This is a genomic window from Rickettsia koreansis (assembly GCF_046532895.1).
Classification (GTDB): Bacteria; Pseudomonadota; Alphaproteobacteria; order Rickettsiales; family Rickettsiaceae; genus Rickettsia; species Rickettsia rickettsii.
Genome location: NZ_WHLZ01000002.1, coordinates 114,905 through 172,575 on the forward strand (window position 1 = coordinate 114,905; position 57,671 = coordinate 172,575).

A 57,671-nucleotide genomic window follows, 5' to 3' on the forward strand; every position below is an offset into this window, starting at 1 on the left:
ATTAAACAAAATACAAAACATTAAGGTACTCATCGGAATAAACTTTCCGAGTTCGTAATTATGCACAGGCCAAAATGCCGCTCTGAATTTGTTTTTAAACGATCGTGATGAGGTACTTAACATTATAAATCCCTAAGGACAAAAAAAAAACTTAAGCACTTCAAGATTTTATGTATTTCCCCTAAAACTTTAGAGCCTATATACTTGTTATTACATTCTGAAGGTGCTGAACTTATACAATATATTTAGCCTTTTGTCAAGAATTACTAATATAAGATTAGATACTCTCAATGCCTAGATAGTAATAAACTACAGGAATATTTTGACCTTTATAATAATTATACAAAGACACCTAATTTAGGTAATAAATATTTAGAATCAGGTAAAATAGTAATGCAAACAGAGCATTATAGGGTGTTGTATTATTCGGTGTTATCCCGTGGTTTGTCTATAGGTTCCAGTAAAAATAAATTAAAAATGGATTCCCGCTTTCGTGAGAATGACAAAGGGGAATTCGGGAATGACATAGAAAGAAGTCAGGATGAAATCAAAACTTTCCTAATCATCCTCTCTATCTTCAACTCACTGGAAATATTTTTTTTAGCTCGTGACAAAAGTTTTATTGAAAATTTGAGAAGCTACGGTGAAGTTTATTTAATAGATTGGCTAGAGATTGAGGAACCTAAATATTTACTAGACGACTATGTGCATAAAATAATCGAAGTAATAGATAATTTGAAAATTAAAGACATTAATTTAATAGGTCATTGTATCGGCGGTAACCTTGCGATAGCTACAAACGTACTTATGCCTAAATTTATCAAAACTCTGACTTTACTTACCTGCCCGTGGGATTTTTCTCATTTTTTCTATATAAGAATGTTGCATCGATATTTAAAACTAGATAGTGGCATAGACAATTTACCGATAATTCCTAAAATTCATATTCAAATTTTATTTTTTCTTTTATTCCCTGATTATTTCAATGCTAAATTAAAAAATTTTTTCTCTATAACTTCCGATAAGGAGCAAGAATTAGCATTGAGAATAGAGAATTGGCTTATGTCAGGTAAAATAGTATATCTAAGGAGGTTTATAATCAAATTACACAAAATATATTAGATGAAAATATGTTTATAAATCTTAAATGGAAAATCGATAATTTTATTATTGATCCGAGTTTAATTCATTGTCTTGTATATATAGTAGCAGCAGAAGATGATCAAATAGTACATAAATCTTCTATTTTACCTTTGCAAAAATTATTAAAAAACTCTAAGCTTATAGATGTAGCAGGCGGACATATTAGTTATTTAATAAATGATAAACTAGATAAATTGTTTCAGGAGTACACATTATGACAAAACCGGTTTATATAACTTATGCGAAAAGGACTGCTTTCGGCTCGTTTATAGGTAGCCTTAGTACAACAGCTGCACCTATGCTTGCTGCTCATTTAATAAAGGATATACTGCAAAACAGCAAAATCGATCCAGCTTTAGTAGGTGAGGTAATCCTTGGACAGGTAATAAACGGCGGTAGCGGGCAGAATCCGGCGAGGCAAACTCTGATTTATGCGGGAATACCGAAAGAAGTGCCGGGCTATACGATTAATAAAGTATGCGGCTCAGGTCTTAAAAGCGTAGCACTTGCAGCAAATTCAATTATGACGGGTGATAATGAAATAGTTATAGCAGGTGGGCAGGAGAATATGTCGCTCGGTATGCACGGTAGCTATATCAGAGCAGGAGCTAAATTCGGCGATATTAAAATGGTTGATCTAATGCAGTATGACGGATTAACCGATGTATTTTCAGGAGTATTTATGGGTATTACAGCCGAAAATATCTCGAAACAGTTTAATATTAGCAGACAACAGCAGGACGAGTTTGCCTTAAGCTCTCACAAGAAAGCAGCTAAAGCACAGCTAGCAGGAGTTTTTAAAGATGAAATCTTACCTATCGAAGTAACGATTAAAAAAACTACTAGTTTGTTTGATCATGATGAAACAGTAAGACCTGATACCAGCCTTGAAATTCTGAGTAAATTACGTCCTGCTTTTGATAAAAACGGTGTAGTTACAGCGGGTAATGCTTCCCCTATTAATGACGGTGCGGCATGTCTTATGGTAGTTTCCGAAGAAGCTTTGAAAAAGCATAATTTAACGCCGCTAGCTCGTATTGTTTCTTATGCTTCAGCCGGTGTTGATCCAAGTATTATGGGTACTGCCCCTGTTCCTGCATCCAAAAAAGCTTTAAGTAAAGCAGGTTGGAGCGTTAATGATTTGGAAGTTATCGAGGTTAATGAGGCGTTTGCCGCTCAAAGTATTTATGTAAACCGTGAAATGAAATGGGATATGGAGAAGGTTAATGTTAACGGTGGAGCAATAGCAATCGGTCATCCGATCGGGGCAAGCGGCGGACGTGTACTGATCACTCTGATACACGGCTTACGAAGAGCTAAAGCTAAAAAAGGCTTAGTTACTTTATGTATCGGTGGCGGTATGGGTATGGCTATGTGCGTTGAAGCGGTTTAAATGTGCATTTGACTATATAGGCATTAATTGCTTTATTTGCTAAAGAAGAAAGTTGTATTCATCTGAATTAACTATAGTTCATTGTAATATATATCTGATCTAATATCTCTACAACCTAATAATGCATAATTACAATGTGTTATTGTATTTATAAACTCATGAAAGGTAGAAAAATGAGAGAATGCCTCCGGTTCATAACTCTCCCAATAATTTTCTGCTTCTTCTATATTATTACAAACACGCTTTAGTTTTTGACCAAGATATTTAGGAATATTCCCTAAATTTTTTGCCCAACTCCATACCATAAAATAGTTAGGATTAAAATCAGTAGAATCTATAAGAGGAGTTAGTTTAAAATGCTTCAATAAATTAGAAAAGTTATTTATGAGCTTATGAGAGGCTAACGCTTCATTGGGTATATAATTCTCATCATCAAATTGATGAAATATTTTTAATCTTTTTAGGCATATAGGTATCTCTTTTGCAAGTTCCATATAACGGAGAAGATTAGAAATTGGGTATTATAAAAGGTATAAGTTTGATTGCTTTTAAGCCATTCTTGGTCATTATTTATTATTTGTGCATCTTCAATTGGATATGCATCATTCCCATAAATTAAACAAGACAATATATAACTTAAGGTAGCTAATTGCATGCTTGGTGACCAGTTTATAGGATTCCAAGAAGACCAAATGCTAGACACTATATATTTAATAATTTCCTTATTATTTTGCATTTATTATATACTATTTGGGTTAAGGAAATAATATATTAAATGAATTTATAAAAATACTAAATTTTATTAAAATCATTAATAATTTGGTGATAATTGTGTTAATTATACACCTCTTTATATGCTATAAACAGTAACATTAAAAAGTTGTTTACTTCTTCTAGTTTCATACTTAGGATATTTCTATTTTAAGTGTAAACTTCTTTTGATGTACAATCAATCTGATGAACAAAGCAAATCTATCCTTGGTGTATGGAAGATTATTGAAGTACTAACTCCTAATAAAAACGAAAATTTAAATAGATATTTTGCAATTATTAGAGAACATACCGATAAAAAAGGCAGTTTTAGTTGCAAACTGGATAAGAAAGAAACACTTTTTTCTTAAAAGATGCTTAGTTTGAAAAACTGGATAAAACAAAACTCGGTATTGATCTTGAGAAAAATGAAGTAGCAGTTTATTGGCATATTTATCTCGGTTATTTAAAATGGTCGGAAGCTGCACTTGATATTTTAAAGAAAATCCAAAATATAACTAAATTAGATCAAGAGTTCTTAAATGATTATAATAACCATCAGGATAAGCAAGAGCAACCGAAAAACACCTATTGCTGGTTTAACTATAGATGAAAACGGTAAATATATTGAATGATTTATGGTTATCTCTACTGTTGCTTATGTTCTCGGTAGAATCATGAGAGAAGAGTTCCAAGAAAAAGAATTAAAAGATTTACCAAATTTTGTAGATAATAATAACAGCCTAATAGAGGAAGTATTTTCAGAAAGTGAGAGAATATATTTTAAGGATAAAAAGCAAGATTCTTGAGTTAAAACTCTAAATTTAAAAATGATTAATCTTATGATTGATCTTGTAGTACAGAAGTTAGAAATTGACAAAAAATATTTATTTAGCCGCTCTGAAATATGTGTAAGAAGAGTTACCTCGCATAAAAAGAAAAAAGATAAACCGGTAATTTATAATTTTGCCACTCCTTCCTTAGAAATCCTTAGAAATGTTTAATAGTTTTTTCTAAGACCATTAGATTTTGTACGAAGTAATATAGAAAAATTTGACTCGGAATCAGCAATTGCCAAATATCGTGGTAAAGAAGATAAGCCGGATTCCATAGATGTTTTAAAGCATCAAGAAAGTCTACAAGAACTGTTATCTCCATTTATGATGCAACCGACGCGTTGGTGTTCATCGCCGAGTCACTCTCTTGCGGCACTGCAAACTGCTGCGATTAATTTGGTATTACCCTCTTTTTCAGGAAAGCTTTTTGCTGTTAATGGTCCGTCTGGTACAGGTAAAACCACTATACTTTTTGATCTTATAGCAAATATCTATGTAGATCGTGCTTCATATTTAGCAACTTTAGAAGATCCTAAGGACGGGTTTCAAAATAAAAAATCTTCCTTACATACACCAAATTTTGATTATCATGTTAATTCTTTAAAAACGGAATTACAAACTTACGGTATGGTTGTTGCATCATCTAATAACAATGCCGTTGAAAATATATCTAAAGAAATATCGTTATATAGTAAAATAGATAAGCTATATCATAAAGATTTAAGTTATTTTAAATAACTTTTATTGAAAGAGGAAAAAGAGAAAGATAGGGGTATATTTGCTGCGGTGCTCGGTAATCATGGAAATAAAAAGAGATTTTCAAATAAGTTTTGGAAATATAAAGATGAAGAAGAAAACGATGATAAGAATGATGAAAAACATACAATGCTGCAATATCTTAATCTGCTAGTTAATAATAAATGTAAAGATAAAGCCCCTGCACATTTTAAACCTGAATATTGTAATTCTATAGATGAAATTAATAATGAATGGAAAGAAGCGTGTGCTGATTTTAACAATTTATACAGTGAAATTCATGAAGTTTATGAAAATATTGTATCAATTATTGAATTTAATAAAAAGAAAAGAGAGTTAATTAAGGAAGAGGATTTAGGAGTGATATATGCAGAAAAAAAGAAGAGCAAAATGAGTTAGAATTATAGCTTGATTATAAAAGCTCTAAAATACTTGAAATTGATTGTGAAATAAAATTATTAAATTTGTTTTTTTTGAAAAAATTCATGCATTTTTGAAAACCGCAAAATACAATTCTTGCTATGAGCAAAAACGGGATTTAATTAAGCTAAAAAATAAATCTTCAGAAGAAATTGACCAGATAAAAACTGATATTAAGAATATTAAAGCTGCAATTAAGAAAATTGAAGCTTCTGTAGAAGAAATAAAACAGCTTAACGACTATATAAGCTTGGCTATCGTAAGTTTAAAAGATAAATATTTCAATATTAAGGATTTTGAAGAAGATTTATTTTGGAAAAATTGGCAAGAAAATTTTGAAGATTTAAATAAAGTCACTCCTTACTTTGATAAAGAGTTTGAAAAATTAAGATCAAAATTATTCATAAGTGCTGTAAGATTACATGAGATATTTATAAATGCTAATGCTGATAATTTGGGGCATAGCCTGAAATATTTCTTTGATATGGCAGTGCATTCATCGGGTGACCCTAAGATAAACAAAATTGCTTGGCAAAATTTCTTTATGGTCATACCTGTTGTGTCTACAACTTTTCACTCATGCGATAAAATGTTGGCAACATCCGAACATAATGAAATTCCTTGGTTATTTATTGATGAAGCAGAGCAGATACCGCCACAATACGCAGCTAGTGCTATTTAAAAATCAAAAAAAGTCGTAGTAGTCGGTGGTCCGCTACAAACAGATCCTATTTCTATATTAAAGCAAGATTTAATGAACAAATTATGTGAACATTTTAAGGTTTCATATCCTGAGTGGTCACCTTCGGAAGTTTCATTGCAAAACCTAGCTGACCGTAATTCTTTATATCAAACAAAAATAGATGATGTTACGGTTGGTTTCCCTTTATTAGTGCATAGAAGATGCCAAAATCTGATGTTTAAAATATGTAAAAAATAGCTTACGGTGACAAAATGATTTTTGCTACCTCTGACTGTCACTCTGATATTAGAACGATTTTAGGTACTTCAAAATGGATAGATATAAAAGATAATAAGGTTCAACGTTATAAATATGAATCGGAAGCCGAATTTCAAAAATTACTAGAGTTATTAAAACCAAGTATTAAAAGAGAAAAAAGGGGATGATTCGCTCAAACAAATTTACATTATTACAATGTATAAAGATTACAGCGAATCTATTCGTAGAAAATTGAATGAAATAATATGACGATTCAAGATATGAGAAAACAATTCAAGCATTTGGATATAAAAATATCGGCACTATTCATGCATTTCAAGGCACAGAAAACGATACGGTAATAATACTACTAGGAGCTCAGCATCCTCTGGATAAAGGTGTAAGAAATATAATGACGCACAAGCCAAACGTCTTAAACTTCGGTATTAGCAGAGCTAAAAATAACCTTTATATTATCGGTAGCCTTGAGATTTGGCTGAAACATAAATATATGCCGGAAATCTATAATATGCTTGGTGATAAAGATTATACTTAGAGAGCACTACAAGAATTGGCTAACTGTACAGACTGGCGGAGAGAGAGGGATTCGAACCCTCGATACGGTATGACCCGTATAACGGTTTAGCAAACCGCCGCCTTCGGCCACTCGGCCATCTCTCCGGTTATATGGCTTTACTTTATATCATCTAATAAGCAAAATTTCTAGAATTATTTTATAATTTTTCTAACTCAATATAATCATTTTCCGGCTTTACGGAATTGCTCATAATCAAAGCTTCCTTATCACACCTGGGTAGCCCTTTAAAGTCCATATACCAATAACTAGGTAAATCATCCCAACTACGGAAATATTCAATATATTTGTAAAACTGTTTAGCCTTGGCTTCGATAGTTTTAATATCCGTGTTATCATCACAAATATCAAAAAGTTGTTGGGTTATGTAATAAATAGATTTAGTATCATTTTTATATTTATCTATTAAGTACTCTATAATTTCGATTCGCTTGTTTAAGCTAAGATGATAAGATAAGATGATAAGAGTCTGAAATTAACAATTTTACAAAATTCTCACTATCACTACAGATGCTAAATAATATGTTCTGAATGTTCTCAAATAATTTCTGATATTTAACTAAAAATCTATTCCAAGTTATTGCTTTAAGCTTGACAAAACTCTTATAGTCTCTTGGTTGGCATTCGGGAATATATTTTTGTAACGGTACTAAAAAATTGAGGTTATCTAAATTTTGATGAAAATTGTGTAATTCTTCAAAATATGCAGCCATAAAAATGATTGTACACTGAGTAATAAGAAAATCTACAAAATAAAATTGATAAATAAATTTGATGATATTTGAATATCTGCTACTAACTCGCTGTCTAGTTTTCTAATATCATTTACTATATCACCAATATATTGTAACTCTTCATCCGTGTGATCTACATATTTAATATTTAAATCTTCAAAGGTAATAACTTTACCTTTGGCTATTTTATCTATTATTGTATAGTTTTTAATTATAGGTGCTTCATAATTAGCAATAATATAAATTTCCGGATTATATATATCTTTGAAGTTATTTCGCAGCATATTGTTTACTGCTTTTACCGTATTTTGATTTAGATAATCAAGCTCTAATATATGAATATTGGTAAGTAATAAACTTGCATGATCTATTTTATTAAAAGGAGCAACATACCATGGATATTCACCTTCTTTAATGTCTTTTTGGATAAGAGCAATTTTTTTATAACATTCTTCTTTTAAAAATGTATCATTAGTATCTGTGAAGGCTAAATTGTAAAATCCTCTATTACCTTGTCTAAATAGCTCTGCCAATCACTAGTGAATAATTCTAGCAATTGCTTAAAAAAACTAAAACTAATTTGCATATAATAATATTAAGTTAATTTAAAAACTTTATGAATCAGAAGTTATTAGAGACAGTTATTGACTAACGTTATCTAAACAATGCTGTAGTTCTTCTAAATTACTTATATTACTTAACTTATATGGATAATTAATTTTCCGGAGCATATTTGTTAGTACGCTTCCTGCCCCTATTTCTACTATATGAGTGATTTCTAATTGGTGAAATAATTCTAGAGTTTCACGCCATCTAACTCGCCCGCATATCTGAAGCATTAAATTTTGTTTGATTTCTGTAGGATCTAGAGTAGGTTTTGCGGTATAATTTTGGATTATCGGTATCAGAGGTTTATTAATTACAGCTTTATCAAGAGCTACTCGCATTTTTTCTTCTGCTGGTTTCATTAAGCTACAATGAAATGGAGCACTGACTTTCAGCTTTATCGCTTTATAACCTAAATCTTTAATTATACTAATAGCATGATCTATAGCTGTGGTCTTGCCACTAATAACTATTTGTCCTTCGATGTTATCGTTGGCAATTTGGCATAAATTTATTTTGTTGATCTCTTCTAATATTGCTTCAAGTTTTTGAAGCGGAATATTGATACAAGCCGCCATGCTTCCCTCACCTTCAGGACATGCTTCCTGCATAGATGTACTACGTGTATGAAGTAGTTTTGCTGCTGTCTCAAGGTTAATACTTTCGGTGCTACATAAAGCACTATATTCACCTAGCGAATGACCGGCAGCATAATCACAAAGACTATCCAAACTTTTATCGGTTTCAGCTTTGATAATATTTATTATTGCCATAGATACTGCCATTAATGCCGGTTGTGCGTTAGTGGTTAAGGTAAGTTCTTCAGAAGGTCCATTAAAAATTATATCGGTGAGTTTGCGGTTTAGTACTTCATCAACGATTTGAAAAGTTTCTTTGGCGGGTTTAAAATTATCATAAAAATCTTTTCCCATACCGATCAATTGCAACCCTTGACCGGGGAAGATAAAAGCTGTTTTCATATTTTGTATTATCGATTGAGTTTATTAATAGATTTTATTAAAATTTTCTAAAATAGTCAAATTATTTTAAGCATTTTAAAACTGTTTTTCAATTGTTACGCTATATATAATTTTTACAAAAGTATTAATTTTTCTTAGCTCTATAACTTGATTACTGCCAACTAGTACTATAAATTAAACTAAGAAAATATAAACAAGGAAATTAGTTATGAAGTTAAAAGAATATTTTAAAAAGTTAGAAAGTACAGCTTTTGGTCCGTGGTTTGCTGCATTTAAAAAATTATTGAGTAAAGAGGCATTAGAAGAGGAAATACTGAATATAAAACTAAAGGAATCTGAAAAGCAAGAGGTTAATAAAAAAGGTTTAGTTATTTTATCTAATAATGTTATTGAAATTGAACAAAAAGATACAATAGAGCATGCAATTTCAAGAGTTAACCAATATAAAGAAAATATAGGTTTGGTATTTACTCTAATTACCAATATTCAATTAGAAAAATTTGCAGAATTTATCTATAATTTACCGAAAAAAACATAGTGAATTTAAGGATTACTTTCGTAGTGAAGAACAAAAAGATGGGTTTTTTAAAGAAGATGCTTATAAAAAAGTTGTTAATAAAGGTAAATTAGTTGAAAAATTCCAAAACTCATATAAATATAATTATGAAAAAATAGAACAAAATGTTCATGAATGACAAGCTTATTTAGATTTATATGAATATAATTGTGGTATTCTTAAATCTGATTTATTAGGGCATGATCATTATCATAATGCATAAATTATTATGCTATCTATTTTATAAGTAGCGGTTTCAATAAAAATCTTATTAATTTTCTTATGACAATATCTATAAATGATTTAAATTTAAGATATAGGAGTTAAATTGAAATAAAAAATATTTAAGTTGAAATTTAAATAAATGTTACTACTATTATGTAGTATCTAACTAAATTCTGTGAAATTAATGATGTTTGATCAGTTAAATATCTTATATCCTATGTTAATAAGTATTTTTCTTGTTGTAGTTGTTATTTCTAAAATAACAAAGTATAAACAAGTCTTAAAAGAAAAAAATTTAAGTATTATTCCTTATTACCTTTTTCATAAGCATAATGCAGGGATGGTAATTGTTTAACCTTTCTATTTTAATTCTTGCTTTATTTTCAAAGAAACTTTCTAAAATTTTTAACATAAGACGCTATTTAAATATATGTGCGTCTTAATAGTATATTGTATTTAATATAGCAGCTACTAATTGAGAAATTTATCGCAAGTTTGTTTGGCTATTTCATACCAGCAATTTTCAGGAGTGGTAGATTTATTACTAAAACCGCATATAATCAGCCTGTCTTTAGCTCTTGTCATTGCAACGTAGAGTAGTCTTATATATTCTTGCAAATCTTTTAATTTTTCAGCTGCTTTCAGCTCTTGCAAAAACTCAGGAGTATCGGCAGCATTAGCAGAGAAAAACATTTCTCCTTTATCATCCCAAATAAATTTATTGCTGCTTATCGGTAAAGTAGTAGAATCGCATAATATAACAATAGGAGTTTCAAGCCCTTTAGAGCCGTGGACGGTCATTACTCTTATTTTGTCTGAATGCTCCATATCACGTTTAATATAGATATCGTTATTCTCAAACCAAGCAACGAATCCTTGCAGTGAATTATCTATATCATTTGCATAGTTTTTGCTTAATGTTAATAGCTCATTTATCATATCATCACTATCATCATCGTAAATCTCTCGTAAATTTAGATTATGCACCACTAAATCAAAGAAGTTCTCAACAATCGATATTTTATAAATTTCAATTAGAGAATCTAACTTATTATATATCTCCTCATGTGAAGAGAGTATATCCCATAAGCTATTCTCACTTTTATTTACAAGAAGTGTGTATAATTGCTGTTCGCTTATTCCAATAATCGGTGATTTTAGTAAACAGGCAAGATTTAAATCATCATCAGGTAGTAACACAAATTTAGCTAATGAAATTAAATCCATTATAGTTAGATTTTCCTTAAGGTTCATTCTATCGCTTACCTCAACTTTAAGCTTAGCTTTGCTAAGTTCTTTGATCAGATTATTACTAAATGCATCCCTCTTTCTAACTAATATCATGAAATCTTTTTCAGATATTCTGTTTGCAGTAGACGGTAAAATTTCTTCGCTTTCTATTTGTTCTTTTATAAAATTTACGATTTTTTCTATGAGTAAATCGGCAGCAGATTTAGAATTTTCATAATCTGCAGGTAGTGCCCAAAAAAGCTCTTCTTGTTTTTCACTCGTCACTAATGGCCAAACCGTTACAGAGCCTTGATGTGTACGAAATGAGGATATTAAAGGATTATTCGAAAGGAATAAACTCGGGTAATTGGATTTTATATTTTTTAAAACATTATAAGTAAATTGTAGAATCTCTGTACATGATCTATAAGAATATTCAAGGGTGATATTTTTGAATTTCTTATTAGCATTTGTAAGATTTGTTTTTAGTCGCTCATTTAATAAGTTGAAATTATGAAGATCAGCCCCTTGAAAACTGAAGATCGATTGTTTATCATCGCCGACTATGAAAACACTATTATTTGGCCTCTCTACAGCATTAAACTCTGTTATTAAAGTAGTAATGATATTCCACTGCGGGGGGCTTGTGTCTTGTGCTTCATCGACAAGAATATGATTTATCTCGCTTTCAAGCTTATGCAGCAACCACTTATGAGTAGTTTTATTATTTAGTAATTTCTCGGTGTAGTAAATTAAATCGTCGTAATCGAGTAAATTATTTTCTTCCTTATATGAATCGTATTTTTTTAAAATAATATGCGCAAGTTTAGTAAGTAAGTTCGTATGATATTCTAGCTCTTCTATGCGACGCAGCTCATCTAATCGGTAAATTTCAGAGGTAATTTTTTCTAGCTCTAGTAATAATTTAGGATATTTCCTTATTAATGCTTTCGATAAAAGGCTTTGTCGTTTTTTCCCATCTTTGGTAAAAAAAATTTCTTTCGGTGCTATCTCCACATCATACTCGGCAAATAAGTTTTTTACCTTATCGTAAATATTATTTAATTCCCCTAACGCTAATCTTTTATTAGATATTTCTTTGGGAATTTGCTTATTTATCAATAACTTTCTGAATTTAATTTTCTGCTCGATTATCTCGGTAAAAATATCTTGCAGAGTTATTTCATGAAATCGGTTAAGTAAAATTTTCATTAAGTCATTATGTTCATCGCTTAAGTAAATTTCGTTTCTGATATTTAGGAAGATATCTTGTAATTTAGTTTCTTCAAGGATTTTAAATTCTGGTGTTATGCCGGCTTCTAAGGGAAAAGTGTTAAGGATTTTTTGACAAAAAGCATGAATTGTATAGATATTTAAAAGCTTATTGCTATTTAGTATTTTATCATATAAAGTTTTTGCGTTTTCTGTTTCTTGCGGCGATGGCTTATTGCCGCTCATTAAGAAAAGTACTTCTTCTAGTTTCTCGGCGTTGCAAAGAGAAAGATATTTAAGTCTGCTATTAATCCTTACTTGCATCTCTATAGCTGCAGCATTAGTAAAAGTAAGGCATAAAATATTGGAAGGCTCTACGCCCGTTATTAACAGACGTAAAAATCGATCGGTTAGGATTTTGGTTTTACCGGTACCGGCAGATGCCGATACCCAAACGGAGTAATTAGGATCGGATGCTTCTCTTTGTAAATCACTCATTTATGTATCGATTTTCTACTATGACCCCGTGGCTTGACCACGGGGTCCAGTCTTTTTAATTATTTTTCTGGATTCCGCTACAAGCTCGCGGGATGACATCCACAGCCATATAACGACGCCGATAAATTACATATATTACGATTAAAGAAATAGCAAGTCCAAACCAAGTTAGGGCGTATTCTAAATGGTCATTTCTGATTGCTGCTAAATGATTTATTGCAAGAGGTAATAAAATATCTAGATTGCTAATATCTTTTCCTTCCGCAATAATATAAAAATTCTCAAGATCTAAGCCTAACGCTTTGGATGTTTCTTTTAAATTTAGCGTTAGCCACACATTATTTTTTATATCGTTAGCAGGTAAGTAGATACGAGTTTTTTCTGATGGCATGGTAACACCGATAATCTCGTGCTGCCGGTCGTTTGTAGCTTGCGTGATAATATTTTTATTGCGATTACTGAACCAACCTCGTGCTACTAAAATAACTTTATCTTCTATGGTTTTAAAAGGAGTAACTAAATAATATCCGTCTTTTGCACTCGACATTGACCTTCTACCGTATAAATATATGTCTTTATTAGGCAAAAATTGACCGGTAATTTTTACTTTGTGATAAGGTAAACCGTCTTGAATTTCTGCTAAATTAATTGCAGGTGAGGTTAGGTTAGCTTGCATTGAAGCTAAAAATAATTTCTTTTCTTTTAAACGACTAAGCTGCCAAAAGCCTAAATAGATAAGTATTGTAAAGGTTATAAATACAAGAAAATTTGTTTTCATAGATAAGTTTTAAGGGGATTGTTGATAATCATCATTGCGAGCGACTAAAAGGAGCGTGGCAATCTCATGAAATAATATAAAATATATAAAATCCCTGAGATTGCCACGTCGCGGCTTTGTCTCTCCTCGCAATGACGTTTTACTAAGCAGTTTTTAAAATCCTACTGAGAAACTCTTTATGTTTTTGCAGCTCTTCTTTTGTAGGTTTAATAACAATAGTAGCTTGCTCTGTTTTGTTATTTACTTGATTAGTTGCTAAATTATTTATTCTGGCAGATTTATCAACCATTTTAAAAGCGGATTGTCTACCGCCCATTAACTCTACATATACTTCTGCAAGTAATGCTGCATCTTTCAAAGCTCCGTGAAGCTGCCTACCTGAATTATCAACTTTAAATCTTTTACATAATGCATCAAGATTATATTTTGAGCCTGGAAACATGCTTCTAGCCATTACTAAAGTATCAATAGTATTTGCTAGTTCCAAGAGTTTAATTTCGGTTCTTTTTAATAATGATAATTCGTGATTTAGAAATTTAATATCGAAAGGAGCATTATGAATAATCAGTTTGCTATCTGAAATAAACTCTAAAAAATCATCGGCTATTGTATGAAATAGAGGCTTGTCTTTTAAAAATTCGCCGGATATGCCATGAATTCTATAAGCCTCAAACGGCATATCTCGCTCAGGATTAATATAAAAATGAAAATTCCTGCCTGTTAATACCTTATTTACCATCTCAATAGCACCGATCTCAACGATTCGATGACCTTGTCGTGGGTCAAGTCCCGTAGTCTCGGTATCTAAAATTATTTCTCTTAAACTCGACATTCCAAATCCTTTATTAGCTTCGCTATTTGTTTTTCCAAGTCTAACATATCAACGCCGCTATTTATAGCAAAATCTGCTTTTGCTATTTTGCTCTCTTGTGATAGTTGAATTTCTTTGATTTTATTATAAATTTCTATATCAAACGAAGATCTCGTTATTGCTCTTTGCATTCTTATTTCTTCAGAGCAGTATATTGTTACGACAAAATCAAAATATTTATCAAATTTAGCTTCATAAAGCAGCGGTATTTCGGCAAAGCCAAATTTGGAATTAGCATTTTCTTTAAAAAAGAAAATGAGTTTATCTATTAGTAAGGGGTAAATAAAATTTTGTAGTTTTTCTCTAGCTAGGTCGTTATTGTAAATTAAATTACTGATTTTTCCAATATTGAAAGACTCAAGTTCAGGTAGTAATTTTAAAATCTGAGTTTGCAAAACTACATCTTGATATAATTCTTTTATGCATCTATCGGCACAAAAAGTTTTATATCCTTTTTCTGCTAAATAACCCAACATAAAAGTTTTACCCGATGCATAGCTACCGGTAATACCTATTGCTAACATTTTGTTATAAAAATTTTATGTTCATTAGCGCGTTTTATAGTTAATTCTTCTTCGACTATAATTACGTTATTTTTTTGAATCGCTATCCCTTTGTAATTATATTTAGCAAGATTCTTTATAGTATTAGGACCGATCGTCGGCATATCTAGTCTATTATCTTGACCTAATTTCGCTATTTTTACTAATACTCCTCCATGAGGATTTTTACGTAAATCTGCACATCTCGTTATTAAATTATCCGTTCCTTCGGCAGCCTCTATACCAAGTATGTAGCCACTTTCAACTATAACCGATTGTGCAATGTCGAATGCACTTAGATGATTCAATAATTTTATTCCAAGCTCAATATCATTTTTATCTGAACTTATAGGGTTAGTATCGGTTATAATATTGGAGTTATCTTGTTGATTTTTATATATTTCATTACTTGAAATTACCTTGAAACCGTAACTTTCAAAAAAATCCGCTACTGTTTTTAGCAAACTATCATCTCCTCGAATTTTTTGCCCAACTATTTTGAAAAGCAATAAACCGCCTATTTTATCTACGGCTAAATTTTTAAAATTCGGTCTATTAACTCCACCGATAAAAATAATATTTTTTACCTTATGCTCCTTAAAATATTTTATAGCTTCCCCGACCATACCGATTTTCAAAATCTTATATTCAAAATCTTTAATTTGATCTATATCAGCTTCGTCTTTAATTGCCGCGATATAACAATTACCGCCTTGCTTTGTATAATTACCTGCTATTAAGTAAGGTAATGAACCTCTGCCGGCAATAATTCCAAGATTTGGTAGCATAATTAAGTTTTTAATTTAGAATTCTAAACATTTATTATAAGTTCATTTTTAATATAAATCTAGAATTCTTATTTGACCTTTACATTTTAATCAAATTAAGGTATAATATTTGGTGCTAATATAGCTATAGTAATAAACGTAATTTAGAATAGAGGTTGCGGACTCGGGGGCAGTACCCGACGCCTCCACCAAAATTTTCTAAATAATTTGCTCCTAAAGGTAATTTGTACGTCGCTCCGGTACTCGCATCCTCACGTTACTTGCTTGTACCCTGTGGTTCTGCGTTCCGTGTCGCCTTCAAATTTCTCTTTATTAGCTACGTCATTTAGAAAAGTTTAAATATGTAATAACTCTTAAAGAGTAGACAATACGAAGTTCATCGAGTATTTTTGGGGGGCGAAATAGGGTCGACGTGCCTAATAAAAAGATTGCTTTTACTCGGGATGATTCCGCCGATGGCTTATGCCATATGGGTCAAAACAAAGAAACGCAAACGATAATAATCGTTCTGTAGGTCGTTTAGCTTTAGCAGCTTAATCCTACGCGGCTGGAGGGTGTGCCGGGCAACAGAAACACCCTCACTTATACTTGTTTAATTTGAAAAATTGGCATTGCCTAAAAACGGTTGATCTTGTCATTGCAAGCGAACGTAGAGAATGTGGCAATCTCATAAAGTAGGACTCCTGAGATTGTTTCGTCAAAACTTACAGTTTTTCCTCGTAATGACGTAAACTGTTCAAATTAAACTTCGTCGACCTATTTTTATTTATTTTTCTCGTATGAATATTGAATATAAAAAATTTGTGCATGAATATATGCTAGAATTTGTGAAAAAAATTCTAACAAAAATTCAGCATGAAAATTTATATTGGGATCAGTTAATATACATATCGTACAGAACCGATAACCCTGCGGTAATTTTACCTTCAAAAGTTAAACAGGCATATCCGAAACAGATAACAATAGTACTGCAATATCAGTTTGAAAATTTAATAGTAAATGATACGGGCTTTTCTTTAACGGTAAGTTTTGACGGTGTTAAAGAAATAATTTACGTACCTTTTGATGCACTTATTAGCTTTGTTGATTCCAATAATAATTACAGTCTCACTTTTAATCAGTCGTTAAATATACATGAAAATCCTCAACATGAAGAGGAAATAAGTAATAATAAAAGTTATCAGACTTCATCATCTTCAAGTCCAAATGTTATAATGTTAGATAAGTTTCGTAATTCTTCTAAACCTAAACCTAGTTAATGCATATTATGGATTCAAAAGTAGTGATATATACTGATGGTGCATGTGCGGGTAATCCAGGTCCCGGAGGGTGGGGAGCTTTGCTTCAATTTAATGATACTAGCAAAGAAGTATTTGGGTATGAGTTAGATACGACTAATAATCGTATGGAAATTACGGCAGCACTTGAAGCCTTGAGGATTTTAAAAAAATCTTGTAATATTAAGATTTATACCGATAGTAAATATTTGCAACAAGGAATTACCGCTTGGATTCATAATTGGATAAAAAATAATTGGTGTAAAAGCAACAATGAACCCGTTAAAAATGCCGATTTATGGCAAAAATTATACGCAGAATTGAGTAAACATACTATTATTTGGAAATGGGTAAAAGGTCATGCAAATAATAGCGGTAATATTGCTGCCGATAAACTTGCAGTGCAAGGAAGAGAAACTGCTATAGAAATTTTAAAATGTCGTGGATAGATAAGTTTTTTATTACTTTTTTTCACAAAAAAGTAGGAGAAGATGAGTTTTTGAATCAATATTATGAAAGCCGTAATATTGATTATTTAGGGCGTCCAAGGAGGTTTGTTATTTATAAAAATGTAAATGAACCTACAAAAATTCCGCCAAGTTGGCACGCTTGGTTACATCATTTAGTAAATGAGATACCAAAAAATATTCAGCTTTTTCCATGGCAAAAGAATAATAAAATAGTTAAAAAGCTGCCTAAAACATCAAATCTTAAATATAATAGATGGCAACCGTAATTAATTAATAAAATATAAAAAACAATGCAACAGAACATTATTGAAACAATTATAGGCTTTGTAGTATTAATTATTGCTTTGCTATTTTTGATTTTTGCCTACAAAACAGGTAGTTCTATAACTAGTTCAAAAGGCTATCAGGTAACTGCTCATTTCCAAAGTGCGGAAGGGATAGCAGTTGGAAGCGACGTAATGATTTCAGGTATAAAAATCGGTAGTGTAAAGCAAATTACTTTAGATCCAAATAGCTTTGATGCAAGTGTATATCTCAATATTAATGATGATGTTAAAATACCTAAAGATTCTAAAGCCCAAGTAGTCACCAGCGGGTTACTTGGAGGTAAATATATTTCAATTGTACCGGGTAATGACGATGAAAATTTAGCGGCTAATGAAGAGATAAAATATACTCAATCAGCAATTAATATTGAATCATTAATTAATAAAATTGTTTCTTCATTCGGTAGTAAGTAGAAGTAATACGAAATAAAAAATCATTAAATTTAGTCGAATCTAGTTTAGATTCGGTTTTTTTATTATTTAAGCTATTGTAAAGTTCTTATAAGAGGAGCATCGTATAAGTTTTGTAGGCAAAATAATTTGCTTAACAAAATGTAAACTAATAAAGGAGTAAATTATAAAAGAATCAAATTCAAACTCTGCTACAGCAGATGTCGAAGGTATCAAAAAAGATATTGAAAGCTTAGTGTCAAGATTACGTAATTTAAAAGGTAAATCCGGAGATATTCTAGATGAGCAGTTAGGTAATTTATCATCCCGTTATGGAACATTATAAAGATAAAGTAATGGATAAAGGTAAAGCTAATGTAGCGGATTTATGTGAGTCGACACGTGACCACCCTTTGCGGAATCTCGCTTACGCTTTTGGTGCAGGTGTATTGCTCGCTATTCTTATGAAATAGGTAATTCAATGTTAAAATCTCTAATATATGAATTATTAAAAAGTAGCATTAAACAAGAAGAGAAATCTTATGGCAAACCATTTGTCTATTTTTTTAATATTCTAGGTTTAGTTTTAATAATTATTGCTAATTATTGTGATTGTTCGGATAGTCTGGAATTTTATTTTCTTATGCAAAGCGGAATAATTTCTATATTAAGCTCTTGATGCCGAATTTTGTAAGATTCGCTTATACGACTTCGTTAAGCTCACTCTTAAATTTGTCATTTGAGTGTCTGATTTTGTTTTTGGGCAATCTACATTATCTTAGCCAAGTGTATGAAAGTGTTTAAGCTTTCTTCGTCGTCTTGGGTCATTATATAAGGCACTTTGACATATATAAGCATTTGATGTGTTTTGTCCGATATTTTATTTTTCTCTAAAAACGCATATGATTTATGAGTATTGTTATGTTCATCTTGTATACTAAACACTTTATTTACTGCAACTGATTTATCGGATTTTGATATAAAATCATCAATAAAATAGTTTAAATAATCTCTAAATAATTCGCTTAATTGCTTATCATTTTCAAGTTCTTCATATGATAACGATCTTGCGGTTTTCAACTTAAAATATGATTTAATCATTTCAAGAGCAGAATATCTATCGCAGTTATTATTAAGAATTTTATATAACATTTTTTTATCAAAATATGCAGGTATTATTTTTAAATCCTTATTAATAATTTGTTGTTTGTAATAAGATAATTGACGCATCAACACGATAACAATAGCTGTAAGACCTGCAACTAAGATAGAGTATAAATTTAGTGATTGAAAAAGCATATAAATTTTGAATATATTTAATTATAACTACCAATGGTAGTACAGTATTTTGTTTTTCAATCTAAAAATGAACCATTGCTGTATATTATTTATTTTTTCTTTCAATTATATCACATATCTATCATGCTAATAAAATAAAGTAAATTTAAAGTACTAATTATTAGTTTGTTTCTTGCTTTTAACGTTACTATTTACTGGGGAATACAGTGAAATCTATATAATTACAACTATAAAAAACATCACAATATATTATAGCTTTTCTCTATCAATTCACGAAATATATTAAGTTGCACTTCCTTTTTTTATTTATCGTGTAAAGCGAAATTTCTATTGACTTTTATATAAAACAGTATAAATTTCTTTACAATTTAATTTTTTGTAAAGAATTTATGCTAGGCTATGAAAAAGAACAGAGAAGTTTAACAAGTGACCAAAAAGAAGCCACGGGAATTTTATCTACAGCTACTTTTCTTGAGTATTTTGATTTAATGTTGTACGTCCATTTAGCAGTATTGTTAAATGAATTGTTCTTTCCTAAATATGATTCGAGTGCAGCTTCTCGTCTCTCTGCCTTTACCTTTTGTTCTACCTTTATATTTAGACCACTAGGAGCATATGTTTTTGGTCGAATAGGTGATACAAATTAGGGCGAAAATCTACTGTTATTATCTACCTTAATGGCTTTATCCTGTATAATTATGGCAAATGCTCCTACTTATGAACAAGTAGGTTATTTTGCTGCTGTATTAATCACAATTTGCAGTGCAATTCAAGGTATAGCGTCTGTAGGTGAAATAGTAGTAGCAGAACTTTATTTAACTGAAATTACAAAACCACCTATACAATATCCCGTAGTTTCTTTTATCGCCGTAGCATCAGTAATTGGGACAACTGTAGCTTTAGCTATAGTATCTTTAGTTACTACTCAAGGATTTAATTGGCGTCTTGCCATTGGGATAGGTGCAATTATTGCAGTTGTGAGAGGCTACGCTAGAGCTCATCTTAGAGAAAAGCCTGATTGTGTAGATGCAAGTGCTAGACTTTTACGAAAATATGAAAAAGCAAATATCGACAAAAAAGAATTAAAAAACGATGAGATTTTTTACCAAAAACCTAATAAGAAGACAACTATATATTTTTTCATAATGAGTTGTGCTTGGCCCATATTTTCTACTATACTTATATTACTTGTGGTGAAGTTTTAAAGAATGCATTTGGATATAGTGCAGCTCAGGTTATTCATCATAATTTTATTATTTCAATGTTCCACCTAGCTAGTATGTCTTTAATATGTTTTCTAAGTTATAAAATAGATCCTTTAAAAATTCTTAGAGTAAAATTAGCTTTACTCTTTATATTTATTCTATTTGCACCATACCTTTTAAAAAGTACAACTACACCTTTCCAGCTTCTTTTAATTCAAATAGGTTTGATAATATGTTCATTTGATACTGTTCCTGCTGTTTCAATCTTTTTTAGGCATTTCCCGGTTTTTAAACGCTTTACAGTAGTATAATATATGCTGTTTCTAGAGCCTTAATGTGTATAATCACTTAGTTTGGAATTTATATATTTAACCAAATATTTGGGGCAATATGGTTTGTTTGTTGTGATGGTTCCATTACTTATAATTTGTATGTTTGGTCTAAATCATTTTCAAAAGTTGGAAAAAGAAGTAGGTTATTCATAGTGAATAATGATATTTATTTTTGTTGAAAAAATTTATCTTTGTATAAAAACCTATAGCAAATTTCATTAAACTTTTCTTCAATTTCATAACATTCTAAATGTATAGCAACAACTAGAAACTTCTTAAATGTTTCCACAATGATCTGCTTCGCTTTTTCAGGTGATTTAGCTGCTAATGTTTGTACATTATGAATACGATCAAATAATTTTATAAGTGCGGTATCATATCTTTTTTGCTTAATTAATAGGTTTAAGCTTTCCTCGACACTGATTTGTCTGTGCGGTTTAATTCTAGTTAAACCTTCTACATGTTTTGCTATTTCTTTACCAAAAATTTTGATGATCATCTTTTCAGTAAGTTCTGTATCCTCAATAGTATAGTGAAGTAGAGCAGCATTTATCATATTAGAAGTAAAAAGCTTAGGCGCTTCGTCTGCTACAAACTCTGCAAGCATAATCGCTACTTCGATCGGGTGCGAATAATACGGATCGCCTGACTGACGCATTTGTGAACCATGATATTTACGAGCGTAGTAGATACCTGTTTTAACTTCCTCTATATCAACAGGATTTTTTACTTTAGTGTTTAAATATTCGAGTTTATCAAGTAGCTTTTTAGCATAAACACAAATTTCAAATTTTTCTTTCCAAGAGCTTATATCTTCCATAAAAGTTATTTTATTTATATTAATAATAGTTGATTACAATTAAAGCAAAAGTTTAAAAATTGTAATAACAAATAATTTTTTAACTTTAAATAGATATTGTATTTAAACAATTTCATTTTGTGTTATTATTTATTTTTGCTTCTTGTTCTTGCTGTAATTTATACCCTGCTGCTTTTTCTTCTATATAGTTAAAAAAGAAATAACAAAAAGTTAAAAAACTAGTGAGAATAATAGCAAATGTTATTAATATTAACTTAAGCTCTTTCCTTGCATTTTGAGCTTTTCAACACTTTTCTTCCTCTTCATCTAACTCAGAGGTTAAAGTTTCTTCTTCTTTATTTTCCATATTTTAACTCTTATAAATTAGATTATATTATGAAGGACAGAGTTTAATTATCATTTAAGAAAAGTAATCTATAGAAGTAATTAAAATAAGTCAATGACTATAATTATTTAGAGTTGAACAGATTATCATTACGCGGGAATGACATCAGAAGGCTAAATTACAGCATAAAACAACTGCTTTTAGGTGATACCTGCTTTTAATCTTAATTTTTATATTCCAGGATAAACTATAGTATGCTAAGATATTGCTTTTAAAAATAAGTGATTATCAGTGTCAAAATTTTCTTTTAATATTCATCATCAGCATAAAAAAGCTAGAAGCGGTATTATCGTAACCGCACACGGTGAGATGCGTACTCCCGCTTTTATGCCAGTTGGAACTAGAGGAACGGTTAAGGCAATGCTACCTGAATCGGTAGCAGAAACGGGGGCGGATATATTGCTTGGCAATACTTACCACTTAATGCTTCAGCCGACTGCCGAACGTATAGTACAGCTTGGTGGCTTACATAAATTCATGAATTGGGATAAGCCGATATTAACCGATTCTGGCGGTTTTCAGGTAATGTCGCTATCGAAGTTACGCAAGATAACCGAAGAGGGAGTAAGTTTCAGCTCTCATATTAACGGCGATAAATATATGTTAACTCCTGAGCGTTCTACCGAAATACAATATCTGCTCGGTAGCACAATCACTATGGCTTTTGATGAATGTACGCCTTACCCTGCAACCTTTGAAGAAGCTAAAACTTCTATGCAGCTTACGACTAGATGGGCGAATAGATCACGTAATGCTTTTGTGAAGCGGGAAGGCTATGCACAATTCGGTATTATTCAAGGTAGCGTTTATGAAGAATTACGTGAGCAATCGGCTAAGGATCTAGTAGAACTTGATTTTGAGGGTTATGCTATAGGTGGACTTGCAGTAGGTGAGGGGCAGGAGCTTATGTTTAAAGTACTTGATTATGCTCCTGATTTTCTGCCGCAAAATAAACCGCGTTATTTAATGGGAGTCGGTAAGCCTGCTGATATTATAGGTGCGGTTAGCAGGGGTATAGATATGTTTGACTGCGTAATCCCGACACGCTCAGGTCGCAACGGTCAGGCTTTTACGAAATACGGTACGGTAAATATCCGCAATAGCAAATATGCTGATGATAACAAGCCGCTAGAACATGATTGCCTATGTCCTGCTTGTAGAAACTATAGTAAAGCTTATCTACATCATTTAGTTAGAATCGGTGAAATACTTGGCTCTATGCTAATGACATGGCATAATTTAACATATTTCCAAAATCTCATGAGCCGTATTAGAGCATATATTAAACTAGGTAAAGATTTTGATTTTGATTCTTAAAGTGACTAGTTATAAAACATGCCTTATTACATGTAAACGTACTTAAGTAAGTTATGTTATGAAAAAAGTTTGTGCAGATCACATTTCAGTGATTGTAACTAGACAAAAACAAAAACCGGTGGTTATGTCGCTTGAAGATCATAATGATATGGAGGAAACTATACTTGTTCAAAAGTCCTAACAATGCTGAAAGACTAAAACGAGCAATTAGCGATTTTGAAGAAAATAAAAATTTTAGGAATTGGATTTGATTGTAAATTAAAATAAAAGTATGAACTACTAATGCAAAATATTGATTTAATATCTGAAGAGGAAGCACAAAAATTACTAGAAGAACTCGCTGATAAAATAGCAGCGTATAACCATGCTTATTATATAGAAGATAATCCTTTAGTTTCTGATAGCGAGTATGATCAGCTATTTAATACCAATCTCAAGTTAGAACAAAAATTTCCTCATTTAATTTTAGAAAATAGTCCTAGCAAAAAAGTAGGGGCTAAAATAGCAAATAAATTTGCTAAAGTTACGCATCAAGTGCCTATGCTATCTCTCAGTAATGTTTTTGATGAGCAAGATGTGAGAGATTTTGTAGACCGTATAAAAAATTTCTTACGCCTTAATGAGTTTGCTCCTATCTTTTGTGAACCTAAAATAGATGGTTTGTCTTTTTCTGCTGTTTATAAAAACGGGGTGTTTACAACGGGAGCTACAAGAGGTGACGGATATGTCGGTGAAGATATAACAGCAAATATTAAAACAATCAAAAATTTTCCTCATAAAATAGATAATGTTCCGGAGTTTTTAGAAGTACGAGGGGAAATTTATATTGAAAAACAAGATTTTTTAAATCTAAATAAAGAACAAGAAGAGCAGGGCAAGGATAAATTTGCCAATCCTCGTAATGCTGCTGCCGGATCACTTCGTCAGCTTGATGCTTCTATTACGGCTAAAAGACCACTCAAATATTTTGTATATTCAGGAGGGGTAACTGAACAGAATATCGCTTCTTCACAAGATCAATTACTTACAAAATTAAAAGAATGCGGCTTTAACATTAATGAAATATCTAAACTTGCGAGTTCTGAAGAAGAAATTTTCGCCTTTTACGAATATCTCAAAACAAGCAGAGAAAATTTACCTTATGAAATTGATGGAGTAGTATATAAGCTAAATGATTTTGCACTGCAAAATAGAATGGGCTTTATTGCACGAAGTCCACGCTTTGCTACCGCTCATAAATTTCCTGCAATAATAGGACAAACAAAGTTACTTTCTATTACTGTACAGGTCGGTAGAACTGGTACGTTAACGCCGGTAGCCGAACTTGAACCCATAGAAATAGGTGGGGTAACTGTTAGCAGAGCAACATTACATAATTTCCAAGAAATTGCACGAAAAGATTTGCGGATTAAGGATTATGTATTCCTGCAACGTGCTGGTGACGTTATTCCTAAAATCATGGGAGTTGATTTTGATAAACGTCCTAATGATACAGCAACGTTTGATACTCCTTTATTTTGTCTATCATGCAATTCTAGGTTGCATTATACGCCTGAAGATATTATTATACGCTGTGATAATGGCCTTAACTGCCCTGCTCAGAATTATGAGCGTATCCGTCATTTTGTATCGAAAAATGCTATGGATATTAAGGGGCTTGGGCGTAAGCAAGTTGAGTTTTTAATAGATAAGGGATTGATTAGTAATCCTTTAGATATTTTCTTTTTAAAAGAAAAAAATGACTCTAGCTTAGCAAAACTTGAAAATATGGATGGATGGGGTAAAAAATCAGTAGAAAATCTTTTTAAAAATATAGAAAAATCAAAAAACGTTAGTTTGCCAAGATTTATATATGCATTAGGCATAAGGCATATCGGTGAACAAAATGCTAAATTACTTGCTAGAGAATTTGGCAGCTATAATAATTTTATAGCTCAAATGGAATTGCTTAGAACAAATGAGCCTGATATTTATCAAAAACTAAACAATTTAGAAGGAATCGGTGATAAGATTTTAGTAGATATTATTGATTTTTTTGATGTTAAAGAAAATATTGAGCTTATCAAAAAACTTGGTGAAATATTAAGTATTGAAGATTATAAAGAGACTAGAGAACAGAGTAGTTTAACGGACAAGATAGTCGTATTTACCGGTAGTTTACCGACGATATCTAGAGCGGAAGCTAAAGCAACGGCTGAGAAGCTTGGGGCTAAAGTTGCAGTTGGCGTATCATCGAACACGGATTTAGTGGTAGCCGGCGTTGATGCAGGCAGTAAACTTAAAAAAGCTAAAGAGCTTAATATTAAAATTATTGATGAAGAAGAATGGCTTACGCTTATAAAAAATGTTTAAAGCAAGGCAGTGCTAACTAAATGATAGTAAATAAAAAACTCGATGTCATTGCCGCGAAAGCGGGAATAACATAGGAAAGCTAAACTACACTATAAAACAACTTTTTCTAGGCAATGCTAAACTTTTTGACAAAGATAGAACAGTTATTAAAAAACATATTAATAAAATTCTAAAAGAAAGAAAACTAGACAATATAGTATGTGCAAATTTTGCACATACTACCGCTGATGGTAAAACATACCAAGTAGAATACTATAATTTAGATATGATAATATCAGTAGGATATAGGGTAAATTCTAAGAGAGGGATCGCTTTCAGAAAATGGGCTACTAACTTACTTAAAGAATATCTAATTAAAGGCTATAGTATTAATCTACACTGCTTTTACGAAAGATTGCACAGTAAATTATACTATGATATAATATATAATTACTGTAGTTAAATTAAACGAGATGCCTAAATCTAAACTAATACGAGAAGCCATTAAAATTATTTACGTGAACTAAAAGAAGATAGAGAAGATGCAGAAACTGCTTTAGCAAGAAGCAATAATAATAAATTACTTACTTCAGCAGAAGCAACGGAATTCTTAAAAAAGAAATATGGTTTATAAAGTATATGCTCTATGTCATTCCCGCTTTCGCGGGAATGACATAGAGCAATGCGCGCGAGTTACTCATAGAAGTGAAATTTATGATTAATTTAAAATGAACTATCGTCATATTTATCATGCAGGCAATTTTGCCGATATAGTCAAACATTTAGTCCTAATTAATATTTTAGAACAGTTCAAGAAAAAAGAAAAACCTTTTGCGGTTTTAGATGCTTTTGCTGGTCTAGGTCTTTACAATTTAAACTCGGAGGCGGCTTCTAAAACTCTAGAAAGCGATACGGGAATTAATAAATTACTGCAAGCTACCGATCCTATTTCTCAGCTCTTACAAACTTTTTTAAATATAATAAATATAGCAGGCAAAAGTCACTACCCAGGTTCACCTTTTATAATTAAACAATTATTAAGACCAAATGATCGCTTAATTGCCTGCGAACTTCATCCAAGCGATTATTTAAGTTTAAAAAAATTATTACCAAATGATACGCATAATATGGATGCTTATAATGCTATCAAAGCTTTGCTACCATTTAAAGAGAATAGAGGATTAATTTTTCTTGATCCGCCTTTTGAAGTAAAAAATGAGTTTCAAAAATTACTTGAAGCACTTAAAAAAATTAAGTTACGAGTTCTTAATAATACTGTCTTAATTTGGTATCCTATAAAAGATTTATCTTTAGTCCGTGATTTTTACCATAATTACAAAAATATCGGATTTAAAGAAACTATGATTATTGAATATGAGCTTTTAAATAGTAATAAAAATATGGTAAAGTGTGGGTTAATGTTAATTAACCCTCCAAATATTAGAGGAGAATTAGAGAAATTAACAGAATATTTAAGTGGTACTCTTAATTTGAAATTTACATACATTTATCTTTAATGTCTTTTAAAAAATATATCTTTTTACTGTTTATAGTTTTTCTTGTTCAAGGTTGTAGCAGTATTAAAAAATCTAGTGATACTACGTTACTTGCTACTACTTCATCTCAATTAAAGCAAAAATATAAAATCAGTCATGCGGATTTAGTAGTACAGTATGATTTAACAAACAAAAATAGCAAATGTATATATGCAAAAAACTTAGGTCTAATAATTAATAACCCTAAACAAAATAAGATTTTTTTACACAAATTACATAATAAAAACCCGGCAGAATTTAATAAAGCAGCCGAAATAAAAATAGCTGATATAAAGGCAGTTGTAACAAAACTAAATTCAAAATATATGTTTCTCTCTAAACCGGAAGCTAGCTATTTTGCAAAAAAACAAACTCATAGGAATAATATCTCAGAATTAACCAAGCTTGATAAAATAATTAGTACAATACCGCTTATGATGCCGGAATATGAGCCGAAAATTACTAGCCATTACGGAACTAGGACAAGTCCTCATAAAAAGAAAAGAAAAAAGAAATGTTTCCATAGCGGTATTGATTTACAAGCTAAAAAAGCAGCACCGATATATGCAGCAGCAAGCGGAATTGTTATAAAAGCCGCTAGAGCACCTGATTACGGGAATTTTGTTGAGATTAAACATGGACGCAAATTTGTTACGAAATATGCTCATTTAAAAGAAATGTCAGTCAAGGAAGGAAATAAAATTAAGCGTGGTCAATTTATCGGTATACAAGGAAGCACTGGTAATGCAACGGGTGAACATTTGCATTTTGAAATTCTGTTAGATAATAAAGCAATTAATCCGTTTGACTTTATTTTTAACTACCGTAAATGTTAAACTATGATCAAACTTTTATATCCTGAATTTTGGCAGAAGCGAAATATTATAGCTTATTTGCTTTTGCCTATAAGCTTGATATATCAATTTTTAGGCTATTTACGAGCTAATTTAGCACGTCCTATTATGTTGCCTGCTAAAGTTATTTGTGTCGGTAATTGTAGCGTAGGCGGTACGGGTAAGACGCAGATAGTAATGTATCTAGCCAAATTACTAAAAGCTAGAAATGTAAGTTTTGTAATAGTAACTAAGGCTTATGGTAGTAACCTTAAAAGTGCAACTACCATACATCAAGGACATACAGCATTAGAGGTAGGAGATGAGGGGGTAATACTTGCAGAGTACGGAGCAGTTATTGCTACTAAAAATATTAAAGAGATTGTGCCGTTAATTAACGAGCTTAAACCTGATATAATAATAGTTGATGATTTCCTACAAAATCCTTATTTTCATAAAGACTTTACTATAGTCTCAGTAGATAGCCAAAGGCTTTTCGGCAACGGTTTTCTAATTCCTGCCGGTCCTTTAAGACAATATCCAAATAAAGCCCTTGATGCAGCTGATTTAATTTTTTTAGTCAGTAGCCACCAAGATAAAATACCGAATATTTTAACTCCTTATGTCAATAAGTTAATAAATGCTCAAATAGTTCCTTCAAATAATATAGATAAAACTAAAAATTATTTTGCTTTTAGCGGTATCGGTAATCCTGAGCGTTTCTTTGCGACTTTAAAAAATTACGGATTAAATATAACCGGTTACAAAATTTTTCCTGATCATTATAATTATTTACAAGCAGATTTAGAAAATTTATATTCATTAGCTAAAGAGCATAATGCTACCTTAGTTACTACAAGAAAAGATCATGTTAAGTTTAATGATTTAAATAATAATATTGTCTGTCTAGATGTAGAATTATCTATAAACCATCCTGATTTATTAAATGAAAAAATTTTTAAAAAAGCTTAGATTTAGATATTTAATTGAGTATTTTATCGTTGTTATATTCTTGAAAGTAATAGGAATATTCGGTGTAGATAAAGCAGCGGATATTTGTAGTTTTATAGCAAGAAAAGTCGGTATATTATTTGCTGTTAATAAAATTGCTAGACGAAATATTAAAGTAGTATTCGGCGATATGTGTGATGTTGAAAAAATCATAGATCAAACTTGGGATAATTTCGGTAGGTTTATCGGTGAATTTACATATGTTAGCAAGATGGATGAAGCCGAGTTAGAGCGTAGAATCGCAATAATCGGCATAGAAAATATTAAAAAACTTGAAGGACAACCTTTTTTATTATTTAGTGGTCACTTTGCCAATTGGGATATTAGTATTAAGATTCTTCATAAATTTTATCCGAAAGTTGCCGTAATTTATCGTAAAGCAAATAACCCGTATGTTAACAAGTTGGTTAATGAAAGTCGTGCCGGTGATAAATTAAGACTTATACCGAAAGGTCCTGAAGGTAGCAGAGCTTTAGTCAGGGCTATCAAGGAGAGTGAATCTATTGTTATGCTTGTTGATCAAAAAATGAACGATGGAATTGAAGTGCCTTTTTTGGGGCATCCTGCTATGACTGCAAGCGCCATCGCTAAAATTGCTTTGCAGTATAAATATCCAATTATACCTTGCCAAATCATTAGAACTAAAGGCAGTTATTTTAAAGTAATAGTTCACCCGCAATTAAAGTTTGAGCAAACCGGTGATAATAAAGCCGATTGCTATAATATTATGCTTAATATTAATCAAATGCTAGGAGAATGGGTTAAGCAAAATCCTTCTCAATGGTTTTGGTTTCACAATAGATGGAAGAAATGAAACGTCATTGCGAGCAGCCGTAGGCTGCGTGGCAATCTCGTCAAATATCCTGAGATTGCTTCGTCAATTGTTATGCAATTTCCTTGCAATGACAAAAAGATGAGCCACGGTATGACATTTTAAGAAAGCATAGTCCGTAATTTCTCAAGTACTTCTTGAGCGTGATTTTTAGCATTTACCGACCGCCAAATATGCTTAACTATGCCTTCCTTATCAAGTAAAAACGTAGCTCTATCAATACCCATATATTTTTTACCGAACATTGATTTTTCTATCCATACCCCTAATTGTTCGCATAAATTTGAATTTGCATCAGAGGCTAAATCAAATCCTAAACTATATTTTTCTTTAAATTTATCATGAGAGTCAAGCGTATCTTTGGATACTCCGATAATTACCGTATTAAGTTTATCGAATTCCGGTTTTAGCTTGTTAAAGTCTTGTGCTTCAATAGTACATCCAGGTGTATCGTCTTTTGGATAAAAATATAATATTACGAATTTTCCTTTTAAATCCGATAGTTTAATTACGTTATCTTGACCTATGTGTAAAGATAAATCAGGAACTTTTTTTCCTAGTTCTAATGTCATAACACCCTCAAATTTATTTTATACAATAACTATATATTCAATATGTACTTTTTAAAATTGCTTTTTATAATTATATTGTTTATGATGCCGGTATATAATACTTAAGTTTAATTTTTATTAACTATTTCAATAAAGAGGTTTTATAAGAACTATAAGTGTAGCACTTGAAGAATTACATAAAAATCTTAAGGACTCTGCTAAAATTATTGCTGTCGATTTTAATAAAAAATGTCATGAAGTAGAGGATAAATTATCCGTCAAAATTAATGATTTAGAGGAATATGCTAAGGATAGTAAAGACCATTCTTTAGAAACTGTAAAAGCGCAATATAAAAATTTAACGAAAGAGTTACAGGATTATCAGAAAATTAAAGATGATAAAGTGGAAGGATATAGACAAACTCTTGTAAAAAAACTTGATGATTTAAGTAAGAAAGTTGAACAATATAATAATAAACATAAATAATTGGAGAATATAATGAAAAAAATTTTAATAACATTCGGTGCTACCGCTACTTTATTATTAACACCTAGTATTTTTGCAGATTTGCCTACCAAGGATGACACAAAAGCAAATGAAGTGCAAACTGAAGAAGTAGCTACAAGCAATACAAAAACAATTACCGAAAACTTACAGGAATTAAAAGACAATTTAACAAACCTAGCACAAATGGAAGCCGATAAATTTAATCAGACCTTAAGCAATACTTATTATCAGATCGCCCAAAGCGTTGCAGAGATAAAAAAGAATTTGAAAGATCAGAAAGATAAAAAAGGTGAAGAACTGCAAAAATCTATAGATGCTGTAAAAGCAAAAATGGAAGATTATAAAAAAGCAGGCAGCAAGAAGCAAGAAAAAATACGTCAGCACCTAGTGGATAAATTAGAAGAGCTAAATAAAAATATTAACGAATATAATAACGATAAAGAAAAAGCAAAGTCGTAATTTTTTAACGTCATTGCGAGGAGATGTGTAGCATCGACGCGGCAATCTCATAAAGTAGGATCAACTCCTGAGATTGCTTCGTCGAAACTTATAGTTTCTCCTCGCAATGACTGCGGACAATATACCATTAAAAACCGGTATTATTTATGACTATTACCAAAGAAAAAATTGCAGCTATGTTAAGCTCTAAATTGGGTTTTTCAAATAATTTATGTGAGGAAATAGTTCATACGGTTTTTTCTAATATTTTAGAAATAGCAAAAGAGCAAAAATTAACTTTAAAGAATTTTGGTAGCTTTGAGGTTAAACAAAAAAATCCACGTCCCGGAATAAATTTTCATATCAAAGCACCGGTAATTATAGAATCAAAAAAGAATTTACGTTTTGTCCCTTCTTCTAAATTAAAAGCTTTAATTAATGAATCTACTCGATGAACTTCGTTATAATTTGTTGGCTTGTTGCATGTATCGGAAAATGCTTTTTATGTCATTCCCGCGAAAGCGGGAATCCAGTAAAACCTATAAAAAACTTGTTCTTTTAGGTTTATTTTGTCAATAATGTGTATCAATATTAAGTAAGGTTATTTTTTGGGACTCCCGCCTACGCGGGAATGACATAAAACGAGCCATGCAACAAAATCTGTATTCGGAGTATATGACAAACAATTTTAAGCTAACAAAAAAATATTATTCTGCTAGTGAAGTAATTAAGCATTTAAATATTGCTTTACATCAATTAAGATATCTAGAGACAAAAAGCCCTGATTTATATAATTATAAAATAAATAATAGAAAATATTATACTGCTAATGATATTGATCTACTCCAAAAATCTTTAAATAAAGATATTACATCTCTTTCTACCTCTAGAATCGATATATTACTTACCAATTTCCATAATTTGTCTCTTCAAATAAAAAAATTCTTGCCGATTCCTCGATGACGTGCGTATAGTACTTGTCATATCACGTTTTAAAGAAAAGAAAGAAACATATTATGACAATAAGACAAATGGTAAAGCCAGTAATTATAGGTATATCTGGTCCTGAATTAACCGATGCCGAAAGAGAATTATTTGAAGAGCATCATCCTTTAGGTGTAATTTTATTCCGTCGTAATATTAGAAAGAATGATAACGGTGCGCAGGCTAAAGAAGCCCTTATTAAGCTTATTGCAGATATAAAAGAAGTATTAGGGGAAAATACTATCATCTCTATAGATCAAGAAGGCGGTAGGGTACAAAGGCTCATAGCACCGACTTTTTATGACGCTCCGGCTGCTCAAACTTTTACTGATCCCCAAGCATGTAAACAAAATTATAGTGATATTGCGAAAGAGTTGAGAGAAGTAGGAATTAATCTAGATTTTGCACCGGTAGCGGATTTGATCCACGAAGGAGCAGACAAGATAGTCGGCGATAGAAGTTTCGGCGGGGAGCCGGAAGTAGTCGTGCCTTTATGTTTAGCTGCTATAGACGGATTACAAGAAGAGAAAGTTGGGGCTTGTATAAAACATATTCCGGGCCATGGTAGAGCTACGGTGGATAGCCATAAAAAATTACCTATTGTCGATGCTGATATAGAAGAGTTAGCAAAAACAGACTTTAAAGTATTTAAGGAGCTCGCGAAGCACTATAATATTAAACTTGCTATGACGGCACATATAATTTATAAAGCTCTTGATCCTGAGAATCCTGCCACCCTATCAAAAAAAGTGATAGACTATATTAAAAATAATATCGGCTTTAAAGGGCTTATTATTTCCGATGCAATAGATATGAAAGCTTTAAGCGGTAGTATGGCAGATATGACCAAAGAAGTTTTAGATGCAGGCGTAGATATAGTGCTTGAATGTACCGGAGAATTTAACAAAATGTCTGAAGTTCTATGTAGTGTTTCGGAAAGTTCTATAGATAAATTTTCTGACTTGTTTATTGCTTAATGCTATTATTCATTTAATGTCATACCGCGGTTCGACCGCGGTATCTTAGGACATAGTCTGTGATGTAAGATCCCGTGGTCATAAAGCCACGGGATGACAACGGAACTGCACAACGGCAGGTATTTAGCCGTAAAATGGCTATTAAGGAACTTATCCAATTAATCTAAGTTAAAATTAATTAAATAATTATATTGAAAAAATTTATTTTTACTATTAATCTGTTTTTTAATTTTTAGTTAAAGAATTAATTTTATAAATTACTTGAATAGTGTTATGAACAGTCTTGTGGATTTAAGTTCTAAAAGCTGTAGGTAATATTTACTAAGAATAGAGATATAGAGAATTTTAGATAGCAGGAGGGGATTTGATTTGTGATATTATAATCTGCTTAAAGAAGATTTAAATAAAGCAGATATAGAAAATGAGATATATATGCGTCTTAAAGAACCTTATTCTGTTTTAAAAAAGATGACAAGGAAAAAAGTGCCGATTAATGCATTGAAAGACTTAATTGCATGTAGGATTATAGTTAAATCTAAAGCTCTATGCTATAATGCTTTGGACGTAGTTAAGAGTTCTCCGCATTTAGATTGGTTATACACCAAAGATTATATCAATAGACCAAAAAGCAACGGCTATCAGTCTCTTCATAATATAATGCAGCTTTTACACTCTAAACGTAATTTTGAAATACAGATAAGAAGTGAAAATATGCATAAAGATGCCGAGCTTGGTAGAGCAGCTCATTTAAATTATAAAGAAGAACAAGACCGTCATTTGAAAAAAGTTTTTGACGTTACTAATGACACGATATTTTCTAAAGCACGTCAAATGGTGAAACAATTTGAAGGATTAGAAGAGCAAATTGTAGAATATGAAAAAGAAATTATGCGTATTTGGCATACTAAATACGACGAAATGCTAAAATGGGCAAATACTGCTGAAGTGCTAATATTTAACAAAGATTAGGGGAATCATGAGTTCGTCATCCCGTGAGACGAAAATATGTCATCCCGTGACTTGACCACGGGATCCAATTCTTGGTGTCATACTGCAAGCTTGTAGCGGTATCCATCTAAAAAAATCAAAAATGTATACTTATTAAGTTATTTTTTTTGGATCCCGCGGTCAAGCCACGGGATGATCCTGATAAGGAATAATGCCAATGTGGTAAAAATATAACATTTATTAAAACTTTATAAAAAAACTATAGCGATGCTTGTAATTATATACAATATATAGTATGCTCAGCTCATAGTTTAGAGACTATTGAAACAAAATATTAGGTTATTTCCTTATCAAATGTGGGATATCTTGACTCACGTTTGGTAAGTTTGTTTTAATACTAGGTACTAAATTTTAACTTAAATATAGGACAAAAATTATGGCTCAAAAACCAAATTTTCTAAAAAAATTAATTTCCGCAGGGTTGGTAACTGCTTCTACAGCTACCATAGTAGCCAGTTTTGCAGGTTCAGCTATGGGTGCTGCTATACAGCAGAATAGAACAACAAACGGAGTTGCTACAACTGTTGATGGTGCGGGATTTGACCAAACTGTCAATCTTGCAAATGTTGCAGTTGCTCTAAATGCAGTTATTACTGCTAATGTTAATAATGGTATTAATTTCAATACTCCAGCCGGTAGTTTTAACGGTTTGTTTTTAAATAATGCAAACCATTTAGCAGTGACAGTGAGTGAAGATACTACCTTAGGGTTCATCAATAATGTTGCTCATAACGCTAACTTCTTTAACATTACGCTTGATGCCGGTAAAACTCTTACTATAACAGGTCAAGGTATTACTAATGTACAAGCTGCTGCTACACACAATGCTCAAAATATTGTTGCACAATTTAATGGTGGTGCTGCTATTGCCAATAATGATCTTAGCGGTGTAGGAACAATAGACTTCGGTGCTGCGGCTTCTACATTAGTATTTAATTTAGCAAATCCTACAACTCAAAAAGCTCCTCTTATACTTGCAGGTAATGCTTTAATAGCTAATGGTGCTAACGGTACATTAAATGTTACTAATGGATTTATTCAAGTTTCAGATAAAAGTTTTGCTACTGTTAAGGCAATTAATATCGGTGACGGTCAAGGTTTCATGTTCAATACTAATGCTACTAATGCTAATGCTTTAAATTTACAAGCAGGTGGTACTACTATTAATTTTAATGGCACAGACGGTACGGGTAGATTAGTATTATTAAGTAAGAATGGTGCTGCTACCGACTTTAACGTTACAGGGAGTTTAGGCGGTAATCTAAAAGGTATTATCGAATTGAACACTGTTGCAGTAGACGGTCAACTTATAGCTAATGCCGGCCCTGCTAATGCAGTAATAGGTACTAATAATGGTGCAGGTAGAGCTGCAGGATTTGTTGTTAGTGTAGATAATGGTAAGGTAGCAACAATCGATGGACAAGTTTATGCTAAAGACATGGTTATACAAAGTGCTAATGCAAATGGACAAGTAAATTTTAGACACATAGTTGACGTTGGTATAGACGGTACTACTGCCTTTAAAACAGCAGCTTCTAAAGTTGCAATAACCCAAAACTCAAACTTTGGTACTACTGATTTCGGTAATCTTGCAGCACAGATTACAGTTCCTAATGCTATGACCCTTACCGGTAATTTTACAGGTGATGCTAGCAATCCCGGTAACACTGCCGGTGTGATAACTTTTGATGCTAACGGTACTTTAGCAAGTGCTAGTGCAGATGCAAATGTTGCGGTGACAAATAATATTACAGCAATTGAAGCATCAGGTGTTGGAGTTGTCCAATTATCAGGAACCCATACTGCCGAGTTACGTTTAGGAAATGCCGGTTCTGTCTTTAAACTTGCTGATGGTACAGTTATAAACGGTAAAGTTAACCAAACTGCTCTTGTCGGCGGTGTTCTTGCAGCCGGTGCTATTACCTTAGACGGTAGTGCTACAATTACCGGCGATATAGGGAACGGTGGCGGTGGTGCTGCGTTACAAGGCATTACTTTAGCTAACGATGCTACAAAAACATTAACACTTGGTGGAGCAAATATTATCGGTGCTAACGGTGGAACGATTGATTTCCAAGCTAACGGTGGTACTATTAAATTAACAAGCACGCAAAATAATATTGTAGTTGATTGTGATTTAGCTATAGCTACTGATCAAACAGGCGTTGTTGATGCGAGTAGCCTAACAAATGCTCAAACTTTAACTATTAGCGGTACAATCGGTACTATTGGAGCTAATAATAAAACTCTTGGACAATTTAATATTGGCTCAAGTAAAACAGCTTTAAATGGCCGTAATGTTGCTATTAACGAGTTAGTTATTGGAAATAACGGTTCAGTACAATTCGCTCATAATAATTATTTAATCACAAGAACTACAAATGCTGCCGGTCAAGGTAAAATAATATTTAATCCTGTTGTAAATAATAATACAACTCTTGCAGCCGGTACAAATTTAGGTAGTGCTGCAAATCCACTTGCAGAAATTAATTTTGGATCTAAAGGGGCTCATGCTGATACTGTATTAAATGTTGGTGAAGGTGTAAATTTATATGCTACTAATATTACTACTACCGATGCTAACGTAGGTTCTTTTGTCTTTAATGCCGGTGGAAAAAATATAGTAAGCGGTACAGTCGGTGGACAGCAAGGTAATAAGTTTAATACTGTAGCATTAGATAACGGTACTACTGTTAAGTTCTTAGGTAATGCAACATTTAACGGTAACACTACAATTGCAGCTAATTCTACCTTACAAATTAGTGGTAACTATACTGCAGACTTTGTTGCATCTGCCGATGGTACCGGTATAGTAGAATTTGTTAATACCGGTCCTATTAACGTAACATTAAACAAACAAGCTGTACCTGTTGATGCTTTAAAACAAATAACGGTTTCTGGTCCCGGTAACGTAGTGGTTAATGAGATAGGTAATGCAGGTAATTATCATGGTGCCGTGACTGATACGATTGCTTTTGAAAATTCAAGTTTAGGTGCAGTTTTATTCTTACCTAACGGCATTTCATTCAATGATGCAGGCAACGCAATTCCTTTAACAATTACAAGTACCGTGGGTAATGAAACAGCTAAAGGTTTTAATGTTCCTAGCGTGATTGTTTTAGGTGTTGATAGTGTCATCGCTGACGGTCAAGTAATCGGTGATCCAAATAATATCGTAGGTCTAGGTCTTGGAAGCGATAACGGCATAATCGTTAATGCTACTACATTATATGCAGGTATCAGTACTATAAACAATAATCAAGGTACTGTCACACTTAGCGGTGGTGTTCCTAATACCCCTGGTACAGTTTATGGCTTAGGCACAGGTATTGGCGCTTCACAGTTCAAGCAAGTAACGTTTACTACAGACTATAACAACTTAGGTAATATTATTGCAACTAACACAACAATTAATGATGGTGTAACTGTTACTACAGGCGGTATAGCCGGAACAGATTTTGGCGGTAAAATTACTCTTGGAAGTGTTAACGGTAACGCTAATGTAAGATTTGCTGACGGTATATTTTCTAATTCTACAAGTATGATTGTTACTACTAAAGCTAATAACGGTACTGTAACTTATTTAGGTAATGCATTAGTCGGTAATATAGGTGATTCAGATACTCCTGTAGCTTCTGTTAGATTTACAGGTAGTAATAATGGTGCAGGATTACAAGGAAATATTTATTCACAAGTCATAGACTTTGGTACTTATAATTTAGGTATTGTAAATTCTAATGTAATTTTAGGCGGCGGTACTACTGCTATTAACGGTAAAATCGATCTTCTTACAAATACTTTAACATTTGCAGGTGGTACTTCAACATGGGGAAATAATACTTCTATTGAAACTACTTTAACATTAGCAAAAGGTAATATAGGTCACATCGTTATCGCGGAAGGTGCGCAAGTTAATGCAACAACTACAGGAACTACAACCATTAATGTACAAGATAATGCCAATGCAAATTTCAGTGGTACACAAACTTATACTTTAATCCAAGGTGGTGCTAGATTTAACGGTACTTTAGGAGGTCCTAACTTTGCTGTAACCGGCAGTAATCGTTTCGTAAATTACAGTTTAATACGTGCTGCTAACCAAGATTATGTAATAACGCGTACTAACAATGCAGAAAACGTAGTTACTAATGATATCGCAAATAGTCCGTTTGGAGGTGCACCGGGTGTAGGTCAGAACGTTACAACATTTGTAAATGCAACTAATACTGCAGCATATAATAATCTTCTTTTAGCTAAAAATAGTGCTGATTCTGCTAATTTTGTCGGAACTATCGTTACCGATACAAGTGCGGCCATAACTAATGCACAATTAGATGTAGCTAAAGATATCCAAGCTCAACTTGGTAACAGATTAGGTGCTCTTAGATATTTAGGTACTCCTGAAATGGTTGGATCTGAAGCGGAAGCAATACCGGCTGCGGTTGCTGCAGGTGACGAGGCTGTTGATAATGTAGCTTACGGTATATGGGCAAAACCTTTCTATACTGATGCACATCAAAGTAAGAAAGGTGGTTTAGCTGGTTATAAAGCTAAAACCACCGGTATTGTAATCGGTTTAGATACGCTAGCTAACGATAACTTAATGATCGGTGCTGCTATTGGTATCACTAAAACTGATATAAAACACCAAGATTATAAGAAAGGTGATAAAACCGACGTTAACGGTTTCTCATTCTCTCTATATGGTGCCCAGCAGCTTGTTAAGAACTTCTTTGCTCAAGGTAGTGCAATATTTAGCTTAAACCAAGTGAAGAACAAAAGTCAGCGTTACTTCTCCGATGCTAACGGTAATATGAGCAAGCAAATTGCTGCCGGTAATTACGATAACATGACATTCGGTGGTAACTTAACAGTCGGTTATGATTACAATGCAATGCAAGGTGTGTTAGTAACTCCAATGGCAGGACTTAGCTACTTAAAGTCTTCTGACGAAAACTACAAAGAAACCGGTACAAAAGTTGCAAACAAGCAAGTTAACAGCAAGTTTAGCGATAGAACCGATTTAATAGTAGGTGCTAAAGTAGCCGGCGGTACTATGAACATAACTGATCTTGCGGTATATCCGGAAGTTCATGCTTTTGTGGTTCACAAAGTAACCGGTAGATTATCTAAAACTCAGTCTGTATTAGACGGACAAGTTACTCCGTATATCAGCCAGCCTGACAGAACCGCTAAAACATCTTATAATTTAGGTTTAAGTGCAAGTATAAGATCTGATGCTAAGATGGAGTACGGAATCGGTTACGATGCTCAGATTGCAAGTAAATATACTGCACATCAAGGTACTCTAAAAGTCCGTGTAAACTTCTAATCGCTCCCGATTAGCAAGTTTATAAGTTCCTCAAGAAAAAAGCCCTCTTTGAAAAAAGGGGGCTTTGTTTGTTCTTTCTTCCTGCCTACATGCCTTGTTGCATGGCTCAAAACCTACTATATGTCATCCCCGCGTAGGCTGGGATCCAGAAAAAAGCGAGATAAATCGAGCTTTTAATTTTACAAACTTAAGTGATTATTATGCTTCTAATAAGCGGAAGTATATTTGCTCAAAGTCAAATATCCAATTTAATTGTACCGGTTAGCTATTTTATAAATCATGTATCCCAATTGGAAAAACTAAAAGAAAATCTTAATAAATATAAGCAATCTAGTGTAGTAGGGGTAAGCGGTATGGGTAAAACGCAGCTTGCTAGAATGTACGCTTATGAAAATAAAGATAACTATAACATAATTTGGTTGATTGATTGTAATCTAAATATAGAGCAGCAATTACTCAAATTATCTAAAACTATTAATACCGAGGTAAAATCACCGGTGATTTCAGAAGATATGGCAGTGATGAAGAAAGATTTAATGGTTTATCTAGCAAGTAAAGATAAATGGTTATTGGTGCTTGATAATTTAAAAATAGGCGAGAATAAGAAAATAGAGGATTTTATTAATTGGGAGTATAACGGTAATATTATATTTTGTTCCCAAGACGATGAATTATTATCTAACATAATCAAAGCAAACGCTTTCACTAAGCCGGAAGCTGTATTACTTGCAAAAAAATATATTGGAAATCCGGAATTAATAAATTTTTTGACTCAAGCATTTGGAGGTTATCCGATTCTCATAGTTCAAGGAGCACAAATATTAAATCAAATACAAGGTTTAAACTTAGAGCAATACAAGAAAAAGATAAAAGCCTCTAAGGATAAAATTGAGCTAAATATAAAACTTGTTAGCAATGAATTAAAGCCTAGTGCCAAGAGATTACTAGATGGGATAGCATTGTTTAATAATCAAAGTTTTTCAAAAGAATTATCAAATTCTATTACTAAAGATAAGCATAGTCTAGATGATGATATTTATCAGTTTTCTAAATTTGCTTTGATCTCTAATATTGAACCTAATGAAGTTAATCCGATATTTAAAATGCATGATGTTATAGCTAAAAAAATATTACAAATAAATGGAGATAAAGGAAATAAAGAATATCTTAAACGAGTGTTACTAATCTTTTAAATTCTATACCTAAAAGTTTAGTAAAGGGGCGTATTTTTAGAAATGCTAAAACTATACCGGATTAATTACAAAAAATGCAGAAAAATACGATATATCAATATATAAAATTTTAGAGTTATAAATTTATTAATACAATATGCTAATTCTTCCGATTTATATAACTCAAAAAAATTAGTAAATTGGTTTGATAAAAACGATCAAAAAGGTAAATTTAAATTATGGACAATGAATAATGAAGAAAAATTTGCTTATGCTGCATATTTAGGACGCATAGGGTGGTATTATAGAACTTGGTCAGATCCTAAAAAAGCAATTGAATATGATACGAAAGCTAAGCAGGTATTTGATGAAGTGAAAGGATATGATTCCATAAAATGTAATGTAGTTTTCGGTTCGGCTATATCCAATATTCAGCTAGGAAATCTAGAAGAAGCAGAAAAAAATATCCAAATGATGGAAGATATGTTCAATCAAAATCTAGTAGATCAAACTGACATAGCAACTATATATTATGCAAAAGCTAAATTATTTAATATCCAAGGTAAAAATTATGAAGCATTAAGAAGAATTGACGATACTATAAATGCTTGTACCGAAAACGGGATGAAACCTCAAGATTTATTTCTTACCGGTTCATATCTCATTAAATTAGATGTATTAAATAATCTTAAGAAACATCAGGAAGCTCTTTCTTTATTAGAAGAAGTATATGATATGAATAAGTCAAGTAAAAAAGAGGAAAATCAAGTATTTGGACGAATTTTTACCCAAAAATCACGAGCAAAACTAGGTTTAGGTGATGTTACCGAAGCTCTAGAATAAAAAAGCTAAAGCAATTTTTCTTAATGATCCAACTAGACCTAACAAAGAGATTATTATATCACCGGATATAGAGTTGGCAAAAACGTTTGTTGCTGAAGGGGATACACTAGTGTTACTTAATCAAAATGAGGAGGCGGTAGATACTTATGCTATTGCTGAAAATATATATTGGAATAACTATAAAGAAAATATGAAAAATGTGTATGAAATAAGTAATATGTATTTTGCAGCCGCTAAAGCTAGTTGTACTTTACCTAAGAAATTTTGGTATGAAAAATTCCGTAATAATCAGATAGAACAATTCGGAGCTGATCATCCGAATAGTATAAAAATTTTAAACCTTAAATGTGATGGTTCAAATTAGCTAGAATTTTTTCTGATTAGTGCAATAAAAAAACCGGAAGCGGTAAGAATAATTCCAAGCCAAATAAAGCTCATCGTTGGTTTGTAATATATTTTAGCATGGATTATATCGCCGTCTATATTACTTAAAACTGCGTAAAGATCATATGATAAGCAAGAGTATATATCACTTTCTTGTGATAAACTCTTTTCAACTATATAAAGCCTATTTTCCGGCTTTAATATAGTTATATTACGGCTATTATCCTCAAGCCAAAATTCAGCAATTTGTCTATAATAATTTTTACCTTGAGCAAACTTAATATTTTGTAATGTTACTTTAAATTCGTTAAATGTTTTACTTATTCCTACTCTGCCGGTAAAATCCATTTCACTTTGTAATAATGTATTCATAGTAATACTAAAACTAATTAGTGCAAAACCAAAATGCCCAAGGATCATACTAGCGTTACTTGCTTTAAGTCTATTTCTACAATAATTAGTTTTAACCAAAAGATAATGAATATTATGAAGCATAAGAAATATAGATGCGATTATAGTTAAAATCGATATAACACTAAATGTTACTTTTAATGATATTAAATAAGTAATTATTAGAGATAATATTAGAATGATAATATGTTTTTTAATAGAGCTTCTGGTAGTAAATAATCCTATGGTACCAAGAATAGGGATAACGAATATAATAAAATTATTAACAAAAAATGTTTCACTAATAATAATAGATTTATCGTCGAATAAAGAGTAAATTGTCGGATAAAGTGTGGCAGCTATTAGCACAATAAGGCTAAGAAGGAGGAATATATTACCGAGGAGTATGGAGTTTCCACAATTCGTCATTGCGAAGCCACGAAAGTGGCTGTGGCAATCTCGGTTAGTTTCCTGAGATTGCTTAGTCAATGCTAATGCATTTCCTCGCAATGATGTGATGGTATACAACCCAATACTACCAATCCCCATAATCAAAAATATTCCAAGCAAGTATATTCCTCTCTCAGGTGAGAATGCAAAAGAGTGAATTGAGGTAATAAAACCGGAACGTACTAAAAAAGCACTAAATATTACTAATAAAAAAGTAATGATGGATAAAATTACTGTCCAGTTTTGCATACGTCCGGTTTTTGTTGTTACAATTATAGAATGATGGAGCATAATTCCGGATAACCAAGGAAATAGTGAAATATTTTCTACCGGATCAAAAAACCAAAATCCGCCCCAGCCGAGTTCTCTATATGCCCACCAAGAACCAAGGCTAATTCCTATGGTAGTAAATAAGATACCGATATTGGAAAATGTTTTGAGAAGTCTTCTGTCATTAATGGATTCCCGCTTCCACGGGAATGACATAAGTGGGTATGAGAATGACATAGAGGCACAAACAATAGTAAACGGTACTACATAGCTAACATAGCCTAAATAAAGTAGAGGAGGATGGATGCTCAAAGCAATATCTTGTAGCATCGGGTTTAAGCCTAACCCTTCTTTAGGAACGAAAGAAAACACGTTAAAAGGATTGGAGGTAAAGTAAATAAAGCTGCTAAAAAATAATTGTATGGCTGATAGAATAATAATAGATAAAAATTTAAGACGGTTATCTTCAAGTAAAAATATATAACAGCAACTAACGATTTGTAATAAACAAAACCATAATAACATTGAGCCTTCGTGGCTCGACCAACTACCGGCTATTTTATATATTAAAGGTTTTAAAGTACTGGAATTTAAGAAAACATTTTGTAGTGAAAAGTCAGAGATAATAAAAGCATAGACTAGGGTAAAAAAGGCAAGTATAGTACATGAGGCAGCTATGTAGAAGGGGCAAGTAATGAGGTAGTGGTCATTCCCGCGAAAGCGGGAATCCAGTCTACAAAATAGAGATTTTTTATGGATTCCCGCTTTCGCAGGAATGACATAAAAGACAAAAGACAAACTGATAACCGACAAGCACATCGTTGTTAGCAGTAAAAAATTACCGATTTTACTCACTGCTTATTGTTTCCTCGGTAGTAGGTAATACGGTAATTTTTACGCTATCAATCTTATTGGCAATTTTCTTTAAAATAATTACCTTTAAATTAAATATTTCAATTATTTCCCCTTGATTTGGAATTCTAGCAATTTTATGGATTATTAATCCTGCTATAGTGTTTGCATCTTCATCCGATAAATTCCAATCAAGTTCTCGGTTAATATCTCTAATAGTCGTAGTTCCTTTTATAATGAACTCGGTATTAGACTTCTTGATAATTTCATTATTAAGTCTATCATGTTCATCAGTAATGGGTCCTACTATTTCTTCTATAACATCTTCAAGAGTAATAATACCTAGTAGAGTACCATACTCATCTACAACACAAGCAAAATGATTATTACGTTCTCTAAATGCATGTAGCTGGTCTACTACAAGTGCATTCTCAGGGATAAACCAAGGTGGGGTTAGAAGTTTATTAATATCCACTTTTTTTGCATCATTATTATTTTCGTATAATGCTTTAAGCAAATCTTTTAGATTGAGAATTCCTATTATATTATCTCTATTATCTTGCCATAAAGGTATACGTGTATGAGCACCCGATAATAAAGTTTTAATTATCACTTCATGAGGTAGGTCGATATTAAGGGCTATAATACTACTTCTGTGAGTCATAATTTCCGATACCGTCATATTACGTATATCTAATATCCCGCCGAGCATATTACGATCAGATTTATAAACTCCGCCTTCTTGATGGTAATGCTCAATCACGCCTCTTACTTCTTCCGTTCCTGATATTTGAGGATTTAAATTAATACGAAATATGAAGCAAAATATTTTTGTAATGTAATCAAGAGCAATATTAATAGGTTTGAAAAGCTTTAAAAATATTACGATAGTTGAAGCCATTTTTAATGCTAATTGTTCAGGTTTAGCAACGGCTATTGCTTTCGGTACTACTTCGGCAAAAACAATAATTATAAAAGCCATAACGCCGGAAGCAACAATGGGTCCATTATCTCCAAGAAAGCTAATAAAGAGAGTAGTAGCAATAGTGGTACAAACAGTATTGATTAAACTATTACCTATTAATAAAGTTCCTATGACCTTTTCTTTTTTCTTAAGAACCTCTAAAACTGTTTTAGCACGCTTATTACCGGCGATTTTAAGCTTATGAATCTTCCCTGGGGAAGAAGCGGTAATAGCAGTTTCGGTAGCGGCAAATAAAGCAGATAAGGCGATCATTATTATAATAACGATCACAAGTATGGTAGTCATTCCTTGTGAAAATATAAATTAACTATAAATAATTATATTAGTAATTATAGATTTTGCCTAATGTTTTTTTGTTATCAACGACTCCTTTCAGTATCTTTTGTTTTTCGGCTGTTAATAAGATTGTGCAATTTGTTATTTGTAGATGATGTCTTGCGTGATTTGTGTCCAATCGCTATTGCTTGTTGCTGTATTAATAATGTATTAGCTTGAGTTTTCCTTAAATTTATACCTTGGTCTTTAGATTCTTCAGTAGTTAGAATTTTTTGCCCTTTAGAGAGTTTTATCGCACTATCGCATACGAAAACTCCGCAATCATATACATTTTCTTGTTGCTTGGTATTTAGGTCTGTTATTTTTGCATCGGGATAAATTTCGGTAATATATTCTGTTACTTTTGGTCGAGATTCCAATGGCTCACCATAGGGATCATTATACATAAAGTTTATATTACCTTTATCATCTTTACTAGCCATTAAGAGTAACCAATGCTCATGTCCTGTATTTAGTGGTATAATTGCAGGCTTATTATCTAATATTAAACCCTCTACTGTAACACGAAGAGTATCTTTTAGTATTTCCGGCTCTTCTAAAGAGGCATGATGAAATATAGAGTACATATTCTTATCTATATTTGCTTCCAATATATTTTTTATATCATCTTCAGTGTATAAATAAGTAGGTTGTTTTATATTTCCTGTATTATAAACACCAACTTGATCTTCAGTATTTATAACCAGTGATGATTTTTTTTCAGGTATCTGCTGTTTTGGCTCTATTACTGGTTTGGCTAATTGTTGTTCTGCTTTTAGAGATTCCTTATACATTTCCTGTGGAATTCCTAATTTTTCCCATGGTTTTTGATTATTAGCGGGAGCTTGCTGTTGTGGTGGATTTATAGAAGATGCAACAGTGGTTAGTGGTTCTTCTGTTATTGTCGGCTTTGCTTCCGTAGTTGGAGTTGTTGATTCGTGAGTTTTAGGTTCTTCTTTTTTGCCGAATATTGCTTCTTTAAAACTAGTTATGATATCTTTAAAATAGTTAAAAATTCTTTTAAAAAAACCTTGCGGTTGTGGTTGGTTTGCTTTTGGAGGTTCATATGATGTTGTTTGTTCTACTTGTATATCCTTAGGTCTATAATTCATAACTTTCTTTGTATTAAAATTAAAGTCAATAGGATTTACCTCAGTTTTACCTAAATCTTTTTGAAATTGCCTAGATATTTGTGATACATATTTTTTTAAGTTTCCAGCAGCATTATTTGAATCTTTTAAGATTTCATTAATTTCGAGTTTCAATCCGTAAATTTGATCTTCAGAGGTAATACCGAATTTAGCAGTGATAAGATTTGTTGCTTCGTCTGCAGAAAGAGGCCAAGTTTCTATAATCACTCTACCGCCTTGATTTTTAGCGTTTTTTATTATTTTATCTAGCTTTTCTTTATCAGGTATTGTACCGGAAAGTAATTGATCAATTTTACGATCATATGCAAGATTGTTAAAAACAGATGTTACTAAACTTATATCCGTAATTGTAGTGGCTTTATCTTTTGGTACTATACCATCGGCTATAGATAAATTTTGATCTGCTTCATTTGTAAAAAAAACATGATCAACTTTTTTCATAATTTGCTTCCAATAAACTGCTAGTTCAGAATTTTGGGGTAATGAATTATATTGATCAAAAGTAATAGTAGTTTTTATATTTAAATTTTGTAAATTAATTAAATCTTGTACCTTAAAAATAGGTTGTATATTATTGTTATTAAGTTGAATATTAAAAATCGGTGTTTTGCCCTTTTTGTGGGATTCTTGTAAGATCTCCGAAAAAATACGTTCTTTATCGGGTATATGTGATGCTTTATTAACTTCTAGCCGGATAATAGGCAGTGTATTTTGAGTTTCCTGCTTGTTTATTTTCTCTGATATCCGATCTTCATCTCCAAGTAAAAGAGTAAATATAATAGGCTCAGCCATTACTAACCTTTATTAAAAGAATATTAGGTTCTGTGAAAATTTCTAATTGATTTGCTATTTTAAGATATTTTTTAGCAAAAATTAATAAGGTTTTTGAAGGAATAGTTATTCATATTTCAAAAAAATCTTGTAATTTGCAGCAAAAAAGAGCCAAAATTAAATCTTTTTAGAAATCTTCACAGAACCTACATATAATTATTAGAATTTTTGAGCTTTAAATCAAGCTATATTTAATAATCCGTGCTTTAGCTTATATAATTTATCCATTTTATGTGCTAATTCATGGTTATGTGTTACCATAATAATTGCGGTATTTTGTTCTCTTGCTACTTTTAAAAATAAATTAAATACTTCATTTGTAGTTTTTGGATCTAAATTACCTGTCGGTTCATCTGCTAAAATAATTTTCGGCTTATTAATTAAGCTCCGAGCTATAGCGACCCGTTGTTGTTCTCCTCCCGATAATTCTCCGGGCATATTATAGAGTTTTTTCCCAAGCCCTAAATCATCTAATATCTTTGTTGCATCTTCTATTGCTTCTTTTTGATCAAGACCACTAATAAGCCTTGGCATAATAACATTTTCAAGAGCGGTAAAATCTTTAAGTAAGTGATGTTGTTGATAGATAAAACCTAAATAATGCAGACGAATGAGATGATATTTTTGATACTTGCTATTTGGTATGATGACTTGACCGTTTGTAGGTTTATCAAGCAAGCCGGCAATATGTAGTAAAGTTGATTTGCCGCTACCTGAAGAACCTATTATAGCGATTAATTCACCTTCATTAACCGTTAGATTAAGATCATCTAGTACTCTAACAATAGTTTTGCCTTGGCTGTAATGTTTTGAGATTTTTTTTAAAATGAGGACTGTATTATTCATATCTTAAGGTATCCACGGGATTTAATTTTGAGGCTCTATAAGAAGGATAAATTGTCGCAAGAAAACACAATATTATAGATAAAGAGGTAATTAAAATAATATCCTCAGCTCTTACTTTTGAAGGTAAACTATAAAGAAAATAAATAGCTGCCTCGAAAATTTTAGTACCGGTTATACGCTCCAAATAATTCTTGATAGTTTGAATATTGTAAGAAAAGGTAACACCAAGGATTACACCTAGTGTTGTGCCAAGTAATCCTATAAACATTCCATTATAGATAAAAATAAGCATTATTTGCTTAGTGCTTGCTCCCATAGTTCTAAGAATTGCAATATCTGAAGTTTTATCTTTAACAAGCATAAATAAGCTTGAAATAATATTAAATGCGGCAACCGTAATAATTAAAGATAGAATAGTAAACATAGCCGTACGTTCAACAGCAAGAGCACTTAAAAATTGTGAATTTAAGGTTTGCCAATTAAATACATATAGGGTTGGACCTAATAGTGATTGTATTTTATATGAATATGTGAGAGCTTTATCGGGATCTAGACTATTAATTTCGATTAAATTAATATCGTTGCCGAGAGATAAGAAATTTTGTGCTGCGGTAAGCGGCATTAATATCGTTGTCAAATCATAATCATACATACCGCTATTGAAAATTGCTATCACTTTAAATTCTTTTGATCTTGGCATACTGCCAAAGGTTGTAGAAACTGAATTCGGTGAAATTAATCTAATCTTATCCCCAACGGTTACGCCTAAATTGCTTGCTAATTGTTCTCCGAGTGCTATTACGTTTTTGCCATGAAAATTATCAAAACTACCAAAATTTACATTTTTAAAAATTTCATTTCTTACACTTAGATCCTTTAATTTCATACCTTTAACAAGCACACCGCTATTATTACTTTTACCAAGAGCCAAAGCTTGACCGTGAGCAATGAATGTTACATGCTTTACATAATCTTGTTTTAGGAGTTTGGCTTTAATCTCTTCATAGTTATCAATACTACCACCTTGCCGATTTATCACTATATCTCCATTTAAGCCGATAATATTTTTAGTAAGCTCTATATGAAAACCGTTCATAACGGACATGACTACTATCAATGCTGCAACGCCGATCACTACGCCCACTAAAGAAAAGGCAGAAATAATAGAAACAAACTTTTCATTTTTCTTAGCTCTAAAATATCTGAAAGCTATCTTGAAGATAAAATTGTTATTGATCATTTGTTTATTTTTTCTTACATCCGTTTCTAGGTTATTCCTGTGTGAATCAGCTTTTTGTCATTGTGAGCAGCCGTAGGCTGCGTGGCAATCTTATGAAATAATAACAAATTCCTGAGATTACTTCGTCAAAACTTACAGTTTTTCCTCACAATGACGACACAATTGATGACATAAAGACATCTACACGTTACTAGAAATCTCAAAGACTTTATCGTACTTAAATAATTTAGGTAATGTTACTAACCCAAATAGCGTAACACTGGATATAGTAATGCCAAGAGGAGTAAAAGTACCGTTATATAAAAATCCTACTAATTGCAGCCCAAATGCCGTTAAAATCAATCTAGCCACAGTGAAAATAGCCGTCATACGAGCTTTACCGTCCGGAATAGCTTCTAAAAGCAATGGCCATAATATGTTAACCGGATATATCACGCCAAGAGATAATAATAAAGTAACTATTGTTATGGTTAAAGGATTATTAATATTATATACAACTAATATGCTATTTCCTAGTAGAAATAGTATTATAAATATAACTCCAAAATAGAAGCAATTTTTAATACCGAATTTTTTAAAGCAATAACCGCTTGAAAAGCTCATAATTGAGAATAGAGCTGCCATTGCTCCTTGATAAAGTCCGAAATATTCTAAAGTTACACCTAAATCTTGCATATATAAAATAGGAGCAATCCCAATAAATATCCAATATCCTTGTGCAAGAAATATCATTGTAAGTATATAATATATAGCTTTTGGCGATTTGAAGATAGGTATATATTCTTTTAAAGAAATACGTATTTTTTTATTAACTTCTCTTTTTGGAATAAATAATATACCAAGAATTAGGCTGATCAAACCTACTATAAGCAACAAAACAAAATTGCCACGCCAGCCCCAAAATAAATTGACGTAGCTACCTATAACCGGTGCTATTGCCATAGCAAGGGCAATAGTGCCGTTTAAAATGCCCATGAATCTTTGCTGTTCTTGTACCGAATAAATATCGGCAAGAACAACATATACTAGCACTGCAACCGATGATATCCCGCATCCTTGCAAAAATCTTCCAAATAATATAGCTGCATAATTATTTGCAAATACACAAAATAAACTACCAAGATTAAAAATTAGTAAACCGAGTATAATAATTGGTTTGCGTCCGTACCTATCTCCTAAATTACCGACTATAAGCGAAGTAATACAATAAGTAGTTAGATTAACACCAAGTAGTAACTCTGTCATAAAAGTTGAAAGGTTGAATGTATTTTGTATTTCAGGAAAACTTGGAACGAATAAATCTATTTCCGCTCCAGCGAGTATTTCCATGATGATTACGGTAATAATTAATTTCATAAGTAATTGTTAGTTTGAGGTTATTTTAGCAAAGTATTATTGAAGCCGAAAGCCTACGCGATGTCATCCCTGCGAGGCATTGTTGCATAGATACCAAGTCGTCATTAATTTACTATTGTAAATTTTCTCGCAATGATGGAAAAACCGATGCGAGCGAACGTTAGTGAGCATGGTAATCTCAGGAATTCTGCCCAAGATTGCTTTATTCCACGCAACAACATTTTTGCGGGAATGACATAAATAAGGACGCAGGAATGGCAGCAAAGCCACACAACAAATTAGCTTTCTATATTCTTATAGCTTACAATAATGAGTGTATTGTTTTACTAAAGAAAGAATAAATGAATATTTATGCTCGCCTAGAAATTTTTATTTATCAGGAGTATATACATGACACGATAACAGGAAGACTGAAAGGAAGTGCAAGCAGAAACTTTTAGTAATATATGTTAAGAATAATAATTCCTAACATGTAGGACTATTAACAAAATAAATTTTAAAGCTAATTAAATTTATTTTTACTACAAATTATAAGGCTTTTTTGAAATATGATTAACTATTCCTTCAAAACTCTTATTAATTTTCGCTAAAAATTCTTTTTAATTATCAATTAAAATTATTTTGTTAACAGTCCCCTATCAATTTTAAAAATTAATTAAAATATTACTGATTAATTCCTAAAGCTTGTTTTTGAGTATCGGTAGTATTCTCCATTACCCACTTTTGGACATCAGGACTTAACATATTATACTGATCTGCTGTTAAACTAGCAACCCAAGCTTGTTGATCGTCAGTACTCATAGCTTGTATTTGGGTTGTTGTCACTGAAGCTGGGGCAGGCATTTGCATTGATGAAGCAAATACTGAGTTCGCGAAAGCTAGAATTAATAAAATCTTTAATAAATTTTTCATTTTGTAAACCTTTTTTGTTTTATAATTACGATTATAACAAAGCCACGGCAGCTTTCAAGCTAAATTATATTAAACATTTAAATTTTTTATACTAAGGAACTTTTATTGTAACAAATATATCAATTATATACTTTATTGTCATTCCTGCGAAAGCGGGAATCCAGTAAAAAGCGTTCAGTATCATACCGTGGTGGCTTGACCACGGGATCTTGTGTCACAGATTATGCCCTAAGATACCACGCTCAAGTCGTGGTATGACATTAAGGTTGACTGGATTCCTGCTTTCGCAGGAATGACATACCCCTTTATATTGTTAACTGCTCTCTGCAAATATTTCGATAAATTTCTGAGTTTTTAGATAAATCATTATGTGATCCTTCAGCGACTACTCCTCCTTTATCTATTACTAAAATATAATCAGCTGATTCTATACTACTAATTCGATGGGCAATTGATATAATAATGTTCCCTTTCATTATTTTTTTTATAGACTCTAGTAATTTCTGTTCGCTCATCGTATCTAAAGCACTCATTGCCTCATCAAGAAGCAAAATTTGCGGCATGCGTAGTAATGCTCTAGCAATAGCTATTCTTTGTTTCTGTCCTCCTGATAATCTAACCCCTCTTTCACCGATTTTAGCATTTATACCGTTATGAAGCTTAGCAGCAAATTCTTCTATTCCTGTAATTTTTATTATCTCATTTATTTCGTCGTCGCTTGCTTCATTATTACCGAATATAATATTTGATTTTATAGTGCCGGAAAAAATGCTAGCCTCTTGAGGAACATAGGCAATTAATTTACGAATTTCAGCAGGATTTAAAAGAGTTATATCTTGATTGTTAATAAGGATAGTGCCGTTTTCTTGCCGGTAAAAACGCAGCAGTAACTGTATCACAGTACTTTTTCCTGCACCTGATCTACCTACAATACCAAGAAACGTATTGGCATTTATCTTCAAAGACATATTATTAATAATCCTTAAATTAGGTCTTGAATGATAGGTAAAATCAACATTTTTGAATTCTATCGAGATTGGATCGGAATTATTTAATTCTAAATAATTATTATGTGCTATAGGTGTCTTATCTATAATTGTAATTATTCTCTCAAGGGCTGTAACAGGTAAATGCATTTCGCTTAGTAGCTCAAAAATACCGCCACAGCTAACTCCGGCGATAATCGCATAATAAATAAACGAGATAATTTGTCCCGCAGATAAATGACCTTTCACTATATCTGAAGCTCCGATCCAAACGACTAAAGTAATCGCAAGAAATATAACGGCTATTGAAATCGCAAAGAATAAAGCACGAATTTTTAAACGGGTTTTGCAGTATATTAAATAGTTTTGTAATTTAGTGTCAAAATCGGCAATTTTGTTTATTTGATGGTTAAAAGCATAAATAGCTCTAATATTATTAAAAGTTTCATCAACATCCGATGCTAAAAGTGACTTAGATTCTAGAGCTTTTTTAGATAAAACCTTAACATGCTTGCCGAATTTAATTAAAGGAATTAATAAGATAGGAATGGTAATAATTACTATAGAAGCGAGTTTAAAGCTTTCAAAAAACATTAATGTAATGCCGCCAATTAGCATCACCGAATTGCGAATAAAAAAAGATAAGAAATTAACAATGAGAGTAGATATTTGATCTATATCATTTGTTAGGCGTGAAATTATATCGCCGATTTTTAGTTCTTCAAACTCTTCAATTTCATAATTAATTAAATTACTATAAGCTTCTTTTCTTATTTGAGTAACTGCCTTTTCAGCAACATTATTGATAAAATATGAACGAAAAAAACTGGCAATACTTAAGATGATAATTAATAAACAAATATATAATATAGATTTATCAACCGATAAAATATGGTCTTGGCTCAAGCCTTTATCAACTAAATTTCTAAAAACACTACCGATTAGTAATAATGAAGCTGATACGCTAAGTAAAGAGATCATAACGATGATCAAATCTTTTTTATAGAACCTTAGATATTTAGCTAGTCTATATAAAAGTTTGATATCCATAAGAAAAAAATGTCATTGCGAGCGACTGTAGGCGTTGTTTCATGGATGTCAAATCGTCATTGCAAGGAGCAAAGCGACGTGGCAATCCAGAAAAATAATAAAAAAGTACTAATTTTAGCATTTTTTTACTGGATTGCTTCGTCAATTACTTTGTAATTTTCTTCGCAATGATGATTTGGTAACCACACAACAATTCCAAAATATGGGGCGAGTGACGGGATTCGAACCCGCGACCCTCAGAACCACAACCTGATGCTCTAACCAACTGAGCTACACCCGCCATAAATTAACAACGTAAATTTAGATTATCAGAAGGAGTTAGTCAAGAATATTTATTGTATTAACATATATTATTAGACTTATATATTATAACTATATATAGTTACAACATGAATCAGTATATAAAACTTATAAATAAAGCTAAACAAAATCCAAAAGGATTAAGTTTCTCTGATTCATACTTTAATGACTAAGTGCGGTTGGGTTAAAGATAGGCAAAAAGGTAGCCATCAGATTTGGTACTTGCCCAAAGGAAATATCTATTCACACTTTTGGAAATATGGCAAAAGTAATATCAAGTTCGACCATTTTTAAACTTTGCAAAAGGAAATGAAGATGAAAACAAATGATACATTTGATGGGTTTACTACTAGAACTTTTTAAAGATACGGATGGAGATTGGCTAGCAAGGTTTGAAGAGCTACCGAATGTATCAGCTTTTGGCCATTCGCCTGAAAAAGCACTGTAAGAATTACAACAAGCTTGGACTTTAATGAAAGAAAGTTATATAAGTCATAATCAATCTATCCCCTTAGCTCCGTCTAGGAAAGAGTATAGCGGACAGTTTAATGTTAGAGTAGATAAACGTGTGCATCGAGCTTTAGTACTTGAAGCACTTAGAGCAACAATTAGTTTAAATGCTTTAGTATCTCAAAAATTAACTTTATCGGTAAAACAATGAAAAAAATCAGTTATTTTATTAAGTGGTGGACCTGATTCTACTACGGTTCTTGAGATAGTTAGCAAAATGGATTATGAAATTTATGCTCTAAGTTTTAATTATCATAGACGCAATAGTCCGGAAGTCCAAAAAATCCAAGGATTAATTAAAGATTATAATGTAAAACAACATAGGGTTATTAATATTGATTTGCAGTCATTTATCGGTTCTGCATTGACTGATGATAATATAGATGTACCAAAATTTAAAAACACAGATCAATTACCAAGTGACATACCGGTTACTTATGTACCGGCACGTAATACAATATTTTTAAGCTACGCACTAGGCGTTGCTGAGGTTATAGGAGCTAGAGATATTTTTATTGGGGTACACACTAATGATTATACTAACTATCCTGATTGTCGTCCTGAATATATAAAATCTTTTGAAGCAATGGCAAATTTAGCAACTAGGGTAGGAGTAAATGGAGAAAAAATTACTATCCATGCTCCTTTAATAAATATGACCAAAGAGCAAATAATTCAAAAAGGGCTTGAGCTTGGAGTAGATTATAGTAAAACAATATCATGTTATGATCCAACAGAAGACGGTGTATCTTGTGGTCAATGTCTATCATGCATTGCACGACTTGATGCTTTTAAAAAGAATAATGTACAAGACCCGATTAAGTATGTATAATTATAGATATATACTCATAAATAAAATTAATAATAAAATAATATGAAGTAAATTTGTATACAAGGTGGAAACCATTTTCACCTTATATACTCATTATTTAAAAATCTTCTGTATAATATGAATATGCAATATTTATATTATACAGAAAAATAGTTAGTATATATGATAAATAGAGGACATTTATATGCCCCTTTTCCTGTGCTTGATTTAAACGATATAGTTTTACGAGAGTTAGCCGCGGAGGATGCACAAGATTATTTTAATTATATGAGTAAGCCGGAAATGGCTATTTATATAACTGATAGCAATAGGCCTAAAGACGTAGAAGAAGCCGGAGAGGAAATACGTTATTGGTCTAGTTTATATAAAAAGCATAGAAGTTTTTATTGGGGAATTGCCATTAAAGACGATAATAAATTAATAGGTACTGCCGGTTTTAATATAATAAATCTAGAGCATCATAGAGCAGAAATAAGTTATGATCTAGATCCTAATTTTTGGGGTCAAGGTGTGATGTTAAAATCTATAAAGAATATTTTAAAATTTGCTGATTATATTGGTATTATAAGAGTACAAGCAACAGTAATTACTGATAATTTTCGTTCAATTAATCTTCTTGAGAGATGCGGTTTTGCTAGGGAAGGAATTCTTAAAAAATACGAAATAGTTGCAAATGAGCATAAAGATTATTATATGTACGCAAGAGTACTATAGTAAGCATTGTTAAAATAAACATAAAAAAGAAAGTTAATGGTAGTAGAAGCTGATAAAAAAGCATTGATTTGTTCGTTTTGTAGTAAAAAACAACATGAAGTAAAAAAACTGATAGCAGGTCCTGCAGTATTTATTTGTGATGAATGTATAGATTTATGTACAGATATTATGAAAGAAGAAAATAAAGTTGCTTTAAAGCAAATTACTTCTTCAATTCCAACACCGCAAAAAATATGTGGAATTCTAAATGATTATGTAGTTGGGCAAGATCAAGCGAAAAAGATTTTAGCAGTAGCGGTTTATAACCATTATAAGAGGCTTGAATATGTACAATCCTGCAATAATGACGTTGAGCTTAATAAGTCGAATATCTTACTGATCGGTCCTACTGGGTCAGGAAAAACTTTACTTGCTCAAACGCTTGCTAAAATTTTAGACGTACCTTTTACTATGGCGGATGCTACTTCTTTAACGGAAGCCGGGTATGTCGGTGAAGATGTTGAGAATATATTACTACGTTTATTGATAGCAGCTGAGTTTAATATAGCAAAAGCACAAAAAGGTATAATTTATATTGACGAGGTTGATAAAATTGCCCGTAAATCGGAGAATCCTTCTATTACACGGGATGTATCGGGTGAAGGAGTACAGCAGGCATTACTTAAAATTATGGAAGGAACAGTTGCTTCCGTGCCTCCTCAAGGCGGTAGGAAACACCCACAACAAGATTTCGTACAGTTAGATACTTCAAATATCTTATTTATTTGCGGTGGTGCTTTTATGGGGATTGATAGCATTATAACCTCAAGAACTAATAATAGTTCTATAGGCTTTGCAGCTAACGTAAATATAGATAAAGAGAAAAATAATAGTGAGATTCTTAAATCCCTAGAGATTGAGGATTTAACTAAATTCGGTTTAATTCCTGAATTTATCGGTAGATTACCCATCGTTACTACTTTAGATGAGTTAGACACAGAAGCTTTAATTACAATTTTAACTAAGCCTAAGAACGCCATAGTAAAGCAATATCAGAAACAATTTGAGCTTGATGATGCTGAGCTTGTAATTGATGATTCAGCCTTAGAAGCTATTGCCGAAAAAGCTCTAGCTAAAAAGACGGGGGCAAGAGGACTTCGTTCAATACTTGAGCATCTTTTGCTTGATAGTATGTATAAAGTTGCCGAGCTAAAAAAACAGCGTGTTACTATTACAAAAGAGGTCGTTAACGGCTTAGTCGAACCGATAATGACCTCTCTCATTTCTAC

56 protein-coding genes, 2 tRNA genes, 1 other RNA gene and 10 pseudogenes (2 of these 69 running past the window's edge) are annotated in these 57,671 nt (G+C 31.9%); 44 read left to right on the top strand and 25 right to left on the bottom strand.

Annotation, left to right across the window (positions count from 1 at the left end; translation table 11 throughout):
• A protein-coding gene (tlc5, locus tag GCO76_RS06190; protein WP_410956565.1) for a GTP/GDP exchange transporter Tlc5 crosses the window boundary here: on the bottom strand, positions 1-123 show its start. Its footprint begins 1,377 nt before the window's first position; the window shows 123 of its 1,500 coding nt (coding positions 1-123); the start codon lies at positions 121-123; its stop codon lies off the left edge, out of view.
• Between the two features lie 153 nt (positions 124-276).
• Between tlc5 and GCO76_RS06195 the strand changes: the two are divergent.
• Positions 277-1,361, top strand: a pseudogene (locus tag GCO76_RS06195) (alpha/beta fold hydrolase).
• Complete coding sequence (locus GCO76_RS06200) at positions 1,358-2,536, top strand: acetyl-CoA C-acetyltransferase (RefSeq protein WP_410956566.1); 1,179 nt, start codon at positions 1,358-1,360, stop codon at positions 2,534-2,536. The pseudogene GCO76_RS06195 and the gene GCO76_RS06200 overlap by 4 nt, the downstream one beginning before the upstream one ends.
• A gap of 71 nt (positions 2,537-2,607) precedes the next feature.
• Here GCO76_RS06200 and GCO76_RS06205 read toward each other — a convergent pair whose 3' ends face one another.
• On the bottom strand, positions 2,608-3,030 hold the full coding sequence (locus GCO76_RS06205; RefSeq protein WP_410956567.1) for a hypothetical protein: 423 nt from the start codon (positions 3,028-3,030) through the stop codon (positions 2,608-2,610).
• Between the two features lie 447 nt (positions 3,031-3,477).
• Here GCO76_RS06205 and GCO76_RS06210 point away from each other — a divergent pair, with 447 nt between their 5' ends.
• The 10 genes and pseudogenes from GCO76_RS06210 (at position 3,478) to GCO76_RS06255 (ending at position 6,794) form a co-directional block, all read left to right on the top strand.
• Positions 3,478-3,657, top strand: a complete 180-nt coding sequence (locus tag GCO76_RS06210; RefSeq protein ID WP_103897545.1) for a hypothetical protein — start codon at positions 3,478-3,480, stop codon at positions 3,655-3,657.
• 20 nt (positions 3,658-3,677) lie between these two features.
• A complete protein-coding gene (locus tag GCO76_RS06215; RefSeq protein WP_410956621.1) occupies positions 3,678-3,899 on the top strand; it encodes a hypothetical protein in 222 nt (73 codons plus the stop codon).
• A 25-nt stretch (positions 3,900-3,924) separates the two neighbouring features.
• Entirely contained in the window at positions 3,925-4,095 is a 171-nt protein-coding gene (locus tag GCO76_RS06220) for a hypothetical protein (protein WP_410956568.1), read from the top strand.
• A gap of 21 nt (positions 4,096-4,116) precedes the next feature.
• Positions 4,117-4,290, top strand: coding sequence for a hypothetical protein (locus GCO76_RS06225; RefSeq protein WP_410956569.1), 174 nt, complete (start codon positions 4,117-4,119; stop codon positions 4,288-4,290).
• Positions 4,291-4,446: 156 nt separating this feature from the next.
• Entirely contained in the window at positions 4,447-4,860 is a 414-nt protein-coding gene (locus GCO76_RS06230; RefSeq protein WP_410956570.1) for a P-loop NTPase family protein, read from the top strand.
• Positions 4,861-4,866: 6 nt separating this feature from the next.
• Complete coding sequence (locus GCO76_RS06235; RefSeq protein WP_410956571.1) at positions 4,867-5,277, top strand: hypothetical protein; 411 nt, start codon at positions 4,867-4,869, stop codon at positions 5,275-5,277.
• A gap of 50 nt (positions 5,278-5,327) precedes the next feature.
• A pseudogene (locus GCO76_RS06240) lies at positions 5,328-5,635 on the top strand (hypothetical protein); the annotation flags it as partial.
• A gap of 417 nt (positions 5,636-6,052) precedes the next feature.
• Positions 6,053-6,238 (top strand): hypothetical protein, encoded by a 186-nt coding sequence (locus GCO76_RS06245; protein WP_410956572.1) that lies wholly within the window; start codon positions 6,053-6,055, stop codon positions 6,236-6,238.
• A 14-nt stretch (positions 6,239-6,252) separates the two neighbouring features.
• Entirely contained in the window at positions 6,253-6,426 is a 174-nt protein-coding gene (locus tag GCO76_RS06250) for a hypothetical protein (RefSeq protein ID WP_410956573.1), read from the top strand.
• Between the two features lie 176 nt (positions 6,427-6,602).
• Positions 6,603-6,794 (top strand): P-loop NTPase family protein, encoded by a 192-nt coding sequence (locus GCO76_RS06255; RefSeq protein ID WP_410956622.1) that lies wholly within the window; start codon positions 6,603-6,605, stop codon positions 6,792-6,794.
• 33 nt (positions 6,795-6,827) lie between these two features.
• On the opposite strand, the gene GCO76_RS06260 is transcribed toward GCO76_RS06255, so the two are convergent.
• The 5 genes from GCO76_RS06260 to fabD all read right to left on the bottom strand — a co-directional run bounded on the left by GCO76_RS06260 (position 6,828) and on the right by fabD (position 9,153).
• Positions 6,828-6,919 (bottom strand) — tRNA-Ser (locus GCO76_RS06260).
• Positions 6,920-6,972: 53 nt separating this feature from the next.
• Positions 6,973-7,296: a hypothetical protein gene (locus GCO76_RS06265; RefSeq protein WP_410956623.1), complete on the bottom strand. Its 324-nt coding sequence runs from the start codon at positions 7,294-7,296 to the stop codon at positions 6,973-6,975.
• The gene (locus GCO76_RS06270; protein WP_410956574.1) at positions 7,274-7,546 is read right to left on the bottom strand and encodes a hypothetical protein; all 273 of its coding nucleotides are present in this window, start codon (positions 7,544-7,546) and stop codon (positions 7,274-7,276) included. Before GCO76_RS06270 ends, GCO76_RS06265 begins: the two co-directional genes overlap by 23 nt.
• Before the next feature lie 32 nt (positions 7,547-7,578).
• On the bottom strand, positions 7,579-8,100 hold the full coding sequence (locus GCO76_RS06275) for a hypothetical protein (protein ID WP_410956575.1): 522 nt from the start codon (positions 8,098-8,100) through the stop codon (positions 7,579-7,581).
• Between the two features lie 108 nt (positions 8,101-8,208).
• Entirely contained in the window at positions 8,209-9,153 is a 945-nt protein-coding gene (gene fabD / locus GCO76_RS06280) for an ACP S-malonyltransferase (RefSeq protein WP_410956576.1), read from the bottom strand.
• 208 nt (positions 9,154-9,361) lie between these two features.
• On the opposite strand from fabD, the gene GCO76_RS06285 reads away from it, so the two are divergent.
• A complete protein-coding gene (locus tag GCO76_RS06285; RefSeq protein WP_410956577.1) occupies positions 9,362-9,691 on the top strand; it encodes a hypothetical protein in 330 nt (109 codons plus the stop codon).
• Entirely contained in the window at positions 9,654-9,848 is a 195-nt protein-coding gene (locus GCO76_RS06290) for a hypothetical protein (RefSeq protein WP_410956578.1), read from the top strand. The genes GCO76_RS06285 and GCO76_RS06290 overlap by 38 nt, the downstream gene beginning before the upstream one ends.
• A gap of 557 nt (positions 9,849-10,405) precedes the next feature.
• Here GCO76_RS06290 and GCO76_RS06295 read toward each other — a convergent pair.
• The 5 genes from GCO76_RS06295 to GCO76_RS06315 all read right to left on the bottom strand — a co-directional run bounded on the left by GCO76_RS06295 (position 10,406) and on the right by GCO76_RS06315 (position 15,853).
• Positions 10,406-12,874: a UvrD-helicase domain-containing protein gene (locus tag GCO76_RS06295; RefSeq protein WP_410956579.1), complete on the bottom strand. Its 2,469-nt coding sequence runs from the start codon at positions 12,872-12,874 to the stop codon at positions 10,406-10,408.
• 55 nt (positions 12,875-12,929) lie between these two features.
• Entirely contained in the window at positions 12,930-13,652 is a 723-nt protein-coding gene (locus GCO76_RS06300; protein ID WP_410956580.1) for an SURF1 family protein, read from the bottom strand.
• A 142-nt stretch (positions 13,653-13,794) separates the two neighbouring features.
• Positions 13,795-14,484 carry a DNA polymerase III subunit epsilon gene (dnaQ, locus tag GCO76_RS06305; RefSeq protein ID WP_103897553.1) on the bottom strand — a complete coding sequence of 230 codons (690 nt, stop codon included), beginning with the start codon at positions 14,482-14,484 and terminating at the stop codon, positions 13,795-13,797.
• Positions 14,472-15,047, bottom strand: coding sequence for a dephospho-CoA kinase (gene coaE / locus GCO76_RS06310; protein WP_410956581.1), 576 nt, complete (start codon positions 15,045-15,047; stop codon positions 14,472-14,474). Before coaE ends, dnaQ begins: the two co-directional genes overlap by 13 nt.
• Positions 15,041-15,853, bottom strand: a complete 813-nt coding sequence (locus GCO76_RS06315; RefSeq protein WP_410956582.1) for an LpxI family protein — start codon at positions 15,851-15,853, stop codon at positions 15,041-15,043. Before GCO76_RS06315 ends, coaE begins: the two co-directional genes overlap by 7 nt.
• A gap of 74 nt (positions 15,854-15,927) precedes the next feature.
• On the opposite strand from GCO76_RS06315, the gene ssrA reads away from it, so the two are divergent.
• The 7 genes and pseudogenes from ssrA to GCO76_RS06350 form a co-directional block, all read left to right on the top strand.
• Positions 15,928-16,436: a transfer-messenger RNA gene (gene ssrA, locus GCO76_RS06320) on the top strand.
• A gap of 196 nt (positions 16,437-16,632) precedes the next feature.
• Positions 16,633-17,112, top strand: coding sequence for an SspB family protein (locus GCO76_RS06325; protein WP_014014721.1), 480 nt, complete (start codon positions 16,633-16,635; stop codon positions 17,110-17,112).
• Complete coding sequence (rnhA, locus tag GCO76_RS06330) at positions 17,112-17,579, top strand: ribonuclease HI (protein WP_410956583.1); 468 nt, start codon at positions 17,112-17,114, stop codon at positions 17,577-17,579. The genes GCO76_RS06325 and rnhA overlap by 1 nt, the downstream gene beginning before the upstream one ends.
• Complete coding sequence (locus GCO76_RS06335) at positions 17,567-17,866, top strand: NADH-ubiquinone oxidoreductase subunit NDUFA12 family protein (RefSeq protein ID WP_017442576.1); 300 nt, start codon at positions 17,567-17,569, stop codon at positions 17,864-17,866. Before rnhA ends, GCO76_RS06335 begins: the two co-directional genes overlap by 13 nt.
• A gap of 24 nt (positions 17,867-17,890) precedes the next feature.
• Positions 17,891-18,340 (top strand): outer membrane lipid asymmetry maintenance protein MlaD, encoded by a 450-nt coding sequence (gene mlaD / locus GCO76_RS06340; RefSeq protein ID WP_004997581.1) that lies wholly within the window; start codon positions 17,891-17,893, stop codon positions 18,338-18,340.
• 163 nt (positions 18,341-18,503) lie between these two features.
• A pseudogene (locus tag GCO76_RS06345) lies at positions 18,504-18,789 on the top strand (hypothetical protein).
• Between the two features lie 8 nt (positions 18,790-18,797).
• Positions 18,798-18,992, top strand: a pseudogene (locus GCO76_RS06350) (hypothetical protein); the annotation flags it as partial.
• Positions 18,993-19,084: 92 nt separating this feature from the next.
• Here GCO76_RS06350 and GCO76_RS06355 read toward each other — a convergent pair.
• Positions 19,085-19,649 (bottom strand): annotated as a pseudogene (locus tag GCO76_RS06355) (hypothetical protein).
• Between the two features lie 355 nt (positions 19,650-20,004).
• Here GCO76_RS06355 and GCO76_RS06360 point away from each other — a divergent pair.
• Positions 20,005-21,305 (top strand): annotated as a pseudogene (locus tag GCO76_RS06360) (MFS transporter).
• Between the two features lie 13 nt (positions 21,306-21,318).
• Here GCO76_RS06360 and GCO76_RS06365 read toward each other — a convergent pair.
• Together GCO76_RS06365 and GCO76_RS06370 are read right to left on the bottom strand one after the other, a co-directional pair.
• A complete protein-coding gene (locus GCO76_RS06365) occupies positions 21,319-21,972 on the bottom strand; it encodes an HD domain-containing protein (protein ID WP_410956584.1) in 654 nt (217 codons plus the stop codon).
• A gap of 112 nt (positions 21,973-22,084) precedes the next feature.
• A pseudogene (locus GCO76_RS06370) lies at positions 22,085-22,318 on the bottom strand (RP671a family tick cell line-upregulated protein).
• A gap of 270 nt (positions 22,319-22,588) precedes the next feature.
• On the opposite strand from GCO76_RS06370, the gene tgt reads away from it, so the two are divergent.
• From tgt to GCO76_RS06410, 8 genes are all read left to right on the top strand, one after another.
• A complete protein-coding gene (gene tgt / locus GCO76_RS06375; protein ID WP_103897558.1) occupies positions 22,589-23,674 on the top strand; it encodes a tRNA guanosine(34) transglycosylase Tgt in 1,086 nt (361 codons plus the stop codon).
• Between the two features lie 58 nt (positions 23,675-23,732).
• Positions 23,733-23,855, top strand: coding sequence for a hypothetical protein (locus tag GCO76_RS06380; protein ID WP_410956585.1), 123 nt, complete (start codon positions 23,733-23,735; stop codon positions 23,853-23,855).
• Positions 23,856-23,956: 101 nt separating this feature from the next.
• Positions 23,957-26,026: an NAD-dependent DNA ligase LigA gene (gene ligA, locus GCO76_RS06385; protein WP_410956586.1), complete on the top strand. Its 2,070-nt coding sequence runs from the start codon at positions 23,957-23,959 to the stop codon at positions 26,024-26,026.
• A gap of 193 nt (positions 26,027-26,219) precedes the next feature.
• A complete protein-coding gene (gene rhuM, locus GCO76_RS06390) occupies positions 26,220-26,468 on the top strand; it encodes a RhuM family protein (protein WP_121539703.1) in 249 nt (82 codons plus the stop codon).
• A 265-nt stretch (positions 26,469-26,733) separates the two neighbouring features.
• Positions 26,734-27,522 (top strand): 23S rRNA (adenine(2030)-N(6))-methyltransferase RlmJ, encoded by a 789-nt coding sequence (gene rlmJ / locus GCO76_RS06395; protein WP_410956587.1) that lies wholly within the window; start codon positions 26,734-26,736, stop codon positions 27,520-27,522.
• The gene (locus tag GCO76_RS06400; protein ID WP_410956588.1) at positions 27,522-28,376 is read left to right on the top strand and encodes a M23 family metallopeptidase; all 855 of its coding nucleotides are present in this window, start codon (positions 27,522-27,524) and stop codon (positions 28,374-28,376) included. Before rlmJ ends, GCO76_RS06400 begins: the two co-directional genes overlap by 1 nt.
• Before the next feature lie 3 nt (positions 28,377-28,379).
• Positions 28,380-29,345 (top strand): tetraacyldisaccharide 4'-kinase, encoded by a 966-nt coding sequence (gene lpxK / locus GCO76_RS06405; RefSeq protein ID WP_410956589.1) that lies wholly within the window; start codon positions 28,380-28,382, stop codon positions 29,343-29,345.
• The gene (locus GCO76_RS06410) at positions 29,320-30,198 is read left to right on the top strand and encodes a lipid A biosynthesis lauroyl acyltransferase (protein ID WP_410956590.1); all 879 of its coding nucleotides are present in this window, start codon (positions 29,320-29,322) and stop codon (positions 30,196-30,198) included. The genes lpxK and GCO76_RS06410 overlap by 26 nt, the downstream gene beginning before the upstream one ends.
• Positions 30,199-30,317: 119 nt before the next feature.
• On the opposite strand, the gene bcp is transcribed toward GCO76_RS06410, so the two are convergent.
• Entirely contained in the window at positions 30,318-30,788 is a 471-nt protein-coding gene (gene bcp / locus GCO76_RS06415) for a thioredoxin-dependent thiol peroxidase (protein WP_410956591.1), read from the bottom strand.
• A gap of 478 nt (positions 30,789-31,266) precedes the next feature.
• Between bcp and GCO76_RS06420 the strand changes: the two genes are divergently transcribed.
• From GCO76_RS06420 to GCO76_RS06460, 9 genes and pseudogenes are all read left to right on the top strand, one after another.
• Positions 31,267-31,734 carry a hypothetical protein gene (locus GCO76_RS06420; RefSeq protein ID WP_410956592.1) on the top strand — a complete coding sequence of 156 codons (468 nt, stop codon included), beginning with the start codon at positions 31,267-31,269 and terminating at the stop codon, positions 31,732-31,734.
• A gap of 146 nt (positions 31,735-31,880) precedes the next feature.
• A complete protein-coding gene (locus GCO76_RS06425; RefSeq protein WP_410956593.1) occupies positions 31,881-32,168 on the top strand; it encodes an HU family DNA-binding protein in 288 nt (95 codons plus the stop codon).
• A gap of 220 nt (positions 32,169-32,388) precedes the next feature.
• A pseudogene (locus tag GCO76_RS06430) lies at positions 32,389-32,687 on the top strand (MerR family transcriptional regulator).
• Between the two features lie 42 nt (positions 32,688-32,729).
• Positions 32,730-33,674 (top strand): beta-N-acetylhexosaminidase, encoded by a 945-nt coding sequence (gene nagZ / locus GCO76_RS06435; protein WP_410956594.1) that lies wholly within the window; start codon positions 32,730-32,732, stop codon positions 33,672-33,674.
• 364 nt (positions 33,675-34,038) lie between these two features.
• Positions 34,039-34,643: pseudogene (locus GCO76_RS06440) on the top strand (bifunctional (p)ppGpp synthetase/guanosine-3',5'-bis(diphosphate) 3'-pyrophosphohydrolase).
• Between the two features lie 415 nt (positions 34,644-35,058).
• The gene (gene ompB / locus GCO76_RS06445) at positions 35,059-40,014 is read left to right on the top strand and encodes an outer membrane protein OmpB (RefSeq protein ID WP_410956595.1); all 4,956 of its coding nucleotides are present in this window, start codon (positions 35,059-35,061) and stop codon (positions 40,012-40,014) included.
• Between the two features lie 200 nt (positions 40,015-40,214).
• On the top strand, positions 40,215-41,207 hold the full coding sequence (locus tag GCO76_RS06450; RefSeq protein ID WP_410956596.1) for an NB-ARC domain-containing protein: 993 nt from the start codon (positions 40,215-40,217) through the stop codon (positions 41,205-41,207).
• A 225-nt stretch (positions 41,208-41,432) separates the two neighbouring features.
• Positions 41,433-42,029 (top strand): tetratricopeptide repeat protein, encoded by a 597-nt coding sequence (locus tag GCO76_RS06455; RefSeq protein WP_410956627.1) that lies wholly within the window; start codon positions 41,433-41,435, stop codon positions 42,027-42,029.
• A 73-nt stretch (positions 42,030-42,102) separates the two neighbouring features.
• Positions 42,103-42,393: a hypothetical protein gene (locus tag GCO76_RS06460; RefSeq protein ID WP_410956597.1), complete on the top strand. Its 291-nt coding sequence runs from the start codon at positions 42,103-42,105 to the stop codon at positions 42,391-42,393.
• Here the strand turns inward: GCO76_RS06460 and GCO76_RS06465 are convergent.
• From GCO76_RS06465 to GCO76_RS06505, 9 genes are all read right to left on the bottom strand, one after another.
• Positions 42,390-44,378, bottom strand: coding sequence for a heme lyase CcmF/NrfE family subunit (locus GCO76_RS06465; protein WP_410956598.1), 1,989 nt, complete (start codon positions 44,376-44,378; stop codon positions 42,390-42,392). The two genes, GCO76_RS06460 and GCO76_RS06465, sit on opposite strands and share 4 nt — an antisense overlap.
• Complete coding sequence (locus tag GCO76_RS06470) at positions 44,371-45,645, bottom strand: HlyC/CorC family transporter (RefSeq protein ID WP_103897567.1); 1,275 nt, start codon at positions 45,643-45,645, stop codon at positions 44,371-44,373. Before GCO76_RS06470 ends, GCO76_RS06465 begins: the two co-directional genes overlap by 8 nt.
• A gap of 74 nt (positions 45,646-45,719) precedes the next feature.
• The gene (locus tag GCO76_RS06475; RefSeq protein ID WP_410956599.1) at positions 45,720-47,618 is read right to left on the bottom strand and encodes a Ulp1 family isopeptidase; all 1,899 of its coding nucleotides are present in this window, start codon (positions 47,616-47,618) and stop codon (positions 45,720-45,722) included.
• Positions 47,619-47,837: 219 nt separating this feature from the next.
• On the bottom strand, positions 47,838-48,503 hold the full coding sequence (locus GCO76_RS06480; protein WP_410956600.1) for an ABC transporter ATP-binding protein: 666 nt from the start codon (positions 48,501-48,503) through the stop codon (positions 47,838-47,840).
• Complete coding sequence (locus tag GCO76_RS06485; RefSeq protein WP_410956601.1) at positions 48,496-49,743, bottom strand: lipoprotein-releasing ABC transporter permease subunit; 1,248 nt, start codon at positions 49,741-49,743, stop codon at positions 48,496-48,498. The genes GCO76_RS06480 and GCO76_RS06485 overlap by 8 nt, the downstream gene beginning before the upstream one ends.
• 180 nt (positions 49,744-49,923) lie before the next feature.
• The gene (locus tag GCO76_RS06490) at positions 49,924-51,099 is read right to left on the bottom strand and encodes a multidrug effflux MFS transporter (RefSeq protein ID WP_410956602.1); all 1,176 of its coding nucleotides are present in this window, start codon (positions 51,097-51,099) and stop codon (positions 49,924-49,926) included.
• A 663-nt stretch (positions 51,100-51,762) separates the two neighbouring features.
• Complete coding sequence (locus GCO76_RS06495; RefSeq protein ID WP_014014694.1) at positions 51,763-52,011, bottom strand: DUF2673 domain-containing protein; 249 nt, start codon at positions 52,009-52,011, stop codon at positions 51,763-51,765.
• A 305-nt stretch (positions 52,012-52,316) separates the two neighbouring features.
• Positions 52,317-54,047 (bottom strand): ABC transporter ATP-binding protein, encoded by a 1,731-nt coding sequence (locus tag GCO76_RS06500; protein WP_410956603.1) that lies wholly within the window; start codon positions 54,045-54,047, stop codon positions 52,317-52,319.
• 203 nt (positions 54,048-54,250) lie between these two features.
• Positions 54,251-54,327: transfer RNA gene (locus GCO76_RS06505), tRNA-His, on the bottom strand.
• A gap of 185 nt (positions 54,328-54,512) precedes the next feature.
• On the opposite strand from GCO76_RS06505, the gene GCO76_RS06510 reads away from it, so the two are divergent.
• From GCO76_RS06510 to clpX, 5 genes and pseudogenes are all read left to right on the top strand, one after another.
• Positions 54,513-54,641 (top strand): type II toxin-antitoxin system HicA family toxin, encoded by a 129-nt coding sequence (locus tag GCO76_RS06510; protein WP_410956604.1) that lies wholly within the window; start codon positions 54,513-54,515, stop codon positions 54,639-54,641.
• A 21-nt stretch (positions 54,642-54,662) separates the two neighbouring features.
• A pseudogene (locus GCO76_RS06515) lies at positions 54,663-55,008 on the top strand (toxin-antitoxin system HicB family antitoxin).
• A gap of 12 nt (positions 55,009-55,020) precedes the next feature.
• Entirely contained in the window at positions 55,021-55,689 is a 669-nt protein-coding gene (gene queC, locus GCO76_RS06520; RefSeq protein ID WP_410956624.1) for a 7-cyano-7-deazaguanine synthase QueC, read from the top strand.
• 162 nt (positions 55,690-55,851) lie between these two features.
• Entirely contained in the window at positions 55,852-56,403 is a 552-nt protein-coding gene (locus GCO76_RS06525; protein ID WP_410956605.1) for a GNAT family N-acetyltransferase, read from the top strand.
• A gap of 36 nt (positions 56,404-56,439) precedes the next feature.
• A protein-coding gene (gene clpX / locus GCO76_RS06530) for an ATP-dependent Clp protease ATP-binding subunit ClpX (RefSeq protein WP_410956606.1) crosses the window boundary here: on the top strand, positions 56,440-57,671 show its 5' portion. Its footprint extends 46 nt past the window's final position; 1,232 of the gene's 1,278 nt are visible here — the first part of the coding sequence; the start codon lies at positions 56,440-56,442; the stop codon falls past the right edge of the window.

What these genes read in the sequence shown, in the direction of transcription:
- GCO76_RS06200 (WP_410956566.1), top strand. Translation starts at nt 1,358, where the DNA reads ATGACAAAACCGGTTTATATAACTTATGCGAAAAGGACTGCTTTCGGC.
- GCO76_RS06205 (WP_410956567.1), bottom strand. Translation starts at nt 3,030, where the DNA reads ATGGAACTTGCAAAAGAGATACCTATATGCCTAAAAAGATTAAAAATA.
- GCO76_RS06210 (WP_103897545.1), top strand. Translation starts at nt 3,478, where the DNA reads ATGTACAATCAATCTGATGAACAAAGCAAATCTATCCTTGGTGTATGG.
- GCO76_RS06220 (WP_410956568.1), top strand. Translation starts at nt 3,925, where the DNA reads ATGGTTATCTCTACTGTTGCTTATGTTCTCGGTAGAATCATGAGAGAA.
- GCO76_RS06225 (WP_410956569.1), top strand. Translation starts at nt 4,117, where the DNA reads ATGATTAATCTTATGATTGATCTTGTAGTACAGAAGTTAGAAATTGAC.
- GCO76_RS06230 (WP_410956570.1), top strand. Translation starts at nt 4,447, where the DNA reads ATGATGCAACCGACGCGTTGGTGTTCATCGCCGAGTCACTCTCTTGCG.
- GCO76_RS06245 (WP_410956572.1), top strand. Translation starts at nt 6,053, where the DNA reads ATGAACAAATTATGTGAACATTTTAAGGTTTCATATCCTGAGTGGTCA.
- GCO76_RS06250 (WP_410956573.1), top strand. Translation starts at nt 6,253, where the DNA reads ATGATTTTTGCTACCTCTGACTGTCACTCTGATATTAGAACGATTTTA.
- GCO76_RS06270 (WP_410956574.1), bottom strand. Translation starts at nt 7,546, where the DNA reads ATGGCTGCATATTTTGAAGAATTACACAATTTTCATCAAAATTTAGAT.
- fabD (WP_410956576.1), bottom strand. Translation starts at nt 9,153, where the DNA reads ATGAAAACAGCTTTTATCTTCCCCGGTCAAGGGTTGCAATTGATCGGT.
- GCO76_RS06285 (WP_410956577.1), top strand. Translation starts at nt 9,362, where the DNA reads ATGAAGTTAAAAGAATATTTTAAAAAGTTAGAAAGTACAGCTTTTGGT.
- GCO76_RS06295 (WP_410956579.1), bottom strand. Translation starts at nt 12,874, where the DNA reads ATGAGTGATTTACAAAGAGAAGCATCCGATCCTAATTACTCCGTTTGG.
- GCO76_RS06300 (WP_410956580.1), bottom strand. Translation starts at nt 13,652, where the DNA reads ATGAAAACAAATTTTCTTGTATTTATAACCTTTACAATACTTATCTAT.
- dnaQ (WP_103897553.1), bottom strand. Translation starts at nt 14,484, where the DNA reads ATGTCGAGTTTAAGAGAAATAATTTTAGATACCGAGACTACGGGACTT.
- coaE (WP_410956581.1), bottom strand. Translation starts at nt 15,047, where the DNA reads ATGTTAGCAATAGGTATTACCGGTAGCTATGCATCGGGTAAAACTTTT.
- GCO76_RS06315 (WP_410956582.1), bottom strand. Translation starts at nt 15,853, where the DNA reads ATGCTACCAAATCTTGGAATTATTGCCGGCAGAGGTTCATTACCTTAC.
- GCO76_RS06325 (WP_014014721.1), top strand. Translation starts at nt 16,633, where the DNA reads ATGAATATTGAATATAAAAAATTTGTGCATGAATATATGCTAGAATTT.
- rnhA (WP_410956583.1), top strand. Translation starts at nt 17,112, where the DNA reads ATGCATATTATGGATTCAAAAGTAGTGATATATACTGATGGTGCATGT.
- GCO76_RS06335 (WP_017442576.1), top strand. Translation starts at nt 17,567, where the DNA reads ATGTCGTGGATAGATAAGTTTTTTATTACTTTTTTTCACAAAAAAGTA.
- mlaD (WP_004997581.1), top strand. Translation starts at nt 17,891, where the DNA reads ATGCAACAGAACATTATTGAAACAATTATAGGCTTTGTAGTATTAATT.
- GCO76_RS06365 (WP_410956584.1), bottom strand. Translation starts at nt 21,972, where the DNA reads ATGGAAGATATAAGCTCTTGGAAAGAAAAATTTGAAATTTGTGTTTAT.
- GCO76_RS06380 (WP_410956585.1), top strand. Translation starts at nt 23,733, where the DNA reads ATGAAAAAAGTTTGTGCAGATCACATTTCAGTGATTGTAACTAGACAA.
- ligA (WP_410956586.1), top strand. Translation starts at nt 23,957, where the DNA reads ATGCAAAATATTGATTTAATATCTGAAGAGGAAGCACAAAAATTACTA.
- rlmJ (WP_410956587.1), top strand. Translation starts at nt 26,734, where the DNA reads ATGAACTATCGTCATATTTATCATGCAGGCAATTTTGCCGATATAGTC.
- GCO76_RS06400 (WP_410956588.1), top strand. Translation starts at nt 27,522, where the DNA reads ATGTCTTTTAAAAAATATATCTTTTTACTGTTTATAGTTTTTCTTGTT.
- lpxK (WP_410956589.1), top strand. Translation starts at nt 28,380, where the DNA reads ATGATCAAACTTTTATATCCTGAATTTTGGCAGAAGCGAAATATTATA.
- GCO76_RS06410 (WP_410956590.1), top strand. Translation starts at nt 29,320, where the DNA reads ATGAAAAAATTTTTAAAAAAGCTTAGATTTAGATATTTAATTGAGTAT.
- bcp (WP_410956591.1), bottom strand. Translation starts at nt 30,788, where the DNA reads ATGACATTAGAACTAGGAAAAAAAGTTCCTGATTTATCTTTACACATA.
- GCO76_RS06420 (WP_410956592.1), top strand. Translation starts at nt 31,267, where the DNA reads ATGAAAAAAATTTTAATAACATTCGGTGCTACCGCTACTTTATTATTA.
- GCO76_RS06425 (WP_410956593.1), top strand. Translation starts at nt 31,881, where the DNA reads ATGACTATTACCAAAGAAAAAATTGCAGCTATGTTAAGCTCTAAATTG.
- nagZ (WP_410956594.1), top strand. Translation starts at nt 32,730, where the DNA reads ATGACAATAAGACAAATGGTAAAGCCAGTAATTATAGGTATATCTGGT.
- ompB (WP_410956595.1), top strand. Translation starts at nt 35,059, where the DNA reads ATGGCTCAAAAACCAAATTTTCTAAAAAAATTAATTTCCGCAGGGTTG.
- GCO76_RS06450 (WP_410956596.1), top strand. Translation starts at nt 40,215, where the DNA reads ATGCTTCTAATAAGCGGAAGTATATTTGCTCAAAGTCAAATATCCAAT.
- GCO76_RS06455 (WP_410956627.1), top strand. Translation starts at nt 41,433, where the DNA reads ATGAATAATGAAGAAAAATTTGCTTATGCTGCATATTTAGGACGCATA.
- GCO76_RS06470 (WP_103897567.1), bottom strand. Translation starts at nt 45,645, where the DNA reads ATGACTACCATACTTGTGATCGTTATTATAATAATGATCGCCTTATCT.
- GCO76_RS06475 (WP_410956599.1), bottom strand. Translation starts at nt 47,618, where the DNA reads ATGGCTGAGCCTATTATATTTACTCTTTTACTTGGAGATGAAGATCGG.
- GCO76_RS06480 (WP_410956600.1), bottom strand. Translation starts at nt 48,503, where the DNA reads ATGAATAATACAGTCCTCATTTTAAAAAAAATCTCAAAACATTACAGC.
- GCO76_RS06485 (WP_410956601.1), bottom strand. Translation starts at nt 49,743, where the DNA reads ATGATCAATAACAATTTTATCTTCAAGATAGCTTTCAGATATTTTAGA.
- GCO76_RS06490 (WP_410956602.1), bottom strand. Translation starts at nt 51,099, where the DNA reads ATGAAATTAATTATTACCGTAATCATCATGGAAATACTCGCTGGAGCG.
- GCO76_RS06495 (WP_014014694.1), bottom strand. Translation starts at nt 52,011, where the DNA reads ATGAAAAATTTATTAAAGATTTTATTAATTCTAGCTTTCGCGAACTCA.
- GCO76_RS06500 (WP_410956603.1), bottom strand. Translation starts at nt 54,047, where the DNA reads ATGGATATCAAACTTTTATATAGACTAGCTAAATATCTAAGGTTCTAT.
- GCO76_RS06510 (WP_410956604.1), top strand. Translation starts at nt 54,513, where the DNA reads ATGACTAAGTGCGGTTGGGTTAAAGATAGGCAAAAAGGTAGCCATCAG.
- GCO76_RS06525 (WP_410956605.1), top strand. Translation starts at nt 55,852, where the DNA reads ATGATAAATAGAGGACATTTATATGCCCCTTTTCCTGTGCTTGATTTA.